44 protein-coding genes and 4 tRNA genes are annotated in these 57,671 nt (G+C 43.2%); 23 read left to right on the top strand and 25 right to left on the bottom strand.

Annotation, left to right across the window (positions count from 1 at the left end; all coding sequences use genetic code 11):
- Nucleotides 1-36 precede the first annotated feature (36 nt).
- Nucleotides 37-1,047: an AAA family ATPase gene (locus tag ACEO2X_RS04620; RefSeq protein WP_371971138.1), complete on the bottom strand. Its 1,011-nt coding sequence runs from the start codon at nucleotides 1,045-1,047 to the stop codon at nucleotides 37-39.
- Between the two features lie 249 nt (nucleotides 1,048-1,296).
- Between ACEO2X_RS04620 and uvrC the strand changes: the two genes are divergently transcribed.
- From uvrC to pgsA, 3 genes are all read left to right on the top strand, one after another.
- The gene (uvrC, locus tag ACEO2X_RS04615) at nucleotides 1,297-3,096 is read left to right on the top strand and encodes an excinuclease ABC subunit UvrC (RefSeq protein WP_004975832.1); all 1,800 of its coding nucleotides are present in this window, start codon (nucleotides 1,297-1,299) and stop codon (nucleotides 3,094-3,096) included.
- Between the two features lie 224 nt (nucleotides 3,097-3,320).
- A complete protein-coding gene (locus tag ACEO2X_RS04610) occupies nucleotides 3,321-4,115 on the top strand; it encodes a thioesterase family protein (RefSeq protein ID WP_371971134.1) in 795 nt (264 codons plus the stop codon).
- Nucleotides 4,116-4,220: 105 nt separating this feature from the next.
- Complete coding sequence (gene pgsA / locus ACEO2X_RS04605) at nucleotides 4,221-4,808, top strand: CDP-diacylglycerol--glycerol-3-phosphate 3-phosphatidyltransferase (protein ID WP_004975835.1); 588 nt, start codon at nucleotides 4,221-4,223, stop codon at nucleotides 4,806-4,808.
- Nucleotides 4,809-4,857: 49 nt separating this feature from the next.
- On the opposite strand, the gene ACEO2X_RS04600 is transcribed toward pgsA, so the two are convergent.
- Nucleotides 4,858-6,660: an ABC transporter ATP-binding protein gene (locus ACEO2X_RS04600; RefSeq protein WP_154321120.1), complete on the bottom strand. Its 1,803-nt coding sequence runs from the start codon at nucleotides 6,658-6,660 to the stop codon at nucleotides 4,858-4,860.
- A 142-nt stretch (nucleotides 6,661-6,802) separates the two neighbouring features.
- On the opposite strand from ACEO2X_RS04600, the gene ACEO2X_RS04595 reads away from it, so the two are divergent.
- On the top strand, nucleotides 6,803-7,420 hold the full coding sequence (locus ACEO2X_RS04595) for an alpha-ketoglutarate-dependent dioxygenase AlkB (protein WP_371971133.1): 618 nt from the start codon (nucleotides 6,803-6,805) through the stop codon (nucleotides 7,418-7,420).
- An 89-nt stretch (nucleotides 7,421-7,509) separates the two neighbouring features.
- Here ACEO2X_RS04595 and ACEO2X_RS04590 read toward each other — a convergent pair whose 3' ends face one another.
- The 4 genes from ACEO2X_RS04590 to recN all read right to left on the bottom strand — a co-directional run bounded on the left by ACEO2X_RS04590 (nucleotide 7,510) and on the right by recN (nucleotide 11,206).
- A complete protein-coding gene (locus tag ACEO2X_RS04590) occupies nucleotides 7,510-8,292 on the bottom strand; it encodes an IclR family transcriptional regulator (protein ID WP_004975841.1) in 783 nt (260 codons plus the stop codon).
- Between the two features lie 150 nt (nucleotides 8,293-8,442).
- Entirely contained in the window at nucleotides 8,443-8,886 is a 444-nt protein-coding gene (gene ruvX / locus ACEO2X_RS04585; RefSeq protein WP_104852952.1) for a Holliday junction resolvase RuvX, read from the bottom strand.
- Nucleotides 8,879-9,433, bottom strand: a complete 555-nt coding sequence (locus ACEO2X_RS04580; protein ID WP_004975844.1) for a YqgE/AlgH family protein — start codon at nucleotides 9,431-9,433, stop codon at nucleotides 8,879-8,881. The genes ruvX and ACEO2X_RS04580 overlap by 8 nt, the downstream gene beginning before the upstream one ends.
- 111 nt (nucleotides 9,434-9,544) lie before the next feature.
- Complete coding sequence (gene recN, locus ACEO2X_RS04575; protein ID WP_371971132.1) at nucleotides 9,545-11,206, bottom strand: DNA repair protein RecN; 1,662 nt, start codon at nucleotides 11,204-11,206, stop codon at nucleotides 9,545-9,547.
- 493 nt (nucleotides 11,207-11,699) lie between these two features.
- On the opposite strand from recN, the gene ACEO2X_RS04570 reads away from it, so the two are divergent.
- From ACEO2X_RS04570 to ACEO2X_RS04560, 3 genes are all read left to right on the top strand, one after another.
- Complete coding sequence (locus ACEO2X_RS04570; RefSeq protein WP_004975854.1) at nucleotides 11,700-12,023, top strand: pyrimidine/purine nucleoside phosphorylase; 324 nt, start codon at nucleotides 11,700-11,702, stop codon at nucleotides 12,021-12,023.
- Nucleotides 12,024-12,211: 188 nt separating this feature from the next.
- Complete coding sequence (gene rlmB, locus ACEO2X_RS04565; protein WP_004975856.1) at nucleotides 12,212-12,961, top strand: 23S rRNA (guanosine(2251)-2'-O)-methyltransferase RlmB; 750 nt, start codon at nucleotides 12,212-12,214, stop codon at nucleotides 12,959-12,961.
- 43 nt (nucleotides 12,962-13,004) lie between these two features.
- Entirely contained in the window at nucleotides 13,005-13,934 is a 930-nt protein-coding gene (locus tag ACEO2X_RS04560) for a DMT family transporter (protein ID WP_004975858.1), read from the top strand.
- A 5-nt stretch (nucleotides 13,935-13,939) separates the two neighbouring features.
- Here ACEO2X_RS04560 and coaE read toward each other — a convergent pair whose 3' ends face one another.
- Genes coaE through pilB form a run of 4 tightly spaced genes read right to left on the bottom strand, consistent with a single transcriptional unit; the run spans nucleotide 13,940 to nucleotide 18,378 of the window.
- Complete coding sequence (coaE, locus tag ACEO2X_RS04555) at nucleotides 13,940-14,539, bottom strand: dephospho-CoA kinase (protein ID WP_371971131.1); 600 nt, start codon at nucleotides 14,537-14,539, stop codon at nucleotides 13,940-13,942.
- Nucleotides 14,540-14,548: 9 nt separating this feature from the next.
- Nucleotides 14,549-15,409: an A24 family peptidase gene (locus ACEO2X_RS04550; RefSeq protein ID WP_004975862.1), complete on the bottom strand. Its 861-nt coding sequence runs from the start codon at nucleotides 15,407-15,409 to the stop codon at nucleotides 14,549-14,551.
- Complete coding sequence (locus ACEO2X_RS04545; RefSeq protein WP_004975864.1) at nucleotides 15,409-16,635, bottom strand: type II secretion system F family protein; 1,227 nt, start codon at nucleotides 16,633-16,635, stop codon at nucleotides 15,409-15,411. The genes ACEO2X_RS04550 and ACEO2X_RS04545 overlap by 1 nt, the downstream gene beginning before the upstream one ends.
- A 30-nt stretch (nucleotides 16,636-16,665) precedes the next feature.
- The gene (pilB, locus tag ACEO2X_RS04540) at nucleotides 16,666-18,378 is read right to left on the bottom strand and encodes a type IV-A pilus assembly ATPase PilB (RefSeq protein ID WP_178318340.1); all 1,713 of its coding nucleotides are present in this window, start codon (nucleotides 18,376-18,378) and stop codon (nucleotides 16,666-16,668) included.
- 277 nt (nucleotides 18,379-18,655) lie between these two features.
- Between pilB and tpiA the strand changes: the two genes are divergently transcribed.
- The 10 genes from tpiA to ACEO2X_RS04490 all read left to right on the top strand — a co-directional run bounded on the left by tpiA (nucleotide 18,656) and on the right by ACEO2X_RS04490 (nucleotide 25,927).
- On the top strand, nucleotides 18,656-19,447 hold the full coding sequence (gene tpiA / locus ACEO2X_RS04535) for a triose-phosphate isomerase (RefSeq protein WP_019836081.1): 792 nt from the start codon (nucleotides 18,656-18,658) through the stop codon (nucleotides 19,445-19,447).
- A gap of 13 nt (nucleotides 19,448-19,460) precedes the next feature.
- Nucleotides 19,461-19,790: a preprotein translocase subunit SecG gene (secG, locus tag ACEO2X_RS04530; RefSeq protein WP_004975868.1), complete on the top strand. Its 330-nt coding sequence runs from the start codon at nucleotides 19,461-19,463 to the stop codon at nucleotides 19,788-19,790.
- A 53-nt stretch (nucleotides 19,791-19,843) separates the two neighbouring features.
- Nucleotides 19,844-19,928, top strand: a tRNA-Leu gene (locus ACEO2X_RS04525).
- Between the two features lie 49 nt (nucleotides 19,929-19,977).
- Nucleotides 19,978-20,054 (top strand) — tRNA-Met (locus ACEO2X_RS04520).
- 77 nt (nucleotides 20,055-20,131) lie between these two features.
- Nucleotides 20,132-20,208 (top strand) — tRNA-Met (locus tag ACEO2X_RS04515).
- A 134-nt stretch (nucleotides 20,209-20,342) separates the two neighbouring features.
- Nucleotides 20,343-20,419 (top strand) — tRNA-Met (locus tag ACEO2X_RS04510).
- 322 nt (nucleotides 20,420-20,741) lie between these two features.
- On the top strand, nucleotides 20,742-21,266 hold the full coding sequence (gene rimP, locus ACEO2X_RS04505; protein WP_004975871.1) for a ribosome maturation factor RimP: 525 nt from the start codon (nucleotides 20,742-20,744) through the stop codon (nucleotides 21,264-21,266).
- Nucleotides 21,267-21,301: 35 nt separating this feature from the next.
- Complete coding sequence (gene nusA / locus ACEO2X_RS04500; protein ID WP_004975873.1) at nucleotides 21,302-22,786, top strand: transcription termination factor NusA; 1,485 nt, start codon at nucleotides 21,302-21,304, stop codon at nucleotides 22,784-22,786.
- A 10-nt stretch (nucleotides 22,787-22,796) separates the two neighbouring features.
- Nucleotides 22,797-25,523, top strand: coding sequence for a translation initiation factor IF-2 (infB, locus tag ACEO2X_RS04495; RefSeq protein ID WP_371971130.1), 2,727 nt, complete (start codon nucleotides 22,797-22,799; stop codon nucleotides 25,521-25,523).
- Nucleotides 25,523-25,927, top strand: a complete 405-nt coding sequence (locus ACEO2X_RS04490) for a ribosome-binding factor A (protein ID WP_019836077.1) — start codon at nucleotides 25,523-25,525, stop codon at nucleotides 25,925-25,927. Before infB ends, ACEO2X_RS04490 begins: the two co-directional genes overlap by 1 nt.
- A gap of 122 nt (nucleotides 25,928-26,049) precedes the next feature.
- Here the strand turns inward: ACEO2X_RS04490 and ACEO2X_RS04485 are convergent, their stop codons facing one another.
- The 14 genes from ACEO2X_RS04485 to ACEO2X_RS04420 form a co-directional block, all read right to left on the bottom strand.
- On the bottom strand, nucleotides 26,050-26,448 hold the full coding sequence (locus ACEO2X_RS04485; protein ID WP_004975877.1) for a Na+/H+ antiporter subunit G: 399 nt from the start codon (nucleotides 26,446-26,448) through the stop codon (nucleotides 26,050-26,052).
- Between the two features lie 11 nt (nucleotides 26,449-26,459).
- Nucleotides 26,460-26,735 carry a monovalent cation/H+ antiporter subunit F gene (locus tag ACEO2X_RS04480; RefSeq protein WP_004975880.1) on the bottom strand — a complete coding sequence of 92 codons (276 nt, stop codon included), beginning with the start codon at nucleotides 26,733-26,735 and terminating at the stop codon, nucleotides 26,460-26,462.
- Complete coding sequence (locus ACEO2X_RS04475) at nucleotides 26,732-27,265, bottom strand: Na+/H+ antiporter subunit E (protein WP_004975882.1); 534 nt, start codon at nucleotides 27,263-27,265, stop codon at nucleotides 26,732-26,734. The genes ACEO2X_RS04480 and ACEO2X_RS04475 overlap by 4 nt, the downstream gene beginning before the upstream one ends.
- Before the next feature lie 2 nt (nucleotides 27,266-27,267).
- On the bottom strand, nucleotides 27,268-29,076 hold the full coding sequence (locus ACEO2X_RS04470) for a monovalent cation/H+ antiporter subunit D (protein WP_371971129.1): 1,809 nt from the start codon (nucleotides 29,074-29,076) through the stop codon (nucleotides 27,268-27,270).
- Nucleotides 29,076-29,441 carry a Na+/H+ antiporter subunit C gene (locus tag ACEO2X_RS04465; protein WP_004975886.1) on the bottom strand — a complete coding sequence of 122 codons (366 nt, stop codon included), beginning with the start codon at nucleotides 29,439-29,441 and terminating at the stop codon, nucleotides 29,076-29,078. The genes ACEO2X_RS04470 and ACEO2X_RS04465 overlap by 1 nt, the downstream gene beginning before the upstream one ends.
- 4 nt (nucleotides 29,442-29,445) lie before the next feature.
- Complete coding sequence (locus ACEO2X_RS04460; RefSeq protein WP_096901338.1) at nucleotides 29,446-32,283, bottom strand: monovalent cation/H+ antiporter subunit A; 2,838 nt, start codon at nucleotides 32,281-32,283, stop codon at nucleotides 29,446-29,448.
- A gap of 607 nt (nucleotides 32,284-32,890) precedes the next feature.
- Nucleotides 32,891-34,264, bottom strand: coding sequence for an AAA family ATPase (locus tag ACEO2X_RS04455; RefSeq protein ID WP_371971128.1), 1,374 nt, complete (start codon nucleotides 34,262-34,264; stop codon nucleotides 32,891-32,893).
- 16 nt (nucleotides 34,265-34,280) lie between these two features.
- A complete protein-coding gene (locus tag ACEO2X_RS04450; protein WP_004975892.1) occupies nucleotides 34,281-35,783 on the bottom strand; it encodes a UvrD-helicase domain-containing protein in 1,503 nt (500 codons plus the stop codon).
- Between the two features lie 22 nt (nucleotides 35,784-35,805).
- The gene (hisIE, locus tag ACEO2X_RS04445; protein ID WP_004975893.1) at nucleotides 35,806-36,588 is read right to left on the bottom strand and encodes a bifunctional phosphoribosyl-AMP cyclohydrolase/phosphoribosyl-ATP diphosphatase HisIE; all 783 of its coding nucleotides are present in this window, start codon (nucleotides 36,586-36,588) and stop codon (nucleotides 35,806-35,808) included.
- Between the two features lie 126 nt (nucleotides 36,589-36,714).
- Nucleotides 36,715-37,794 carry a patatin-like phospholipase family protein gene (locus ACEO2X_RS04440; RefSeq protein ID WP_371971127.1) on the bottom strand — a complete coding sequence of 360 codons (1,080 nt, stop codon included), beginning with the start codon at nucleotides 37,792-37,794 and terminating at the stop codon, nucleotides 36,715-36,717.
- A gap of 207 nt (nucleotides 37,795-38,001) precedes the next feature.
- On the bottom strand, nucleotides 38,002-39,621 hold the full coding sequence (locus tag ACEO2X_RS04435) for an AarF/ABC1/UbiB kinase family protein (protein ID WP_096901336.1): 1,620 nt from the start codon (nucleotides 39,619-39,621) through the stop codon (nucleotides 38,002-38,004).
- 13 nt (nucleotides 39,622-39,634) lie between these two features.
- The gene (locus ACEO2X_RS04430; RefSeq protein WP_371971126.1) at nucleotides 39,635-40,330 is read right to left on the bottom strand and encodes an SCP2 domain-containing protein; all 696 of its coding nucleotides are present in this window, start codon (nucleotides 40,328-40,330) and stop codon (nucleotides 39,635-39,637) included.
- A gap of 11 nt (nucleotides 40,331-40,341) precedes the next feature.
- Complete coding sequence (gene ubiE / locus ACEO2X_RS04425; protein ID WP_004975907.1) at nucleotides 40,342-41,286, bottom strand: bifunctional demethylmenaquinone methyltransferase/2-methoxy-6-polyprenyl-1,4-benzoquinol methylase UbiE; 945 nt, start codon at nucleotides 41,284-41,286, stop codon at nucleotides 40,342-40,344.
- Between the two features lie 168 nt (nucleotides 41,287-41,454).
- Nucleotides 41,455-42,159 carry a hypothetical protein gene (locus tag ACEO2X_RS04420; RefSeq protein ID WP_004975910.1) on the bottom strand — a complete coding sequence of 235 codons (705 nt, stop codon included), beginning with the start codon at nucleotides 42,157-42,159 and terminating at the stop codon, nucleotides 41,455-41,457.
- Nucleotides 42,160-42,405: 246 nt separating this feature from the next.
- Between ACEO2X_RS04420 and ACEO2X_RS04415 the strand changes: the two genes are divergently transcribed.
- On the top strand, nucleotides 42,406-43,824 hold the full coding sequence (locus ACEO2X_RS04415) for a phosphate--AMP phosphotransferase (protein ID WP_104852966.1): 1,419 nt from the start codon (nucleotides 42,406-42,408) through the stop codon (nucleotides 43,822-43,824).
- Nucleotides 43,825-43,889: 65 nt separating this feature from the next.
- On the opposite strand, the gene ACEO2X_RS04410 is transcribed toward ACEO2X_RS04415, so the two are convergent.
- Nucleotides 43,890-44,399 (bottom strand): hypothetical protein, encoded by a 510-nt coding sequence (locus ACEO2X_RS04410; RefSeq protein WP_004975913.1) that lies wholly within the window; start codon nucleotides 44,397-44,399, stop codon nucleotides 43,890-43,892.
- A 236-nt stretch (nucleotides 44,400-44,635) separates the two neighbouring features.
- Between ACEO2X_RS04410 and ACEO2X_RS04405 the strand changes: the two genes are divergently transcribed.
- The 5 genes from ACEO2X_RS04405 (at nucleotide 44,636) to pnp (ending at nucleotide 57,432) form a co-directional block, all read left to right on the top strand.
- Entirely contained in the window at nucleotides 44,636-48,376 is a 3,741-nt protein-coding gene (locus ACEO2X_RS04405; protein WP_371971125.1) for an exodeoxyribonuclease V subunit gamma, read from the top strand.
- Nucleotides 48,373-52,140: a UvrD-helicase domain-containing protein gene (locus ACEO2X_RS04400; RefSeq protein WP_371971124.1), complete on the top strand. Its 3,768-nt coding sequence runs from the start codon at nucleotides 48,373-48,375 to the stop codon at nucleotides 52,138-52,140. The genes ACEO2X_RS04405 and ACEO2X_RS04400 overlap by 4 nt, the downstream gene beginning before the upstream one ends.
- Before the next feature lie 109 nt (nucleotides 52,141-52,249).
- Entirely contained in the window at nucleotides 52,250-53,992 is a 1,743-nt protein-coding gene (gene recD, locus ACEO2X_RS04395) for an exodeoxyribonuclease V subunit alpha (protein WP_371971137.1), read from the top strand.
- Between the two features lie 821 nt (nucleotides 53,993-54,813).
- Nucleotides 54,814-55,083: a 30S ribosomal protein S15 gene (rpsO, locus tag ACEO2X_RS04390; RefSeq protein WP_004975922.1), complete on the top strand. Its 270-nt coding sequence runs from the start codon at nucleotides 54,814-54,816 to the stop codon at nucleotides 55,081-55,083.
- 261 nt (nucleotides 55,084-55,344) lie between these two features.
- Nucleotides 55,345-57,432: a polyribonucleotide nucleotidyltransferase gene (gene pnp / locus ACEO2X_RS04385; RefSeq protein WP_171257431.1), complete on the top strand. Its 2,088-nt coding sequence runs from the start codon at nucleotides 55,345-55,347 to the stop codon at nucleotides 57,430-57,432.
- The last annotated feature ends 239 nt before the right edge of the window (nucleotides 57,433-57,671 follow it).

Here is a 57,671-nt window from a genome sequence, read left to right as displayed (position 1 = left end):
GGCATTCTCAAGATTCACGCAGTATAAGTCGCGGGTTTATTCTATTTTGAGGTGCAATTGATTTGCACTGCAATCTACACATATTTCCGATTTTTCAGGATACTTTAAAAAATATAAAGCTAAAATGGGTTCAAGTTCAGTACGAATTTTACGCCCCAAATGCCGCGCGCCGTAACGAATATCATGCCCCTGATAAAAATAGGCTTTAGCTGCTGCAGTGAGTTCGACTTGGCGCTGTTGATGCTGCAGGCGATGGTTTAACTTTTCCAATTCAATTTCAACCAATTGCGGCAGGGCATCAGCAGATACCGCTTGATAATGCAAACTACGGTCAATCCGATTTAAAAATTCAGGGTCAAATTTACGCTGCATGACTTTTTCAATGATCCGTTGTGTGGGCATGCGTTTTAAGCACAGTTGTTGTACTTTTTGCGGCAACAGATTCAATTTATCTAAGTATTGTTGTGCGGCTTGAGCACCCACATTGCTGGTCATAAAAATCATGCAATTGCGAAAGTCGATGGTTTTGGTGCCTGCAGTCAGGGTCAGTTTGCCTGTATCTAGCATATTCATTAAGCCACGTATCACTTCGCTTGAGGCTTTTTCCAGTTCATCAAACAGCATAATGCCTGGGCGGGTGTGCGAACCTGCAATCGCAGTTTCATCAAATAAACTATGGCCTTCTTTAGAGCCGACATAGCCAGGAGGCGCGCCTGTGAGTGCAGCCGCATAGTGTTCCTGCGCCAAGGTATTCATATCAATGCGGCAGAAGGCATCGGGGCGACCATAAATGGCTTCGGCAATCAGGCGCACCGTTTCGGTCTTGCCAACACCTGTCGGGCCAAGCATTAAAGTCACTGAAAGTGGTCGCTCTGTGCTGGAGAAATCGGCCTTGACCACATACAGCATTTTTTCGATTTCATTCAGCGCTGCATCTTGTCCAATAATCCGTTGACGTAACAATTGCATGACTTGTGTAGGTTCAAAATGAAAGCGCGGCTTGCCAATCAAACGGTCTTTGGCGGATACATACTGATGTGTACTGATGTGTACTGATCGGCTGGGACGTTGCGGATTGAATGGTCGGTATGCCGTGTGGTGCGGTCGTCATCCTGCACTTTCCTTCTGCTGACAAGATGCCTGAGCATAGCAAATCTTGTGTTGCCGACTGATCGTTTTTAGCACTGAGCTGATCGTTTTAGTGGATAGATCATGCGCTATGCCACAGGATAAAGCTTGAAAAAATCAGATAAAGCAGCACATCATGTAAAGAATGTAGCAAGAATAGGATGACTCGTGAACCCAAACGCAGGTGAGCATATCGAGAAAATTTTGGCAAATATGACCCAATTGCCAGGGGTTTACCGTATGTTGGGTAAAGACGGGGAGTTGTTATATGTCGGCAAAGCCAAAAATTTAAAAAACCGAGTGTCGAGTTATTTTGTCAAAACCATCGAGCATCCTAAAACGCAGGCTTTAGTGGCGCGTATTTATGATATTGAAACTTTGGTGGTGCGTTCCGAAACTGAAGCGTTATTGCTTGAACAAAATCTGATTAAGCTGCATCGTCCACCGTACAATATTATGCTGCGCGATGATAAGTCCTATGTTTATATTTTTGTGTCGGCAGATCAGCCTTATCCGCGTATTGCCAGTGGACGCGGCAAAGGCAAGCATCAGATAGGCAAGTTTTTTGGGCCTTATCCGAGTGCGTACAATGCCCGCGATACTTTGGTGGTGTTACAAAAACTGTTTAATGTGCGGCAGTGTGAAAACAGTTATTTTGCTCAACGGCAGCGTCCGTGTTTGCAATATCAGATCAAACGCTGTTCGGCACCGTGTGTAGGATTGATTTCGCCCGAAGAATATAAAGAAGATGTTAATAATTCGATTCGATTTTTACAGGGCGATAGTAAAGAACTGAATCAGCAATTGATTGCTAAAATGGAAGCTGCAGCCGAAGCGTTGGAATTTGAAAAAGCAGTCTTTTACCGTGACCGTATGGCTTTGTTGCGTGATGTGCAGGCACAGCAAGCCATTTATAAACTCAAAGGCGAAGCCGATATTATCGCAATTGCTTATCAGGCAGGTGTGACCTGTGTGCAAATTATGCATGTGCGCAATGGCAAAATGCTGGGCGGTAAAAGCTATTTTCCTGATATGTTGGGCGATGATTTGGGGCAAATGTTGGCCGATTTTATTGCCAACTTTTACTTTCAGGTGGCCGATGAAATTCCAGCGGAATTGATTGTTAATGTGGAAGTGGCAGATTGCAAAGAGTTGGAACAAGCCTTACAGCAACACTTCGATAAAAAAATTCAAATTAAACATAAAGTGCGTGAAACCCGTGCCGAGTGGCAAGAATTGGCACAAATGAATGTGCAGCATGCCATTAAAGGTAAACTCGCCAATCACTTTGAATTAAATGAGCGTTTTCATCAGTTAGAGCAAGTGGTTGGACGCCCGATTGATCGGATTGAATGTTTTGATATTTCGCACACTATGGGCGAAGACACTGTGGCATCTTGCGTGGTATTTGACAGTGGTGGTATTCGCAAACGTGATTATCGACAATTTTCAATTCAGGATATTCAGGCTGGAGATGACTATGCTGCCATGCGCCAAGCTTTAACGCGCCGTTATAAAAAAGCCATGCTGCCCGATTTATTGCTGATTGATGGCGGTAAAGGGCAGTTGAATATGGCGATGGAGGTCATGCAGGAGTTAGGATTGGATGCCTTTATGATTGGGGTGTCCAAAGGCGAAGGACGCAAACCTGGTCTAGAAACGCTACATTTTACCGATGGCAGCAAAATTCAGCTGCCTGAAGATCATAAGGCGCTGCATTTGATTCAGCAGGTACGTGATGAAGCACACCGATTTGCAATTACCAAGCACCGTGCCAAGCGCGATAAAAAACGTGGCTCATCAATACTTGAAGTGATTCCGGGCTTAGGGCCAAAACGTCGTCGTGATTTACTCACCCATTTTGGTGGCATACAAGGTGTCCTGAAAGCTTCTGAAAAAGAGTTGACTTTAGTACCCGGACTGGGTGAAGTAATGGCGCGTACGATTTATAAAGTGCTGCATGAATGACTAAATTTCCTGCCTCATGCCTTATATTAGCTAAAAATCTTGCGAGATATATCTCTCACGTCGCAAACATAGACGAATTGTCAACAGACCCTATTTACTGCATAAAAAGCAGTATTTTCTACAAAGGTAAATAGCAAAAAAGTGCATTGACTCTGTCGTCATTGAACATTCACATCAGATCGAAACCCTGTAATATCAACCACAACATTGTTTAAGGAAAAGCTATGTCGTTGCTACAGACCTATCAAGCCATTGCCGAGCAAGAATGGATAGACATCCCGCTTGGGTGGTTACAGGGGCGCACTATTTATGGTGGATTGGTGGCAGGTTTGATGATGCAAAAAGCCCAGCTTTGTATTGCCGATCCGAAAAAGCGCTTGCTAAGCAGCAGTGTCACGTTTGTCGGACCTGTGCAACAAGGTCGGGCACGGCTCACGGCGGAAATTCTGCGTGAAGGCAAATCTGTGACCAGTGTCGAAGTTCGTTTATGGCAGGATGATGCAGTACAAAGCATTTTAATTGCCAGTTTTGGTGCGGCACGTGAATCCAGCATTGTGGTGCAACAAGAACGTACTGCGCCCAATTTTCCACCTGCAACGGAATTGCCTGTTACACAGCATCATCCTTTAGCACCTGAATGTTTTCAGCAGATGGATTTGGTTTGGTCTGAAGGACAATATCCGTTTACTGCTAGTCATAAACCTGATTTTGCAGGCTGGATGCGTTTTAACCCAAAACAGCATACGAATCGTGCCATGACCATTGCCGATTTGATGGTGGCTTTTGATATGTGGCCGCCTGGAGTACTGCCGATGTTTGAGCAGCTCGCTCCTGCCAGTTCACTGACTTGGCATGTGACCTATATCAATCCTTTGCAAAATCAGCTGCAAGATTGGATGAAATATAAAGTTTTTACCGATCATGCTAGCGGTGGTTATGCCACAGAATATGCGCACTTATGGGATGATCAGGATCGGCTAATAGCGATTGCCCGACAGACCATCACCGTGTTTGCCTAGTGACACCTACTAGCATTTCGTATAAAGTGAAGCCTATTCACGATGACAAATCCTCAAAAAACTTGTGAATATGCAGCGTAAAGAGGGGAAACATTGGCGGTGTCTATGACAACAGGTCGTATCCTGAACATTCCAAATATATTAACTTTGGCTCGAATCGCCTTGATTCCTGTTTTTTTGTTGGTGGCGTATTGGCCGCCTGCAATGGGCGTAAATGGTTATGATGGTGGCATGACGCGTCATATTATTTTGACGTCTATTTTTGTGATTGCTGCTGTGACCGACTGGTTTGATGGCTATTTGGCACGTACTTTGAATCAGACCTCTGCATTTGGGCGCTTTTTAGACCCTGTGGCCGATAAACTTATGGTCGCTGCGGCATTGATTGTTTTAGTGCAATGGCAACCGACTATTTCTATGGCTTTTGCCGCGATTGTAATTATTTCCCGTGAAATTACCGTATCTGCCTTACGAGAGTGGATGGCTGAACTCGGCGCACGTACCAGTGTGGCGGTGTCTACAGTGGGGAAATATAAAACAGCATTCCAAATGATTGCGATTTCAGTGTTCTTATTGAACTGGCAACCATTGGAAATGGTGGCTTATTTGTTGCTCTATACTGCTGTAATTCTAACGCTTTGGTCGATGTTTATTTATTTAAAAGCGGCATGGCCATATTTGAAACAACCTTAAATATCGTGATTCTTCATTAAAAAGTGCTTCTGATTGAAGCACTTTTTGATTAACTATGGGTTTCTTCCTCGGCATCATCCTCATAAGTTTTGGCAATTTTTTCAATATTTAAACTTTTTGCCATCGCATCAAAAATTTCTTTATAAACCCCATTTTGATGATAAAGCGCATCATGTTCGCCATGTTCCGCAATCCTGCCATCTTTCATGACATAGGTGTAATCGGCATCAATAATTTGCGATAAGCTATGTGAAATGATGATGACCGTACGCCCTTGTTTAATTTCATCGAGGCTTTGTTTGATTTGTTCGGTTGCAATGGCATCCAGACTAGCAGTCGGTTCATCTAAAAAAATAATAGGTGGATTTTTCAGGAACATACGTGCAAGGGCAATCCGTTGTTGTTGACCGCCTGAAAGCATGAGGGCATCTGCGTCATAAGCCTGAGGCAATTGCAAAATTTGTTCGTGAATAGAGGCTTTTTGGGCTGCCAGAATCACATCTTCCAAGCTTGCATCAGTTTTGCCATAACGAATATTTTCAAAAATAGAGCCTTGGAAAATATGATTTTTTTGCAAAACCAAGCCGATATGGTCACGCAAATATTGAGTGTCGATGTGGTTAATATCAATCCCATCGAGCTGAATTGTTCCCTGTTGTGGTTCATAGAATTTATCTAATAAACTGATCAGGGTAGATTTTCCTGCTCCCGACAATCCCACCAATGCGGTAATTTTATTGGGCTGAATCTGCATTTGAATGTCTTTGAGTGCATGATGTCCATTCGGATAAAAAAAGTTTACCTGTTGCAGATCAAACTGCCCTCGAATAACTGGTTTAAGCGTACCACTTGGCTCAATTTCATGCTCGGCTTCCAAAATTTGAAAGAAGCTTTCTGAATAGATCATTGCATCATTGACTTCATCATAAATACGATGCAATGAGCGAATTGGGGCAGAAACATTGCCAAACAGCAACACGTGATACATGATCATGCCGATGCTCATTTGTCTATCTAACACAAAATAAGCAGTTAAAATAATAATCAGCACCACGCCAATTTGTTCAATAAAGCTTTTTAAACCATCAAATAAAAAACTGGTTTGGCGGGTCTGCATTTGATTGTGGGTCAGTTTTTTCTGCAGGGTGAGTTGTTTTTCTGCTTCGATGCTTTCTCTGTTAAATGATTTAATCACGGTAATTGAGTTGATGATGCTGAGAATCCCTTGGCTTTTTTTCTCACGTCCATCACGTAAATTACGTCGCCAGCTTCCTAGTTTTTGTGCCTGCTGATAGGTCAGCCAAAAATAAATAGGCACAATGAGTGTCGCGACCAAGCCCACATAAAAATTGGCATAATACATTAAGCCCAAAGCCACAATTGCACTGGTAAAGAGTGGCAAAATATCAATAAAGAAAATTTGCACTAAGCGGGTGAGCGAACCAATGCCACGATCTATACGTGTTTGTAATTTACCTGCTTGGTTGTTGTCCTGATTAAAAAAGGCCAGTCGATAACGCAAAAATTTCTCAATAATGCCCTGTGCCAAATCTTGTGACACAAAAATGCGTAGTTTTTCACCATAAAACTTCTGTCCAAACTGCACAAAGGCATTGATGATTTCTTTACCCAGCAAAATGGCTGAAATGGTGATTAAAATGTGCCAGCCTGCAGACAGCCCCTGTCCTGCCTCAATTAAGGCGTTAATACGGTCAACAGCGTATTGTAAAGTCAGTGCATTGACTTGAGCTGTTAATGAGCCGATGAGCGTTAAAACTAAGGTAGCAATCACCAAGAGCTGATAAGGTCGAACGAAGGGACGCAATTTTTGAAATAAATGCCATAAATTCATAAGCTATTATTGTTATAAGAACGATGATTTTAAGTCTAAGGATGAACTTCACGACTCACAAGCCAAAAAGCTGTGTCATTTTGTGAGCAGTCCTGATCCTTGTTTTAGATTAAACAATAAGCTATTCAGCATAGGAATGACCATGAATCTAGAATTGTTTGCACCTGAGCGTTGTGACAACGTACTGCCTTATGACGGCATTGCGCAGGACTATAGTTTGGTGCTGAGTGCGGAGCATAGTGAGCGTTATTTACGGTATTTTCTGCAACATTTGGCATGGCAGCCTGATGAAGGTCTGCTCTTTGGTCAGTATTATCGGACACAGCGCCAAGTGGTATGGTATGGCGATGAGCAGTATCAATATCGTTATTCGGGAGCAGTTAAGCAGGCACTGCTATGGCAGCCTGCTTTGTGGCGATTGAAACAGCAAATTGAACAATGGGTCGGGCATCCCTTTAATTCATGTTTGGCCAATTTATATCAAGATGGTACGCAGGGCTTGGGTTGGCACAGTGATGATGAGCCGAATTTAGGCAGACACGCTGTCATTGCATCTTTGAGTTTGGGGGCAACCCGTAAATTTTGTTTTCAGCATAAACACCGCGCCAACAAGGTTGAGCTACTGTTGCACAGCGGTCAGTTGTTGGTCATGCGTGGCACGACACAACACTATTGGAAACATGCCTTAATGAAGTCCAATAAAATTATACAACCCAGAATTAATCTGACCTTTCGCTATTTTCACACGGCTATTGAATAAAACTTGATTTAGCACTCTAAATCCTTATTCAGGAATAAATTTTAATTGTATTTAAATTCAGTGCTTTAAGGTATCAATAACCTAAATCTTTAAGTGAGTTCTATACTAAAACTGGTATTCAGTACTTCCACCTGTTTTTCAATTTGTTCTGCATTGTCCTGCAAAATTTCAATCAGTTTTTGCAAATTGACAAATTCAAAACGGTTTTTAGATGCCAGCAGCGTCAATGCATAAGGGGCATCTTTAGATGAAAAACGAATCGGTACAGATAAGCCTGCAATTTCTGCATCGAGTTCGCCGTTAGAAAAATAATAGCCTTGTTTTTTGATTTTGCGCATTTGCTGCAAAAAGTCATCTTCATCTTGTGCAAAATTGACTTGTGCCAATTCGTTAGAAAAACGTTGGTAATAGTCTAAAATTTTAGCTTTAGGCAGATGTGCCATAATAATTTTTGGCGATGAGCCGACATAAACAGGACGTGGGCAGCCGCGACCATAAGACAGCAAAGGCGTATCTTTAAAGATTTCGTGATGCACATCAATGCAGGAATCTTGATTGAGTTGGGTCAGCAAACAGCAAAATTCAGTACGTTCCGCAATTTTTTTCATAAACGGAATACTGATGGTGACCAATGGATCGGTCGTGCGAGAGATAAAATCCAATACCGCAATTTTTGGCCCAAGGGTGTAATCTCCCGATGTGCCACTCATGCGCTGCAACAACTCTGCTGAAACCAACTCTTTTAAATAGCGGTAACTGGTAGGCTTAGATAAACCAAGTTCCTCACTAATGGTATCTACATTAATGACAGGACGTGCGGTTGAAAATAAGTCTAAGACTGTGAGAATCTTGCCAAAGCTAGACAGTGCCATGCGGATTTACCCATTCACACCAAAAGGATGGTGTCACTTTATATCAAAAAATCGCCAGACCAATAGACTTTTTAAAGATGATCTTAGGCATTCTAACGATCAATATCCCAATTCTTTCGTTTGTCGTTGTTATCTATTCAGAAACAGGATTTAAGGCTGAATGCCGTGAGGCTCACGATACCAGCTTTCAATCAATAGTGCTGCGGCAAGACTGTCGGCTGCGAGCTTTTTGCCACGCCCTTGGGCTTGATAATGATCAAGCTCATCACGTGCTTCACGTGTGGTTAGGCGTTCATCGACCATTAGGGTGTTGATATTGCTTTGATGGCGTAAGCGTCTGGCAAACTTACGTGCACGGGTAGACAGTTCCGACTCGCTATCATCCATATTTAAAGGTAAGCCCACTAGAAATAATTGTGGCTGATGTTGCTTGATGATTTTCAGCAAGTTTTCCCATTGTGGAATGCCATCTTTCATGGGGAAGAGGGCGAGTGGGGTCGCACTTTCAATTAGTGCCTGCCCCACAGCCATGCCCATTTTTTGCGTACCGAAGTCAAATGCCATGATAGTTTGGGCTTGTGTTGTTTCAGGCATGACCAATCTCTGAAGATAACCATGTTGGATCTACGCCCATTTTACGATAAGCGGCATCCCAACGATCGTCATAAGGTAAATTAAAAATTAAGTCCATGTCGGATTCGCAAATCAGCCAATCGCCCCGAGCAATTTCTTGTTCCAGTTGCTGTTTGCCCCAACTGGCATAGCCCAAGGCAATTTGGTAACGTCCAACGCCTTCGTTGTGGGCAATCGCATCTAAAATATCTTTAGAGGTGGTGATACAGACATTTTCACCAACAGCGATAGATGAATGCCAAGTTGGCTGCCCTGTGTGTAAAACAAAACCTGCCTCAGGTCGTAATGGACCACCTTGTAGAACTTCGTGAGGATGCACATTATCTGCGTCTATATCTAAATCATTGAGTAATTCTTTGATTTGGATACCCGATGGACGGTTGATAATAATGCCTTGCGCACCGTCTTCATCATGACGTGCCAAATAGATGACGGTGTTTGCAAAAAACTCATCATTCATATCGGGCGGGGCTATGAGACAGCGATGCGTCAGATATTGTTTAGTCACCTAAGCAATTCTCCTTAAAAACAGTTGCTTCTAGAAAAACCTATTCCTTTAGGATACACGTTACTTGAGCTTTGTGATTTCACCAAGCTCTTTTTGTGACAGCGTTGGTTTTTAAGCCTGTTGAAACTTCAATTGGCGTAATTGTTTGGCGTGTTGCAGGGTGGTGTCATTAATTTCAACGCCGCCTGTCATGCGTGCCAATTCTAAAATACGCGCATCTTCTTCTAATTCAACAATGGTGCTGCTGGCAGGGTCGGTCTGACGCTTTTTCACTAAAAGGTGTTGATCAGACTGTGCTGCCACTTGTGCTTGGTGGGTAATACATAAAATTTGAACGTGTTGCGCCAAACCTGCGAGTAAGCGCCCCACAATTTCTGCGGTACCACCACTAATCCCGACATCAATTTCATCAAAAACCAAGACTTCGGCTTCGGTTTTTTCGGCATTCATGACTTGCATAACCAAGGCAATCCGCGATAATTCACCACCAGAAGCCACGCGTGCCAATGGCTGTGCAGGAATACCTTTGTTGGCGGTAAACAATAATTGAATAAAACTTAACCCTTCCGCAGAAACTTGTTCTAAAGGTTCAAATTTAAATTCAAAATGTGCCTCAGGCAGTGCCAATTGTTTAACTTGCTCGGTTAGTTGTTTAGCGAGCGGTGCAGCTGCTTCACGACGGATATCATCTAAATGTTGTGCTTTGGCTAAGAAGTCCTGATGTGCCACTTCTACTTGTTCTGCCAAAGTTTCAGGATCTTCCAGTTCATGTAAAGCCGTGAGTTCGGCTTGCCAAGTATCGAACTCTTGTTTCAGTAATTCAGGCTGAGTGCGGTATTTACGTGCCAAACGATGAAAAGCTTCCAGCTTCTGATTCAGTTCTTCCATGCGCTCTGGATCAAAGCTTTGACGATCAATAAACTGACGTAAATTGGCTGTCGCATCATCTAATTCACTTTGCGCATTTAACAATGAATTATAAATTTCCGATAATTGCTCACTGCGCCCCGCATGCGATTCCAAGCGGCGAATAATTGAAGCAATTTCCTGAGTGATGTTTTGCTCGGCTTCATCCAAGGCATTTAAGCTATAACTGCAATCCTGCATGATATGTTCATGATGGCTTAGGCGATCAAACTCTTGTTCAATCTCCTTATAATCGATTTGTACCAGTTCTTCGAGTTCTTCGAGCTGTAAGTTCAGGGTTTCGATGCGTTGCTTGCGGGTTGCCTGTGCATCCAGCGCTGCCTGATGCTGTCGGATATTTTTTTGCCATGTACTGTAAGCATCACGTACTGCTTGGGCAGGGGCATAAAAATTATAATAACGATCAAGCCAGTGTTTTGGATAAGGCGGTTCGAGCAATTGTTGCTGACTGTGCTGACTGTATAACTGTACCAGTAAGCGTCCAATTTCTTTCAGCTCTGCCAAACTGCTTGGACGACCATTAATCCATGCTTTGCTGCGCCCTGTGGCAAAAATTACCCGACGTAAATGGATTTCACCAGACTCATCATCTAATTCATGTTCTTTTAGCCATTGTGCTTCAGGGCTATTGTCCTGATAACTGAAACTCGCGGTCACATCGGCTTTATCTGAGCCAAAACGTACATAATTGGTATCGGTACGTTCACCTAAACAGGCAGAGAGCGCATCTAAAAGTAAGGATTTACCTGCACCTGTTTCCCCTGTCAGAACGTTAAAACCTGTTTCAATATCCAGTGCTAAGTGGTCGGCAAGGGCAAAGTTAATCAGTGTTAAATGAGTCAGCATAAACGCATCCAAGCTGCGAAAAGTGTCAGTGAAAGAGAGTTAAGTTTTGGAAATGCCATAACAAGGCTGTTATTTTCGTCTGTTTAATTCTAGCTTAAATTGCAGCACAAACAACAAAAAATGTACCCGATAAGCATCCTATATAAAACGCAAGACTCGTTGACCATTTCATTTGATAGTCATCAAATTGCAGTATATTTGCTTAGGAAGTTTTTAGGTGCTGCCTGATCGGGTGAAACTTAAATGATACACATACTATTTGTGATCTGTTTCACATTCAGATTTAGCACTTTAGTGGGGAAGAATCTAGAGCAGAGTACTTTGCATGCCTCTGGCATTGGCTTAGACTGTGCTGTCAGCGTGTTGCATGCTGCGTATTGAAACATTGTTCAATTTACGCAAAGCCCACTGTAAACACAGATTGATTAGTTCTGAGGACAGAATTAAACTACATCAGTCAAAAATATAAAAACGCGTTACCTGGAGAATACGCATGTCAGCTCAGTTTGATCATGTATCAGTTGTGAAAAAGTCGAATGTCTATTTTGGTGGGCAATGCATCAGTCACACGGTGCAATTTGAAGACGGTACCAAAAAAACCTTAGGGGTAATTTTACCGACTGAACAAGCCTTGACTTTTGAAACGCATGTACCTGAACGTATGGAAATTATTTCAGGTGAATGTCGTGTCAAAATTGCCGATAGCGAAGAAAGTGAATTATTCCGCGCGGGTCAATCGTTCTATGTGCCTGGCAATAGCCGTTTCAGCATCGAAACCGATGAAGTGCTCGATTACGTGTGCCACTTAGAAGGCTAATCAGCCGATAATAGGGTATTGAATTAAGATTTCATTTTTCTCCTGCTTGAGCACCCAATCAAGCGGAATTGAATCAAGAAATTTTCACCCGAATCGGTTAAACTAGATCTTATTGAAATCCTGTAAAGTCAGCTTTGCAGGATTTTTCGTTTTCGCTGGTTTATTGGTGCATTAATTAGAGGTCGTTCATGGCAAAACCTGAATATTATTATGGCGTTCACTCGGTGGAGTCATTATTGGAGCTTGAGCCAGAGCGCGTCTTAACTCTTTTTACCTTAAAAGGGCGTGATGATCAGCGTTTACAAAAGATTTTAGAACTTGCCGAACCATTTGGCATTAGTGTGCAAAAAGCCAGCCGTGACAGCTTGGAAAAACTGGCAGGTTTGCCTTTTCACCAAGGAGTGGTGGCTGCAGTACGCCCACATCCAACTCTGAATGAAAAAGACTTGGATGCCTTGTTGCAGGCTGATAGCAAGCCTTTACTTTTGGCGCTCGACCAAGTCACCGACCCGCATAACTTGGGTGCGTGTATCCGTACTGCCGCTGCGATGGGGGTTACTGCCGTGATTGTGCCGCGTGATCGTTCAGCAAGTTTGACCCCAACTGCACGCAAAGTAGCTGCAGGTGGTGCAGAAAAAGTCAAATTTATCCAAGTGACCAATTTGGCACGTACTTTGGCGCATTTGAAACAAGAGTTTAATGTGCGCGTGGTGGGTACGATGCTGGATGAAAAAGCTTTGCCAATTCAGCAATTTGACTTTACAGGCACAGCAGTATGCGTGGTGATGGGCGCAGAAGATACAGGTTTACGCCCAATTACCCAGTCACAATGTGATCAAACCGTATTTATTCCAATGGCAGGAAATCTGCAAAGTCTGAATGTCAGTGTTGCAACAGGTATGGCCTTGTATGAAGCTTGTCGTCAGCGTCAGGCTTAATTGCTGATTTTGTATTTGCTATTTTATTGATGCTTTCAACACCGTGATTCGTCTATCTCCCCAAAAGCAAGGTTATGCTTTGGTGCTTGTTACCATGTGCATTTGGGGTGGTTTTACCCTAACTGCTCGGCTGAATGCACAATGGCAGATCAGTGCTTGGGATATTACCGCCTTACGCTTTGCTTTGGCTTTTTGTATTTTAATGCCGATTCTTATCTGGAAAAAAGATACGGCATTTTTATGGAAAAAAGAGCCTTTTATTTTGGCAATGATTGGTGGAGTGGGCTATTGCCTGACTGCGTATAGTGCTTTTCATTATGTACCTGCTGCGCATGCTGCCATTTTTTTGAATGGCTGTATTCCTGTTTGTACCGCCATTGCTGCTTGGATGTTATTTCGAGTGCCTTTTGACCGCCATACATGGATCAGTATTGTAATTATGCTGACCGCCATTGCGGGTATGAGTGCGCTGATGTATCAAGAAACAGGTGTTGCCTTTGGACTTGGGGATGGACTGTTTTTTATCAGCGCTATTTGGTGGGGTGTGTTTACGGTTTTATTAAGACAATGGAAGCTTTCCGCTTGGCATGCTATGGCGGGTGTCGCAATTTGGTCGGCAATCGTCTATGTCCCGATTTACGTACTGTTTTTCCCGAAACAACTCAGCACACCTGAACCGATTCATTTATTGCTGCAAACTATTTTTCATGGAGTGTTTGTGGTGATCATCGCAACACTTAGCTATGTCGAGGCAATTAAGCGTTTGGGAGCATTCAAAACTGGCAGTATTGTGACCTTGGCGCCGTTTATCGCTGCGATTCTTGCTGTCCCTTTATTGGGTGAACCTTTGAGTTTAGCAATTTTATGTGGCTTGGTGGGTATGGGGATTGGTGCTTTGCAACCTTGGCGTTGGTGGGCCCGACCTGACAGCTTAAAAGCTCAACTTGAACAGCAAAAACAACAGTCAGATTAATTTGCTTACTGCATCGCTCGCTTTAAATACTGCTGATGCAATACTTCAAGTTTGCTATACAAATGATCTAAATGCCCATCATTTAGCACAATGTCATCGGCTAGGCGTTGTTTTTCAGCACGTGGCATTTGTGCTTGAATAATTTTATGAATTTGCTCAACCGTTTGACCATCACGTTGTGAAGCACGGTGAATTTGTAGGGCTTCAGTAGCATCAATCAATAATGTATGTCGGGTCAATTGATGTTGATTGGTTTCAAACAAGAGTGGTGAAACCAAAACCACGTAGGGGCTATTGGCAGCATTTAATTGTTGAATAATCGATTCACGAATTGCAGGGTGGGTGATTTTTTCAAGTGCTTGTCGTGCACTTGGTTCTTTGAAAATGTGTTCACGTAATGCGCGACGATCTAGTTCGCCATTTTCAAGTAAAACCCAATCGCCAAAGTGTTGTTGAATTTGCTTTAAGGTAGGCTGTCCTTTTTCAACTACTTCACGTGCAACAACATCCGCATCGACCACAACAATGCCTTGGGTCTCGAACCACGCACTGGCTGCAGACTTGCCACTGCCAATTCCTCCTGTTAGACCCAAAACAAAACGCATGTGCTGTCCTTATTGTCCCAAATATACTTTCATGATTTGCTCGCCCCATAAAAAGGCAATCCAGCCCGCAATGGCGATATACGGACCAAATGCAAAGGGTTGGTTTTCTTTACGCACTTTTAACAGAATAATGCCAATAATAGCCCCAACTAAGGACGATAGCAGCACAATCAGGGGTAACATCATCGGCCCCATCCATGCACCTAAAGCGGCAAGGAGCTTGAAGTCACCATAGCCCATGCCTTCTTTGCCTGTGACGATTTTAAACAGGTAATACACCACCCATAGACATAGGAAGCCAATTACATAACCCCAAATTGCCGATGTCGGTGAGGTATAGATGGCATAGCTGTTGACTGCCAAACCCAGTGCAGCCAAAGGCAGGGTGTAACGGTCTGGCAAGAGTTGTGTATCAAAATCAATGAAGGTGAGTGCAATCAAGGTATAAGTGAGCAGCAAACCAAACAGCATTTGTACAGTTGGGCCAAATACCGCAAGCACAATCAGGGCGCAAACAGCGGTTAATACTTCAATCATTGGATAACGTACGCTGATCAGGTTTTGGCAGTTGCTACATTTACCGCGTAATACCAACCAACTCAGCACAGGAATATTTTGATACCAACGAATTGGGTTGTGACATTTGGGGCAGGTCGATGCAGGTTTGCTCAGGGTGATTTTACTTTCATCAATAATGGCTTGTTCAGGATGTAATAACATTTGGCAGTCATTACGCCACTCCTGTTCCATCATTTTTGGGGTGCGGTAAATCACCACATTCAAAAAACTGCCAATACATAAACTAAAAAGTCCAACTGCGATATAGAGCGCAGTTGGATTTTGGATAAAGTACGCGATTAATTCTTGCATTAAACCACAGAACCCATTTGGAAGATTGGAAGGTACATGGCGACAACTAAACCACCCACTAAAATACCCAAGACAGACATAATCAACGGCTCCATCATTGAGGTTAAGCCATCTACTGCGTTGTCGACTTCGTTTTCATAGTGGGTTGCGACTTTATCTAGCATGGCATCTAGCGCACCTGATTCTTCACCAATGGCTACCATTTGCACTGCCATAGACGGGAATTTATTGGTGACACGCATGGCGAATTGTAGCTGTTGACCTGTCGCAACATCATCACGAATTTTCATCACGGCTTCTTCATAGACCACATTATTGGTTGCCCCAGCGGTAGATTCCAAGGCATCAATTAAGGGTACACCAGCAGCAAAAGTAGTGGCTAAAGTACGGCTATAACGTGCAATAATCGCTTTATAGACCAAGTCACCAAAAATAGGCGCTTTCAGTGCCGCTTTGTCTAAGAAGTCACGGAATTTTTTACTGCGTTTTTTAGTTTCCAAGAAACCTGCAATGATGACCCCAATCACAATAATCAGAATAAACCAGTATTTCTGCATCCATTGTGACATGTTCACCACCATTTTAGTGAAGGCAGGCAAGTCCGCACCAAAAGAGCTAAACAACTCTTCAAACACAGGTACGACTTTCACCATCAAAATAATGGTCACAATCACGGCCACCACAATGACCGTTGCAGGGTATTTCATGGCTTTTTTAATTTTTTGTTTGAGTAACTCACTCTTTTCTTTATAGATCGCGACACGATCTAGCATGGTTTCTAGGGCACCCGATTGTTCACCAGATTCGACCAAAGAACAAAATAGGTTGTCAAAATATTGAGGATATTTACGCAATGCGCCAGCAAAGGTATTCCCGCCTTCCACTTCACCTTTAATGCCTAAAACCACTTCACGCATGGCGGGGTTTTCAAGACCTTCGGCAACAATCTCAAAGCTTTGTACCAAAGGCACACCTGCTTTCATCATAGTGGCAAGCTGACGCGTGAAAATAGTGATGTCTAAGGTCGACACCCGTTTTTTCATTAAGCCTTCAAGAATATTCTTTTTCTTTTGGCGAATCGTCTTGATGGTAATCCCTTGTTTACGCAATGTGACCTTTGCCAAGGCCATATTACGCGCTGGAATTTCCCCTTTTAACTTAGCCCCTTTGCGGTCAATCCCTTCATAAACGAAGGTGGGCATCATCTGTGCTTTTTTGACAGCCATGCGTATTTATCCTTATTTTAAATTTTACAACTATTCACTGGTCACACGATTGACTTCTTGCAATGAAGTCACCCCCTGCATGACCTTAAGTAACCCCGAACGACGCAGATTGTTAAACCCCGATTTTGCTGACGCATCAGCAATTTGGATGGCATTACCATCCTCCATAATAATTCTAGAAATTTCTGGTGTGACTTTCATCACTTCATAAACACCAACACGTCCTTTATAACCTTCACGGCATTCAGAACAGCCTACAGGTTGATAGACCTGAAATTCTGGATTGCTCAAATCGGCTTCAGTAAAGCCCATTTCCAATAAGCTTTGTTTTGGAATATCGGAAGGAGCTTTGCAATGCGGGCATAGGCGTCGTGCCAAACGCTGTGCAATGACGAGGTTTACCGAAGTTGCGATGTTAAAGGAAGGAACGCCCATATTGCGTAAACGCGTTAAAGTTTCTGGCGCACTGTTGGTGTGGAGGGTAGATAAAACCATGTGACCTGTTTGGGCTGCTTTAATTGCAATTTCTGCAGTTTCAAGGTCACGAATCTCACCCACCATGACAATATCAGGGTCTTGACGTAAGAAAGATTTCAGAGCGGCAGCGAAGGTTAAGCCCACTTTATTGTTGACGTTAACCTGGTTGATGCCTTCTAAGTTAATTTCCACAGGGTCTTCGGCAGTGGAAATGTTGGTATCTTCTCTGTTTAAGATATTTAAGCCTGTATATAGCGATACCGTTTTACCCGAACCCGTTGGACCTGTAATCAGTAACATGCCTTGCGGTTTTTCTAAGGCTTCCATGAACAATTCTTTTTGTTCTGGTTCATAGCCCAAAGCGTCAATCCCAAGCATCGCGCTAGATGGGTCAAGAATACGCAGTACGATTTTTTCACCGAACAATGTTGGCAACGAGTTCACACGGAAGTCGATGGATTTATTTTTAGATAGTTTTAATTTAATACGACCATCTTGCGGGACACGCTTTTCAGAAATGTCCATTTGGGACATCACTTTTAAACGTGATGCCAAGCGGTTAGCTAACTGTAAGGGTGGGGTGGCAATTTGACGTAATACACCATCGACACGGTAACGCACTCGATAGGTTTTTTCATACGGTTCAAAGTGTAAGTCCGAAGCACCCATGCGAATTGCATCAATCAGTAATTTGTTGATGTATTTAACAATTGGGGATTCATCACCCTGCGGTTCATCTTCTGCAGCTTGTTCTGGTTCGCTGTTACCCTCTTCAAAGTTGAGATCGAAGTCATCATCTTCAAATTCAAAAGCAGACTCACTCGCAAAGTTTTGTTCAATCAGTTTTACCAATTTATCGTGTTCGACCACAATGGCTTCAATATTCATTTTACTGTTGAAACGAATGGCATCCATTGCTTCGATATTGGTCGGGTTACTGGTTGCAACATAAAGCAGATGATTGCGTTTAAAAATAGGCAATATGCAATATTTGCTGAACAGTTTTTCATCAATGCCTTCACGCACGATGAGCGCAGAGTCATACACGCTTAAATCAAAAATAGGTTCGCCAAACTCATTAGAAATTTTTTCAGCAATGATTAAAGGCGCGATATTTAGGTTTTGAATGAGATAGGGAACAATATCAACATTATCTTTTTGTGCGGCTTTAATGGCGGTTTGCATATTTTCAGCAGAAACGAGCCCATCTTCGACCAAACGTCGAATAAAACCTGTAAATCTAGGTGTAGCTTGTTGTACTGACATTCCCCAACGTCCTCAAAATCAAGATTGTTTATAATTGGTATCTTAAAATTATACTTTTGTTGCACAAAAATACCATATCTGAAAGTGCTGTCACCACCTAAGTATCGCCTAAAAGCATGAACCAGTTACATTAATCTGCTAAAAAAATTGTAAGTCCTGCCATGAAAAGATACTTCATGCAGCAGTTTGATGCAAAGCTTGTACAAAAAACTCAGCAGAAATGTGATTTGCGTGTAGAATGTGCGCGATTAAATGAATTGTTTTTGCAGGTTATTCTATGTCGGCTACGACGATTAAGCCTTGGGTGGTTGGCAATTGGAAGATGAATCCGATACATGCCGATGCTCAGCAACTTATTTCTGAATTTAAAACATTATTACAAGACAGCCCTGTAGAGGCTGAAAAGTGTCATTTGGGGATTGCACCTGTCACTTTGGCTTTAACTCAAATTCAAGCTGCATTGAGCGAAGCAGTACGTCCTGTCTATACCGTTGCACAAGACCTTTCCCGTATTGCGGGTTTGGGTGCATATACAGGCGAAGTCAGTGCAGAATTGCTAAAAGACAGTCAAATTGATTATGTATTGGTTGGGCATTCAGAACGTCGTGAACTTTTTGCAGACACACCAAGCATTTTGAATGAAAAAGTTAAAAATGCCTTGCAGGCAGGTTTGACAGTTATTTATTGTGTGGGTGAAAGTCTGCAACAACGTGAAAGCGGTCAGGCAGAGCAAGTTGTTTTGCAACAAATTTGTGATATTGCTGCTGTGGTTGACGCTGAGCAATGGCAACAGATAGTGATTGCGTATGAACCTATTTGGGCAATTGGTACAGGCAAGACCGCATCACCTGAAGATGCGCAAACCATGCATGCAAAAATCCGTGAAGGTTTAAGCCAAATCACCGCTTATGCGGTGACTCTACCGATTTTATATGGTGGTAGTGTAAAACCAGAAAATGCCGTAGAGTTAGCAGCCTGCCCAGACATTAATGGTGCTTTGGTCGGTGGTGCATCCTTAAATGCGGCATCGTTCCATCAAATTGCGCAAGCCTTTGCAAATACACAATAATGAGGAGTTCAGCATGCAAACATTTGTGCTGGTAGTACATATTATCTTAGCCATTTTAATGATTGGACTAATTTTGGTTCAGCATGGTAAAGGTGCAGATGCAGGCGCTTCTTTTGGTGGCGGTGGTGCGGCAACCGTATTTGGTGCGTCAGGCTCAGGTAACTTTTTAACCCGTTTAACGGCAATTTTAACAGCATTGTTTTTTGCAACCAGTTTAACTTTAGCGGTGTTTGCCAAGAAACAAACCACAGGTGCATATAGTTTGCAGACTGTACAAACGACTGCACCTGCACAGCCAGTATCGCCTGAAACTTCACCAACTGCGCCTAAAAGCGCTGAATAATTTTATTTAGCACTTTCTTTTTTCGCATGATGCGACTAGAATGCGTCACAGCTGCGGTGGTGGTGGAATTGGTAGACACGCTACCTTGAGGTGGTAGTGCTTTCGGGCGTGGGGGTTCAAGTCCCCCCTTCCGCACCAACTTATAATCCAGAAAACATAAGTTGGTGTTAAGCAGCAAATCTGTTGATGCGGGATGGAGCAGTCTGGTAGCTCGTCGGGCTCATAACCCGAAGGTCGTTGGTTCAAATCCAGCTCCCGCTACCAATCAATCCTAAGCTTATCGTGAATTAAGCGTAGGCAACTTAAATTATTTTAGGTTGAGATAAGTATTTACATGTTGTTGCGGGATGGAGCAGTCTGGTAGCTCGTCGGGCTCATAACCCGAAGGTCGTTGGTTCAAATCCAGCTCCCGCTACCAATATTTTAAAAGTGTGATTATGCTCTAATATGAGTTTTACGCTTTATACTGACTAAGGTGCAACTTAAGTCAGGCAAAAATGCTAAGTTTGATTGAAAACTTATTCATATTTGTATATAATTTTTGCACGTTGATGCGGGATGGAGCAGTCTGGTAGCTCGTCGGGCTCATAACCCGAAGGTCGTTGGTTCAAATCCAGCTCCCGCTACCAAGTTTCTAATGGTGTGGTACGTTAGTTTTAGTTGATTGAATTCAGCATAATAAACTAGCAAAGATGGTTAGATTTAGTCTAATCCCCGCAACCAAGTTTCTAAAGAGGCTCACAACTAGGTGGGCCTTTTTGCACAGTGGATATTGGTTTTACTGTGCAAGAATAGGGGCGATTACGCCCTTTTTTATTGGCTATCGTGTAGTGTCGATACAAGCCGTGCGCGGCCTAAAGTCAAAGTGTCATGTTTCACTACTACTATAGTTTGTATGAATGTGTAGTGGTCAAATAAGACCATTGAACCGCAGCAGAATGACGAGAGTAAATGAAGCTATCAAATAAAACTCAAGCACTTCAGGACTTAATTGCGCCAGCAGTGCAAGCATGTGATGTGGATCTTTGGGGAATCGAGTTTATTCCACAAGGTAAGCGTTCTTTGTTACGTATTTATATCGACAAAGCTGTCGATGAAAATGCAGAACCTGTCTTAAATGAAGATGGCGAATTAGAGCAAGGTCGTGGTATTGGTGTGCAAGATTGTGTACGTGTAACCCAGCAAGTTGGTGCAATGCTTGATGTGCATGATCCAATTTCAGGTGAATATGCACTTGAAGTATCCTCTCCGGGTTGGGATCGTCCATTTTTCCAATTAGAGCAATTGCCTGCATATATTGGGCAAACCATTGCGTTACGTTTAATCAGTGCTGTAGAAAATCGTCGTAAATTTCAAGCGAAATTGGTTGCTGTAGATCTGGAAAATGAAACCATTCAGGTCGAAGTGGAAAAACAGCAGGTATTGGAGATTGACAGTCACAATATTGATAAAGCAAACCTGATTTACCAAGATTAATCAAATTAATAAGAATCTGAACGAATAGGTGACTTATGGCACGTGAAATTCTTACCGTCGTTGAAACGGTTAGTAACGAAAAAGGTGTAAGTCGTGAGGCAATTTTTGAGGCGCTTGAACAGGCTCTTGTTGCTGCGACGAAAAAGAAATTCTACGAAGGCACAAACTCAGAAGAAGCACGCTTACGTGTGGAAATTGATCGTAAAACAGGTGACTACAGAACTTTCCGTCAGTGGGAAGTGGTGGCAGATGAAGATCATGAAATGCCTGCATGCCAAGATGCAATTTCTGATGTAGATCCTGCAAAGTGGTCAATTGGTGATATTCGCGAACTTGAAGTTGAGTCAATTGACTTCGGTCGTATTGCTGCGCAAATTGCCAAGCAAGTGATTGTGCAAAAAATTCGTGAAGCAGAACGCGCGTTGGTTGCAGATGCTTATGAAGCTAAAGTAGGCGAGCTGATTTACGGTGAAGTGAAAAAGCAAACCAAAGATGGCTTTATTATTGATTTAGGCGACAATGCAGAAGCATATTTGGCGCGTGAAGAAATGATTGCCAAAGAAATTTTGCGTCCTAAGCAGCGTGTGAATGCAATTTTGTACAGTGTGAACCGTGAAGGTCGTGGTGCTCAATTGTTGTTGTCACGTGCTAAGCCTGAAATGCTGATTGCGTTGATGAAAAAAGAAATTCCAGAAATTTCTGAAGAAATCATCGAAATTAAAGCCGCAGCGCGTCAGCCAGGTGTACGTGCAAAAATTGCAGTAAAAACCAACGACCATCGTATTGACCCTGTAGGTGCATGTATTGGTATGCGTGGTACACGTATCCAAGCGGTACAGCAAGAGTTAAATGGTGAGCGTATTGATGTTGTGGTGTGGTCTGATGATCCAGCACAATATATCGCCAGTGCTTTAGAGCCAGCCGATGTATCGGGTATTGTGATTGATGAAGAAGAACGTACTGCCGACATTATTTTCGCAACCAGCGATCAGTTGGCACGTGCAATTGGTTCACAAGGTCAAAACGTACGTTTAGCCTCTGAACTCACAGGTTATAAGCTGAACATGATGCTTGAAGAAGAGTATCACGCACGTCAGCAAAATGAAGCGCAACAATACTTAGACTTGTTTGTTTCACGTCTAGACATTGCTGAAGATTTGGCGATGGCATTGGTAGAAATGGGCTTCACTTCATTAGAAGAAATTGCGTATGTTCCTGCGGAAACATTTGACGAAATTGATTTAGATGAAGAAATTGTTGAAATGTTACAAGGTCGTGCCAAAGAAGTGGCATTGGCAGACGCATTGCAACAGCAAGAAAATATCCAAGATCCGAGTGCAGAACTTCTAGCAATGGAAGGCATGACACAAGAGATCGCTTATGCGCTTGCCGCTCGTGGTGTCATCACAGTTGATGATTTAGCTGACCAAGCGACTGACGATATCGAAGATATTGAAGGTCTAGGTACAGATAAAGCGGGTCAATTGATTATGAAAGCGCGCGAATCATGGTTTAACTAGGAGGTAATATATGACGGACAAGTCGATTAAAGAGTTAGCGCTCAGTGTAGGTCGTCCAGTTGAGAAACTCCTGGAACAGGTTCGTGACGCAGGTTTACCACAGCGTAAGGCTGACGATATTATTTCCACTGAACAACAAAGTACCCTAGTGAACCATTTAAAAAAGGTTCACGGTCAAGAGGGTAATGCAGGACAAATCACGTTGAAACGTAAAACCACCAGTACCGCTAAAGTGGCAAGTACTTCGGGCAAAGCGAAAACGATTAATGTAGAAGTTCGTAAGAAGCATACATTTGTAAAGCCTGATCCTGAACAGATTAAAGCGGAAGCACTGGCAAAAGCACAGGCGGAAGCAGCTGAAAAAGCGCAAACAGAACAGCAAGCACGTGACGTGGCAGAAAAGAGCAAAGCGAAAGCAGACGCGCCTCAAGCAGGTGCTGCAAAAGCGAAACAAGCTTTAGATGCAATGCGTGCAGCAGCGAAGCAAGAAACAGCCAAGCAAGAAGTTGCGAAAGCTGCGGTTGTGGTGAAACGTAAGTCAACCAACAAGCCAATTGTGAAGCAAGCAGTGAAGGTCACTGAAACGCCTGAGCAAAAGAAAGCACGTGAAGCGCAAGCAGCTCAATTGAAAGCGACTGAAGAAGCAGCACGTCGTAAAGCGGCTGAAGAAGCGCAGCAACGTACGCTTGAGCAAATGCGTCAGATGGCATCTAAATACTCAAATGAAGATGCAACAGCTACTATTCGCGTGGTAGATGATTCTCCATTGGCGGCTGGTCTTGTGGGTCAGGCTTATGAAGATTCATTTGCCAAAGAAGACCGCGAAATCAAGCGTGGTACCAGTAGCACCAATACACGTTCACCGAAAAAAGGTGGTCGTCGCGGTCAGGAAGAGCAATCTTTCAGCCAAAACCCACATAAACGCGGTTTGAAAACGAGCCAAGCCAACAAGCACGGCTTTGAAAAACCAGTTAAAAAACAAGTTTATGATGTTGAAATTGGTGCAACGATTGTGGTTGCAGACTTGGCTGCAAAAATGGCAGTTAAAGTACGTGAAGTGATTAAATCACTCATGAAAATGGGTGAGTTAGTTACGCAAAACCAAGCGATTGAGCAAGAAGTTGCGGCACTTGTAGTTGAAGAAATGGGCCACAACCCAGTTCTAGTATCGGATACGCAAGCTGAAGATAACTTACTCGAAGCGGCTGAAGAGGCACGTGGTGTTCAAACGACACGTCCACCAGTGGTGACCATCATGGGTCACGTTGACCATGGTAAGACATCATTACTTGACCGTATTCGTCGTGCCAAAGTGGCTGCAGGCGAAGCAGGTGGTATTACCCAGCACATTGGTGCATACCACGTACAAACCGACAAAGGCATTATCACCTTCTTAGATACACCGGGACACGCAGCGTTTACTGCAATGCGTTCACGTGGTGCGAAAGCAACAGATATCGTGGTATTGGTCGTTGCGGCAGATGATGGTGTGATGCCACAAACTGCAGAAGCGATTGACCATGCGCGTGCAGCGGGTACGCCAATTATTGTTGCCATTAACAAAATGGACAAAGAATCGGCTGATCCAGACCGCGTATTGAATGAATTGACCACCAAAGAAATCGTACCTGAACAATGGGGTGGTGACGTACCAGTTGCAATGGTTTCAGCGCATTCAGGTCAAGGTATTGATGAACTTCTTGACTTAATTTCAATTCAAGCAGAAATGATGGAATTGAAAGCATCTGAAGAAGGTGCAGCGCAAGGTGTGGTGATTGAAGCGCGTGTAGATAAAGGTCGCGGTGCAGTGACTTCAATTCTGGTACAAAACGGTACTTTGAATGTAGGTGACTTGGTACTTGCAGGTTCATCTTATGGTCGCGTTCGTGCCATGACTGATGAAAACGGTAAGCGTATTAAGTCTGCAGGTCCTTCAATTCCAGTTGAAATTTTAGGTTTACCTGAAGCGCCAATGGCGGGTGACGAAGTTCTTGTTGTTAATGATGAGAAGAAAGCACGTGAAGTTGCCGATGCGCGTATGGATCGTGAGCGTCAAAAACGTCTTGAGCGTCAAAGTGCGATGCGTCTTGAAAACATCATGGCATCAATGGGCAAAAAAGACGTTCCATTTGTCAATGTGGTATTGAAGACCGATGTACGTGGTACTTTGGAAGCCTTGATTGTTGCCTTGGGCGAGTTATCTACCGATGAAGTACGTGTACGTGTGATTGGTTCAGGCGTAGGTGCGATCACCGAGTCTGACGTTACGCTTGCAGAATCTTCAGAAGCCGTATTACTGGGCTTTAACGTACGTGCTGACAATACTGCGCGTCAAAAAGCCGATGCGGATGGTATTGACATTCGTTACTACAGCATCATCTATCAATTAATTGATGATGTGAAAGATGCGATGAGCGGTAAGCTTGCACCTGAACACCGTGAAACTATTTTGGGTGTTGCAGAAGTGCGTGAAGTGTTCCACTCAAGTAAGTTTGGTGCAGCTGCAGGTTGTATGGTACTTGAAGGCGTACTTCACCGTAACAAACCAATTCGCGTATTACGTGATGACGTGGTGGTATTCCAAGGTGAGCTTGAGTCACTTCGTCGTTATAAAGACGTGGTGGAAGAAGTTCGCGCAGGTATGGAATGTGGTCTTGCAGTAAAAGGCTATAAAGACATCAAACCACTTGATAAGATTGAAGTGTACGATGTTCAATTGATTAAACGGAGTCTTTAATGGCGGGTAGTCAACGTCTGAAGCGTATGGCGGATACAGTACAGCGTGAGCTGTCAGAACTGATTCGCCAAGAGCTGAAAGATCCACGCTTAGGTGGTCTTGTGACCATCTCTGCGGTGAAGGTGAGCCCAGACTTAGGATATGCTGAAGTGTACGTGACCGTCATGGGACGTGAATTAGGCGATGAGCAAAGCGAAGCGGCAAATAAAGAAACCTTGGATGTATTGAACAAAGCATCAGGCTTCTTACGCCATGAGTTAAGCCGTCGTATTAAGACACGTATTACCCCACGTTTGCGTTTTCACTACGATAAAACCAATGCTTATGGTAACTATATGTTTGGTTTGATTGCAGAAGCGGTAAAAGATTTACCTCCTGCAGCACCTAAGCAAGATGAAGAATAAATCAGTGATGATAAAAAATGCCACCTTCGGGTGGCATTTTTTTGTCTATCATGTTTGAGCTTTTGCAATGTAAGCAAGGTTATATCCGATACGATGCTTTTCTTTAATGCCTGACTAATATTCTAGACCAAATCATCATGAGACTTTTTTTCATAACGACGTAAATTACGACGTTGGCGTTGCCACGGTAATGGACGATCTAAGGTTTCAGGCACATTGCCACTCATCGAGCGTAAACGTAAATGTAGTGCTGCCTGTGCCATTAAATTGGCAGAAACAGGTGCGGTAATAAATGCAAATAGGGTGATTAAGACTTCGGCAAAGCCAAATCGTCCTTCAAATGCCGCATAAATAATGGCTGCAATTAAGAAACTTCCCAGTCCTAAAGTACTGGATTTTGTAGGGGCATGTAGTCGCATAAATAAGTCGGGTAGGCGAACCATGCCAATGCCGCCCACCAACATGAAAAATGCGCCAATAATTAAAAAGAATGATACTAAAATTTCCATGAGTAATTGCATGTTCATTCTCCTTAATCAATCACATGACCACTGGTGAAGTAACGCGCCAGTGCTGCAGTAGACACAAAGCCTAGCATCGCCACCAATAACGCACCTTCAAATAATGAGGTACTGGTCCAATAGATACCCAGAACCACTACCAAGCAGGTTGCATTTAAAAACAAGGTATCCAAAGCCAACAGGCGGTCTACAATTGAAGGGCCAATAATCAGGCGATATAGGCACATAAACATGGACAGCGTAATCGCAACCATGCAGATTCCAAGTGCATAAGGCAGAATCATCATTGCTTTTCTCCTGACTGTGCACCAAAAATTTCAATCAGCGGTTTTTCATAACGATTTTTGATGTCTTGAATATCTACACTTTCATCTGCAGTGTTTAAGGCATGCACCAAAATATCGCCACGGTCTTGGTCAATACCTGCTGTAACCGTGCCTGGTGTGGTGGTAATGATCATCGCCAAAATACTGTTGACCTGTTCGTGTTGTGTTTCGAGAGGGACACGGAACCATTTTGGCTGCATACGGTCTGTTGGGCCAAGTACCAGTTTTGCGACACGAATATTACAAATCATAATATCCCAGACCACCACGAAGAATAAGCGAATGGCTGCAGTCCAGTTGATGTCTGGTGTACGCGCAATAAAGGGCTGGATCAGTTTGGGAATCAAGAGCGCCAAGACCAGTGCCATCAACAGATTCCCTGCAGAAACACTATGCGCCAACATCAGCCAACTCAGTGCCACCAAGACAGATACAAACGGGTGTGGCAGCAGGTTATCCCAAAACGAAGTTTTTGGTCTCGTTTTTTGCATGTTTAGGGCTCCGCAGGTTTGAGTTGAGTATCGCTAGGTTGCTGTGCTTCCTCACGATTTTGCTGTTGAATCTGACGTTGTTTATAGTCAGAAATATGCTCGCCTTCCAAGGTGTTTGGATCAATCACATAGGGAATTAAATGTGCATTGGTGTCAATTGCTTCGCCACCGTACTTGGTTTCAGGTAAGTACAATGGATCATAAGGTTGTACGCTAATCACATTTGCAGCACGGTCTTTTTTCAGAATCAGTGCTTCATAGGCCGCATTATGTTGAATCTGCTGTGCAGTATTCAGCATATATTGTTGAATTGGATTGGCAAATACCACGTACAGCACTAAACCCGTCAGCAGTAAATAAATGACACGGTCATTGCGGGGCGGTGCAATCGCAGGTAGTGCCTGATATTCATAATAGGCTTCAGTTTGTACATCATCTTCAGGTTTGGTCGCGCGCCAAAATAAAATAAAGCCGACACGGGTGAACGCAATAATACTGAGTAAGCTGACTAAGAGAATGATGCCAATAATCCAGCCCTGATGTGCCATATTGGCGGTGGCTTGTAAAATAAAGACTTTACCCAAAAAGCCACTAAACGGTGGTAAACCTGCCATCATTAAGGCGATCATGAAGTACGTGATTGCCAATACTTTATGTTGCTTCATTTGTGGGGCAATATTGAAGTGATCTTTAAATGCGCCACGTTGTGAGGTAATCCAGCCGCACAGCAAATAGAAAGCCGCTGCAATTAAGGTACTGTGTACCAAGTAATACAGTGCAGCTGACCATGCCTGTGTGTTCATCATCGAAATGGCAATCAGGATCGTACCAATTGAAGACAGCACCATAAAACCGACAAAACGACGTAAGCGCTCTGCACCAATTGCGCCTATGACCCCATACAGTGAGGTAATTAGACCAATCGGCAGTAACCAGTCTTGTAGGATTTTATGGCTCAGCGCATCATCAAATACGGTTCCATTGACCCGCAAAATGGCATACACACCGACTTTGGTCATGATAGTGAATAAGGCTGCCACAGGGGTTGTCGCCACGGCATAGGTTTTAGGTAGCCAGAAACCGACAGGAAGCATGGCGGCTTTAATACCAAACACCACAAATAACAGTAAGCCACCTGCCACCGCAATTTTATGTGCATCAGCATCGAGTAGCGGAATCAGACGCGCCACATCGGTCATATTTAAACTGCCGACACTGCCGTAAATCATCCCTAAACCAATTAGGAACAGGGCAGAGGCCAACAGGTTGATGGTGACGTAATGAATCCCGAGTTGAAAACGTGCTTTGCCTTGACCGTGCAATAACAACACATACGAGGCGAGCAACAAGATTTCAAAAAATACGAACAGGTTAAATAAGTCGCCTGTGAGGAATGCACCGCAAAGTCCCATGAGTAGGAAATGCACCATGGTATGAAAATAGCGACCACGTTCATCCCATGTTTTGCTGGAAAACCACAGTAATGGCAAGGCAAGTGAATAAGTCAGTACCAACATGAGGGCAGACAGTTGATCTAGCACTAAAATAATGCCAAACGGGGCGGCCCATTCGCTCAAATTATAAATAATAATTTGCCCACTGCTGACTTGAATTAAATAGCTAATTGCAGTGACTAAACCGAGTGTGGCAGAAAGATAGCTAATGCCACGACGCCATGGCTGACGCCAGTCATGTGAGAGTGAACCAAAGCCCGGATTGCCTAATAGCACTAAAATAAATGCGGTAAAGGTTGGAATCAGGATGCTAAAAATAGGTGAATGCTGTAGCCAAAATTGGAGGAAATCAGTCATTATGGCTCATCCTCACGTGGGTCAAGCAGTGGATGTTCTTCTTTGGCATCGACGTGGTCTGTCCCTGTTTCATAACGGCTACGCAGCGCCAATTGCACAATAAATGCGGTGGTGGCAAAACCAATCACAATTGCGGTTAATACCAAGGCTTGTGGTAATGGGTCGGTGACTTTTGAAGCTTCAGTCAAAATTGCAGGTGCATTGAGCTGAATACGCCCCATGCTGAATAAGAAAATATTGACGGCATAACCAATCATCGCCAAGCCCAAAACCACAGGAAAGGTACGGGCACGTAAAATTAAATAGATTCCTGTCGCGACTAACATTCCAATGGCAGACGCAATTAAAAACTCAATACTAATCATTGCATTACTCCTTTGGAAGTGGGCCAGACATGCCTGAGTGACGTGAGTCGCCCAAGACAGAAATCATCAACATTACCGCACCAACCACCGTGACATACACGCCTACATCAAATAAGGCAGCCGAAGCGAGGTGCATTTCACCAATAATCGGAGGATTGACATAAATATGTGCGCTGGTGAGGAATGGACGTCCCCAGAACCATGCGGCAAGTCCTGTCAGACCTGCAATACTTAAACCCACGCCAATCCAGATTTCGTATAAACGTCCAGATTTAGCTTTGAGCATTTGTTCGGTGTGGTCTTGACCAAGCGCAATGTATTGGATGATCAACGCCATTGCGGTAATTAAGCCCGCAATAAAGCCACCGCCTGGTAAGTTATGACCGCGCAAGAAAATATACAGGCTGACCACAAGGGCGATAGGTAAAATCCATGAGGCGGTAATCCGCAGCATCAACGGTGAAGGATTAAAGCGATAGGTTAAACCTTGGGTCATGATAGTGCCGTGCGCACGCATACCATCCATTAAACACAGCGTACCAATCGCAGCAATGCCCAAGACGGTAATTTCACCAAAGGTATCGAAACCACGGAAGTCCACCAAAATGACGTTGACCACGTTGGTTCCGCCACCGAGTGGAATGGATTGCTGATTAAAGAACCATGAAATTGAATTGTGGTCGCGAGTCATAACCAGCCACGCAATCCAGCCGATACCAATGCCGCCACCAATCGCAATGAAGGCATCTCGCCAACGACGTGAACGGCTAGATTCATACGGGGTCAATTGTGGGAGCAGCGATAGACTCATCAGCAATAAAACAGTGGTGACGACATCAACCGTGATTTGAGTTTGTGCCAAGTCGGGAGCAGACAGTCCGACAAACATCATGGTGACGACCAAGCCAACTGCACCGCTGATTAAGACAGCTTTGATGCGCTCATGGTGGAACCACAGCATCATCCAGCAGGCAGAGAACAGCAATAACCATAAAACAATGGCAATCATAGGCGCATGTGTGAGTTCACGTGTGCCAGTTGTTAATCCCTGATTGAATAATGGTAGCGCGACCATGAATACCGTAAAAGCAATGATCCACACCAAATAGCTTTGCAGTGAACCATTTTCGGTTTTACGTTTGATTTTGCGTGAAACTTGTAGCAAATGTTTTAAGAATAATTCAAACAGCAGTTTGCCTTGGAATTGACCTAAATGTGGGTCGAGGTCAATTTCACGGATTTTTCCACCTTTGGCGAGCGAGAAATAGAAAATGATCCCGCCAAGCAGTGCAATAACACTCATCAGCAGGGGAAGATTAAAGCCATGCCAAATTGCCAGATGTGTGCCTTCAAACTGCGACAGTTGGGTACTGGCACGAGTCGTGCTATTGACAATATGCTCGACCAATAAGGCAGGCATCAAGCCGACTAAAATACATAAAACAGCCAATAAAGTTGCGGGTGCACGCATGCCAAACGGAGGTTCGTGAGCTTCTTTGTTTGGGACATCTTTACCAATTGGACCATCAAAGAAAACGCCGTGTACCAAACGTATTGAATAGGCCACTGCAAAAATACCCGCCAGTGTCGCAACAATTGCAGAAACCAACAGTACAGGGCCAGATAAGTTTGCTACCAGTTCAGTGAAGAACATTTCTTTGGACAAAAAGCCGTTGGTCAACGGTACGCCAGCCATAGAGGCCGCGGTAATCATAGTGAGGGTGGCGGTAAAGGGTAATAGTTGCCATAAGCCACTAAGTTTGCGTAAATCACGTGTGCCTGATTCGTGGTCGATAATTCCTGCAATCATAAACAGGGCCGCTTTAAAGGTGGCGTGGTTGATGATGTGGAAAATTGCAGCAGCTACTGCTAACGGTGAACCAATGCCGAGTAAGCACATGATCAGACCTAAATGACTGATGGTGGAATACGCCAATAAGCCTTTTAAATCTTCTTTGAAAATGGCAAAGAATGCTGCCATACACAGGGTAAATAGACCAATAAAGGTGACTAGGTTGTGATATAACGCTGCGCCTGCAAAAATTGGCAATAAGCGCGCCAGCAAGAAAATCCCTGCTTTGACCATCGTTGCCGAATGTAGATAGGCAGAAACAGGCGTGGGTGCAGCCATGGCATTGGGTAGCCAGAAGTGAAACGGAAATTGCGCACTTTTGGTAAATGCACCCAATAAAATCAGCAATAAAGTTGGTACAAATAAATGATGACTTTGAATTTGTTCAGTCATCATTAAGATTTGGTCAATTTGATAGGTGCCTGTGATTTGCGCCAATAACACAAAACCACCGAGCATGGCGAGTCCGCCCATGCCTGTAATGGTCAGTGCCATACGTGAGCCGCGTTGTGCTGCCTCGTAATTGCTCCAATAACCCACCAATAAGAAAGAGGAAATACTGGTCAGTTCCCAAAAAGTCAGCAACAAAATCAGGTTATTGGAGAGCGAAATTCCCAACATGGCAGCCATAAACAGCATGAGGAGAACATAGAGTTTACTGAGCGAGTTTTGTGGACTTAAATAATAATAGGCATAAATAAAAATGAGTGTGCCGATCCCCGTGATCAGCAAGGAGAATAATAAACCAAGCGCATCTAGACGAAAGCTTAAATCAATCCCCAACTGTGGCAGCCAAGACCATGTTTGAATGATCGTTTCGCCATTAAAGACTGCTTTTGCTTGAGTCAGGAGCAGAATAAGACTGCTCAGACTGACGCCAATCGCCCCTAAAGCCGTTACCCCGCGTGAAAATTGTTTCAGCCACGAGACAAGGGTTGTGCCCAGTACTAACGGTAACAATATAATAATCGGTAGCACACTCATATCCATTGTCGTGAATAGGTTGAAAACCTAAAGGATGAATCTTATCTTCCAAGGATTACAGGACAGCAACACACCATCCAAAAGATTCAATCTTGAAAGCCAATCAGTCGTGTCAGTAAACACGTAGTCTATTGTTTTGATGAGCGTATTGTCGCAACTTAAACTCAAAACAAGATCATGCAAAAATAATTTTACATGGCTAGGCGGCTCAAGCAGCAAAAAATATGCTGATCTTTCGCTGACGATGCAGCGAATAAGGTTGTGCTTGGTTTGGTTAAAGCTGTGTTAAAAATATTTAGATGCGTCAATCTACAACCTAGTTGAACTATGGATGAAGTTGATCTGCATCTGCTGCATTTTTACAGCATTCACCGTGTTTGAAAGGTCAATAGACACTATTCAAGGTATAAAAAAAGTTGTATTGCGCAACTTTAAAAACTACAGCAAAATCGGATTTTACTATAAAAGTTCAAAATTAATCTGATTTTATTACATGAATAAAACAACATCAATTTTTTTTGCATACAGCAAAGTCATTATATACCGTCTGTTATATGCGGGATAAAGTATTTCCTTGCTTTTTGGCCAAGTATGCCTTGAAAGACTTCGGCAATTAAGATTCAGGCAATTGATCAGGTGTTGGCTCACTATCCAATTGCTGTAAGCGTTGCAGCAATTCCTGTTTTTGTTCGGCAGTTAAATGGTTTTGAATCTGCTGCAAAATTTCAGCCGTGCCTAATTGTGTTGGGTTTTGTTCTTGTAGGCTGACGTCTTCTGTCGTGTGAGTGGTTTCTAGCACATCAGCATAAATTTCTGCAAACTGCGGTTGTAAACTTTGCCATGCGATGGGATGCAGCTGTTGATGTTCCAGTTTTAAACATTGAAAGCGTTCCGCTTGTTCCAAAAGTTCGCTGCGGTTGCCTGTGGCAATAATTTGTAAGCGCGGAAAAGCTTGATGTAAACGGGTCAGTATTTGTGCGGCCTGTTGTTGATCGAGCTGATGATCAATCTGGTCAATCAACAAAATACCATCTCCCTCGCGACACGGATACAAACTGTTTGGGTTTAGCAAACAGAGGCGACGTACAATATCGCCTACCAGAGCAATCCAGTTGCGCTGACTGTTCGACAATTGCTGATACAGCATATCTTTGCCCTGACAGCGCACCATGAGTTGTAATTTAGGCAGATGTTGTAGATATAGGTCTTCAATTTCAGGCAGCACGATTTGTAAGGCATCTTTCAGTGCTTGTAAACTCGGTGCATGCATTTGGGTATAGGCATGCAATAAGGACTGATTCAGGGTTTGTGCGAGTTCGCTTTGTTGTTGCTGATATAGCTTGTGTAAAAGCTGCGCACTTTGGGCATTTTCAATATCGGAAATTTCCCGCAACCATTCAAAAAAACGAGTAAATGTCGTGAATGGAATCGCAGCAATTTCGTAGGCATGTCCAGGTTGTAAAATCAGCGGATTATTTTTATTGAGTAAATTAACTTCATTCACGAAGCGTTCTGCAGGGTAGTAGGCAATCAGCGGTAGACCTTGCATCGGGTCATGTTTAATGGCGTGTTGATAGAGCTGCACCATTTTTTCAAGCTTGGCGGTTTCTGCTTTGCTTACTCCTACGCCGCTACTATTCAGGGTTTTATATAATTGCCAGTCACAATGTTGGGTGCTTTCAATTTGCGTGTTGCTTGATTCTGCCAAACTGCCTATTTCTGCTGGAATCTCCACACACACATCAATTTTTGCTTGTAAGCGCGTTTGCATAATATCTTGATCTTGCATGACCAAGCCCGCAGTGCGTAAATCTTTATAACGTGCAGCAAACCAGGTTAGTGCCTGATAACTAAAGCGTAATAGCGAAGTATTCCCCGCACTTTGGTCTCCTAAAATAAGGGTGATGGGAAGATCGTGATAATTGAGTTCGAGTTTTAGGTCTGCAAAATGGGTGATGTGTCTGAAATGAACCGATGTAATTTTCATAGCGCACCTGCTGCAATTACCCCACCGCTTTGCGTAACGATGTCGGCATTTTTATTTTCAGTTGTTGTACCAAATCGTAAATATGATGAATATTTAAACTGACTTTAGCACGTGTGCATGCCACATACAGTAATCTTAATTCTTCATCGCTAATTTTATGCTCTTTGTCGTTCAGTTTAAATTGGTAGTCGTCTTCAATATGTACCCGATTCCATTCTAAACCTTTGGCTTTATGCGCTGTCGAAATAATATAGTCGGCTTGGTCAATTGGGGTGATTTTTGCCAACGCCCGTTTGAGTGGATTAGTACCATGATCATCCACCAGTTTGACCAAAGGTTTAATGTCGCTGCCATCGTTGGTTTCACAATATTCATGTACATCATGCCAAGAGTTAAACCATGCCAGTTCCGGAACGTCGGTCACACGTTTGCCTTGTTTGAGCATCGCGGCAGCATCCACAAAACGGTTTAAGCGCACATGGTCGGCTTGCAGACTGACTTTATCGCCATGCACTAAACCTGCCAGTAGCAGTTCCATGGCACGGGCGTTGGTACGGCATAAAATCGCATCACGCATTTTGGTATGCGGTTTGTTGACCACTTTGGAATGTAATTCTGGATTGCCCAAGAGTGGCACGGTTTCATTCAGCCCACCTAAAATGGCATTGGCGGTCAGGGCAATTTCTTCACCAAAACGGAACGATGTGGTCAGTCGTGATTCAGGCAAAGGTAATTGCTGCATGGCATTGATTGCACCACGCCAAGCATAGATTTGCTGATGCGCATCGCCCACATAAATCACTTGAGTATTACGTTGCTTGAGTAAAATGCCCAGCATGAGCGGGTCGGCATCTTGAGCTTCGTCAAACAGCACATAATCGGCAGGAATGTTGGGTTCAGACAAGGCCCAAAGTTTCAGATAAATATCGTGTCCAATGCCTGCCTGATGATTCGGGTCAATTGACTCCAACCAGCGTCGTTCTACCGCAGGATAAAGATGCTTTTGTAAGGTGTCGATGTCATCTGGATGCAACCAACTGGGTGCTTGTAAATGTCGTGGGGCAGGGTATTGCGAACTGGTCGAGCAGAAATGACTCACGGCATTGGCCACCAAACTGGCTAAACGACTTGGCATCAACACATATTTTTCATAGCGTCCGCCCATCATACGTCTAAGGGTAATCGGTTCTAAACGATACTCTTTGGCAATAAAACTTGGACTTAAACGGGGTAGGCGTAATTTGTCGGTGACTCCACGTGGAACGCTGCGATATGCAAGCGAGTGAAATGTACGACAATCGACCTGACGATGAAATTTACTTTGTGCTTCTGCGGCAATGGCTTTGTTAAATGCCAAGTACATGCCACGCCGTTCTGGCATGGCATCACTGATCATTTGTAAGGTCGTGGTTTTACCTGTACCTGCATAGGCAATCACTTTAAAAGATTTGCCCAGACGTGCATTATCTATAGCAGTGGCTTGCTCATAGGTCGGGCGAGGCTTGGTGATTACAGACACAGATCAGGGTTGGCTTTTCGCGTTAATGGCTACGGTTGGCTTTTTCAACCAAGCCTGATAAACCTTGACGACGAGCCAATTCATTCAGTACCACTTGCGGTTCAATATCGAAATAACCCAACATGACAATGCTGTGGAACCATAAATCGGCCACTTCATAAATCAGGTCATTTTTGTTGTTGGCATTGGCTTCGGTGTTGAAATCTTTGGCGGCAATAATTGCTTCCACGGTTTCTTCACCGACTTTTTCCAAAATTTTATTCAAGCCTTTATGGTATAGCTTGGCTACATAAGATGAGTCAGGATTAGCGGTTTTGCGCTCGCTCATCATTTGCCCTAAATAAGCCAAAACTTCAACCTGTTCAGCTTGTGCCTTTGATTGGCTCATGGCTAAGGTGTGAGCATTGGCGGCTTGTTCACCATAAATTTGATTCGGGTCTTTCAGCTGTGCATCTACAATTTCCCAACCATTGGCGGTGAGTTTGCGATAGAAACAAGATTCACGCCCTGTGTGGCAAGCAATTCCACCATGTTGTTCAATTTGCAGGATAATCACATCGGCATCGCAGTCCAGACGAATCTCGTGCACAGTTTGAAAGTGTCCAGATTCTTCACCCTTGTGCCACAATTTATTGCGTGAACGTGAAAAATACACCGCCTGATTTTTTTCGGCAGTCAGTGCCAAGGCTTCACGGTTCATCCACGCCACCATCAACACACGTCCTGTTTGATGATGCTGTGCAATGGCAGGCACTAATCCTTGTTCGTTAAATTTTACTTCATCGAGCCATTGCAAGTTATTCATGAGTTGTTCACCAAAATTAATTTAAATTGTATGGACGCTATTTTCTGAGCGCACGATTTTGCATCGTCCCTATAGTGTACGTGATTCAAGACAATTTACCTAAATTATCTTGCCAGATTTGTACTGTCAAAGCGTTTGCATAAATTGAGGGAAGTTTTGTTTTTCCACCATTTCCAGAAATTCATCGCCCAAACGCTGACTTTCTGCCACCGATTGTTTCCATAAGCGAATGCGCTGTGCCTGATCTAAACCTTTTAAGGTGAAGTCTTTACGATCGGGCAAACGGCCTAAAGGCAAGCTGCTTAAATATTCTGCCGAAGGTGATAGCAAGAGTGTCCGGGCCTGATTTTCAGGATTGGCTTTACGATGCTTCAACATTTTATCAAACCAGCCAGGGGTAATGCTGTCGGTAAAGTGTGGGTACAGCACAATGCCCTGACTTTGGTAAGGTAAATCTAGATGGTAGTCAATTAAGCCACCATCCCGATAACTGCCCACGGGCGCATCAGGAATGTCACGAATAGCAGACATCACCCCGGGAATAGACGCTGAGGCGAGCAGCCACGGTGCGACATTCTGCTCATTCAGGGCTTGGTAATGGGTGACAAAATCATCCTCTACCATAAACTGCTGACCTTGCGCAGGTTGGCTGATGACGCGTTGCATAAATAAGCGGTTATGTTTGCGCGCAATGGCATTGCTACCAATAATTCCAGCCACAGATGCTAGCAAAGGCAAGGCTTGGTCACTTTGGAAAATATGTTGAGCTTTGACGGAAATGACCGTGAGGTGATAGTCAGGATGCTGAATCAGTTGTTGTTGCTGTCCCTGAATCAGTTCAAACAGCATATTTTGACAAATCTCAGCGACTTCTTGGCGCGACATTTTTTTATGAAAATACAAGTTGGTATATAAATCGGACAGGCGTTCAGTGCCTTGTTTTGCGCCCCACGCCAAAATACTGGCAAAGCGCCAACTGCCAATTGAAGAACCGACCACAGTACGACGCTTTGAGGCTTGGGCAAAAAACTCGCCAAAAATAGCTTGGTCTAAGCCTTGAATGCCAATACCTTTGGGGCCGCCTGCTGCACCTGGAATAATATCGACGTGTTGGGCATGTAAGCCTTCTTGTTCAATCAGTTGGCGTGCCAGATGTCCTGCGCGAATACTGAGTGCAGGGGCACGTTTATGCAAAAGCTGAGTCATGCTTGATCTATAACGCTACAAATGTGCATTAATTGTAGGCGTGGTGATTTTTGCAACAATGGCGAGAGGCATCATTTGGTGACTGATGAGTCATGCGGTAGTTTTTAGGATGAGTTAGAGAAAATCAGCGTGATAAAAAAGCCTGCTTTAAAACAGGCTTTCTAATTTTTTTATCGTCTAATCAGTTTGTTATCAAGCAATGTGGCTTTATTTAGCTATACGCCAAATCGCCAAGAAACTTGCCAACGCGATTAAAACAATAGAGACATACCACGGTGCAATAATCGCAATGGAGAGGAAAATGGCCATAATGCTGCCAAAAATCCAGCTGCGTTTTTGCTGATGTTCCATTTGTAGACGCATGCTTTGTAATTCATGCAATTGTTTGGAATGCCAAGCCGATTGGTTTTTTAAACCATTTAAACTGTCAATCATTAAACTTGGTAAGTCTTGCGCACCCAGTAACAGGTCGGGAATTTGCTGCCCAATTTCTTTGACATTTTTGACTGGATTCATATTGGCTTTAATCCAATCCGTTAAAATTGGTTTTGCCAGTTTCCAGATATCCAGTTCTGGATATAAGTCTGTGCCCAAGCCTTCAACATGCACCAATGTTTTCAGGAGTAGCATCAATTGCGGTGGAATTTCCAAATGGAAACGACGTGCAATATCCATGACCTGAATCAGAATGCCTGCAAAGTCCAATTCGTGCATCGGTTTAGACACCATTGGCCCGACAGTACGGCGCATTTCACGGGCGAGAGCATCTTGATCTGTGCCCGGTGGAATCCAGCCAGCTTGGTGTACCACTTGAATCAGCTGCATAAAGTTGCTGTTCATCACCGCCAGCAACATACGTGCTACGGTCATTTGGTCATGCTTGGACAGCTCGCCCATAATCGCACAATCTAGCGCAATAAAACGCGGATTATTCGGATTGATGGTTTCCACAAAGACGTTGCCAGGATGCATATCGGCATGGAAAAAGTTGTCACGGAACACTTGAGTAAAGAAAATCGTGAGGCCTTTTTCTGCCAAATCGGCACGATTCATCCCCAAACGATCAAAGGTTGCCGTGTCGGAAATAGGCACACCTGTAATGCGCTCTGCCACCATCACATCTTTACTGTCCATATAGACTTCAGGCACGTACATCATGCTTGAGCCTGTAAAGTAGTGACGCATGCGGCGGGTGTTATCGGCTTCTAAGGTCAAATCCAGTTCGTTGAGAATAATTTGACGATAGTCCTGAATAATTTCAGATAAATGTAGAGCGCGTGCCGCTTCCAGACGTTTTTCCAGTGCTGCACCGAGCCATTCCAGAATTTCAAAATCTTGTAGAATTTGCTGGCGAATATCGGGACGGGTGACTTTAACGACGACTTCACGACCATCATGCAAGGCAGCGGTATGGACTTGCGCAATGGAGGCTGCTGCTAAAGGTTGCTCATCAAAACGGGCAAACAGGGTGTTGATGTCTGCCTTGAGCGATTGCTGAATTCGCATTTGTGCCACGTCAGAACCGAATGGTTTGACACGGTCTTGTAGCAACACCAATTGCTGTAAAACTTCAGGCGGAATCAGGTCACGACGTGTAGACAGTAATTGCCCAAGTTTAATCGCCAGTGGTCCCATTTCTTCTAAAGCTTCTTTGAGCTTCAGCGGGTTTTTACGCTCTTTACTTGACCAAGCCGCAGGGTGCATGCGAATAAAACTGAGTGCATGACGTGCCTTTTCTGGTAGTTCTTCCGCAGGAAACAACGTGTCGAGTCTATAGTGCGCGGCAATGCGCCAAAGTTCGAGTAAACGTGAAACGTGCGGAATCATAAAGACTTATTCCCTAGGGCTGAGTGGAGTTTAAGGTGTCAGAAGCGGTATCTGGCTGTGCATCAAGCTGCGTTTGTAGCTGTTGGATTTTGGCTTCGGCACGGTCTAAATTTTGTTGAAAAATGCGCGTATCTTGTTGTAAGTCATCCATTTGCCAGCGTGGGGCAAATAAACCACTGTCTTCTTTTAGGGCATCTTCAGCAAAGAACAAATGGCTGTGTAGACTGCGTTTTAAATGCTTGGGTGCAAGCTGAATTTTGCCAACTTCATGAGCCAAAGCAGGACCAATCCAAGGGCTTAAATGTGCGGCCAAGTCTAGTTCAGCCTGCTGCATAATGCGCTGAATATCTTGTAAAAGATGATAGTCACCTTGTAGGGGAATATTGCCCACTTCATCGGATAGCAACAGTTTGAGCAATTGCACCACATTTTTAACATGCAAAGTGGCCGTTGCGGGGCTGATATTTTGCGCTTGATCAAACGGGCGTTGCTCAAAAATAGAAGGCTGCTCGCTGTGACCTGTTGCAGTAGGTTCTAAACGAACTTTGTTGTCATCAAAAAAGACATCTACAGAAAGCTGTGGCGAATCGAGCACCACACGCAACATTTTGCCGTGTAGTTGGTTGAGCTGGATGCGAGTAATCGCATCCAAATCAATAACATGATGAATCAGTTTCTCAACTGCACCAAGGGCGAGAATTGACCACATTGCGGTACGCCTTAGAGTTTAAAACCACGGTGAACGGCAACAATACCACCAGTCAGGTTGTGGTAATCACAGTTTTGGAAGCCTGCCTGTTCCATCATGCCTTTTAAAGTGCGTTGATCTGGGTGCATACGAATAGATTCAGCCAAGTATTTGTAGCTTTCTGAGTCGTTTGCGACAATTTTACCCATCAATGGCAATGCTGTGAATGAATATAAATCGTAGAGTTTTGAGAACGGTTCAAATACTGGTTTTGAAAATTCTAAAATCAATAAACGACCACCCGGCTTGAGTACGCGGTACATCGCTGCCAAAGCTGCATCTTTATCGGTCACGTTACGTAAACCAAATGAAATAGTCAGTAAGTCAAAGCTGTTGTCTTCAAATGGTTCTAAAGTTTCGGCATTCGCCAACACGAAATCGACATTGGTACAGCCTGCATCAATTAGACGGTCACGGCCAACATTCAGCATAGATTCGTTAATATCTGACAGTACCACATGACCTGTAGGGCCAACTTCACGGCTAAAGACTTTGGCTAAGTCACCCGTACCGCCTGCAATGTCCAGTACGCGCTGACCACGACGTACACCTGACATATTAATCGCAAAGCGTTTCCATAAGCGGTGAATACCAAATGACATTAAGTCGTTCATAATGTCGTATTTGCTTGCAACCGAGTGGAAGACTTCTGCGACTTTCTGGGCTTTATCTTCACTGCTGACGGTTTGGTAGCCGAAGTGTGTGGTTGCACCGACATTGCCTGTGTTGGCACCGCGCGGCAAATTATATTTTGGCACTGAACCCGTAACAGGTGTATCCGTTAATTTTTGTTCTAAAGATTGTTGCTGACCTTGTGGAGCGCCTTGCGGTAGAGGTTCGGTTAAGAATGGACTCACTTTGTCTGTTGGTTGTGCCGACTCGGGAGTAGCGGTAGGCGTTTGATTTTCATTCGACATTGGAGTCACTCCTCAGGATAAAAAGGCTTAAGGCTGCAGTGTATGCATGATGACAGATTCTAAGCACTTGTACAGTAATCATCATGCAATTGTTATGAATAATATACAGAAAAAACCAAAGATAGCGTAAGTGTGCTGAATAAGTGTTGGTTATTTCACACATTGGGATTATGAAAATGGATGTAAATCACCTGCATGTACTTTGGCAATAATTTCCCGTTCTGTGGTAGTAAATTGCTTCACAAATTTCTCTGCAGACTTTAATGGTTTCATGGCTAAAAAGCCATCTTGCATAAACTCATACATAATTTGAAAACTGTATTTTTGCGCCGCGCCTTTACACATTTTAAAAGCGGTATAGACCACAAAAGAGCGCATATATTTATCTAGGTTTTTACCCAGTTCATCCAACATATTTAATTGTTTTAAGCGTGCTTCGCCCTGATCGAGCTTTAAATAAGTCAGACGCATCATCTCATCATTTAAAGGCATATTTTCAGGATAGTCCTGTAGCAATTGTATCGCGACTTGTTCATCTAACTGCACTGCCAAAATCGCCAGACTTACCCCAGAAGTCCCTGTTTTTATTGCATTTTCAGGGATGATTTTTTCAGCTTTGTGTGCATATTTCAGTAGGCGAGCAATTTGACCTGCCAAAGCGTCAAAATCTGGACCGCCATATAAGCGGTTTAAAAAATATTCAGCCATCAAGACATTGTGCTTTTCGGCAAACTGTGTGGCATGGGTGCGTTGCATACGCTGTTTTTGCCATGCTTGAACATCTTGTAAGCGTTGAAAAAGCATAGGATTTTTATGATATTTAAATTGATAATACAGTTCTAACAGCTCATCTAAAGCAGCAAGTTTAGACATAGGGTGTCTCATTATTGAGTTGAATGGGCAAATCTTAATGTGAGTTTGATCTCGTCGCTATGACAAATTACACAGAATTCCAAACGGCAAAGGTCAGTGTGTGAGATTAATCTACAAAAATAAGCGAAAAGTTGTTAAAAAATGGGTCGATATTCGTATACTGATCAAAGTCTGTCGCTCATTCTAATATCGTAAATATAGACGAATGATCAGCAGAGCTTAAATAACACAACAATAGGGTAGATGATGTCACAAGCACATACTGAATTTAAACTCATGGAAGAAGAACAACTTTCAGTCGAGCTAATTGAAGCCCAATATGCTTTAAAAAATACCAAAGGTGAAAAAAATGCCAAAAGTTTGCTGATTTTAGTGAGCGGCATTGAATTGGCGGGGAAAGGAGAGTCGGTCAAACAACTTAGGGAATGGGTCGATCCGCGTTATTTAAGGGTAAAAGCCGATGCGCCACACCCGTTTAATCCCAAACAGACACTTTGGCAGCCTTATGCACGTTTTATTCCTGCCGAAGGTCAAATTATGGTGATGTTTGGCAATTGGTATAGTGACTTATTAAGCACAGCCATGCATGTGTCTAAACAAATTGATGACACCATGTTTGATAACTATGTCGAAAAAATGCGTGCCTATGAAGAAGACTTAAAAAATAACCATGTGGATGTCATTAAAATCTGGTTCGATTTATCGTGGAAATCACTACAAAAACGACTAGATGATATGGAACCGAGCGAAGTGCATTGGCATAAATTGCACGGCTTGGATTGGCGCAATAAAAAGCAATATGACAGCTTACAAAAGCTGCGCCAACGCTTTACCGATGACTGGATTATGATTGATTGCGAAGATGAAACCATCCGCGATCAACAATTTGCACAGCATATTTTACGTGCTTTAGAGCATTGTCCTGTGCATCCGACCAGTTCGGGCATCACTTGGCAAGCTGCAGAAATTCCAGAAGTTTTGCTTAATCCTGTATCTGAATCGGTCAATGAGGATGACTATAAAGCAGAGTTAAAGAAACTCACGAAAAAAGTGGCAGATGCACTGCGTTTAGACAACCGTAATGTCAGCATTGTTTTTGAAGGAATGGACGCAGCAGGCAAAGGCGGCGCGATTAAACGGATTGTAAAAAAACTGGATCCGCGTGAATACGAAATTTACACCATTAGTGCACCTGAAGCCTTTGAAATCAGTCGTCCTTATTTGTGGCGTTTTTGGACGAAAATTCTGCCTGAAGAAAAAATCAATATTTTTGACCGTTCTTGGTATGGTCGGGTATTGGTAGAACGTGTAGAAGGTTTGATTAGCCCACTGGAATGGCAGCGTTCTTATGACGAAATCAACCGTTTTGAAAAAGACTTAAATGATCATCAAACTGTCGTCATCAAATTTTGGTTAGCCATTAGTAAAGATGAGCAGGAGCTGCGTTTTAAAGCACGTCAGGAAACCGCACATAAGCGTTTTAAAATTACAGATGAAGACTGGCGCAACCGTAGCCGTTGGGATGATTATTTGGTGGCAGCGGCAGATATGCTGCAACGTACCAGTACCGAATATGCACCGTGGCACATCATTCCGAGTAATGACAAAAATGCAGCACGTTTGGAAATTTTAAGAACCATCTTGAAACAACTCAAGGCAGAATAATCTGCCTCGAGGATGCAAAGACTGCGTGTTAAGTTAGCTGAATTTGAGTCTGTTTAGTTTAAAAATTAAGCATTCACAACTTTGGCTTGTTTAAGCTGAATGCTTTTTGCCAGTTTATAGCTTTCTTCAACATGCGTTTCGGCAATTTTTTTCATAATAAAATAACCCAAACCTGCTGCCACCATTTGTCCACCCAATGGAATAAACTTGGTGACTTGTTTGGTGATGTACTTGGCTGCGACATTATTCAGGGATTTTTTTACTGCAGTACGCGCCACGACTAAGCCTGAAAATTCCACACCGCGTTTACGCAATTCGCTCCAGTGGACTTTTCGGGTTTCAGGATCATACACGCTGACTTGCTCAGGAGATAAGCCAAAACGTGCATTAATTTCTGGAATCAGTTGCGACAAGATGCCCACATCAATGACAACGTCTAAGAACGGCACAGGAATGACGGCTGCACCTGCAGAAAAATAGGCACGTTTTTTGACCAGTTCTAGGCATTCTGCACGAATCATTTCCAAGTCTAGGCTTGGATCAATACTGTCTGGAATTGTCTCTCTTTTTATCATAAGTACAACCTTAAAATGGCGGATAATCGTATGCTGTTTGGTAAATTAAACCACTTTATTCAAAGCACTTTTTGAATAAAGTAGGCAATAAAAGTATGCTTGTAAAGTGGCATACACCGTTGTAAGTGTATAGCCAATAATCTTTATTCTTTTGTTGTGCTTGAGGCAAATGATAGATCAACGGCCTTCTAGTACATTTAATACATTCTTATTCAAAATAAATTAAAGGATACCTTATGGCGATTCATGTCATACAAAGCCAACGTATAGAAGTTTTAGTCAATGAAATGCTGAAAACCATACGTCAACCGACATCGAATCCGCTTCAGGTGCTACAAACCCAGCATTTTATTGTGCCTTCAGTGGCAGTAGAAAAGTGGCTGACGGAAAAAATAGCCGAGCAAAAAGGCATTAGTGCCAATACTGAATTTCATCATCGTATTCGTGCCTTTCAATGGGCCGCTTATCAGGCAGTTTTAGACGATAAAGATCGGGTGCGTCAGGCAAATATTCCGCGTATTGTGATGCAATGGCGTGTGTTTTATGACTTACAACCGTGGATACAACACGAACAAAACCCACTTCCTTCCGAGCATGCTTTACATCGTTTGATTCAGCGAATTTATGACAGCGCAGAGCAATTGTCACAGGGTTTAGAAAAGCAGCTCAAAAAGCAAAACATGCTGTATTGGGTGGCAGATAAAGTTTCACGTTTATTTAGCAATTACATGGTTTATCGTGGTTTTTGCCAAAAAGGCTGCGAGGGTGTCTGCCAATGTCAAAGCAATTGGTTAGCGGTTTGGGGACAGCAGAAACGCCTGAACTTAAAGCAGCAAATTTATATCCCTAAAAACTTTGAGAGCGAAGAAGAAAAACAAGCGGCATTGGAAATAGCCGCATTTACTCAAGAGCAAGCCGAAGAATTAGAGCAATGGCAAAGTTGGTTGTGGTTGCATATTTTTCATGCAGATTTTGAAAAAATGCAGGAGATTGATCTGCAATTTTGGCAAGCTTTGGGCGAGCCTGAAAATCCAAATTCGTGTATTAACAAATTACCCAAACAGTTGGTGATTTTTACCTTATTGGATTTGCCGCCAAGTCAGTTGCTGTTTATCCGCCGTTTGGCGCAGTATATGGATATTTTTATTCTGCATTACAACCCATCGCAAGAATATTGGGCAGACATGGTCGATCCTAAGTGGAAATTAAACATGGATGCGCGAATCAAAAGTCGTTTTATTCGTGAGATGGAAAGTCAAAATAAAACCGTAAGTGATGATGATATTGCTGCATATATCAAAAAATATAATGGCGAATTTAATGCCGATATGCGCGAGTCACATCATCCTTTGCTGACACGCTTTGGTAAACAGGCACGTGATCACTTTTCTTTATTGGCGGCGTTGTCAAGTGGTGATGAAGGCGAGTGGTATGATCTTTTCCCTGAAGAAGAGCCGCAGCATTTACTGGGTAAAATTCAATCGGATGTATTGAATTTGGTTGAGCCAGTCGCGCAGGCGTATGACTTAGATCCTGCCGATGAGTCATTGCAAATTCATGTGTGTCATTCAAGTTTACGTCAGCTTGAGGTACTCAAAGATCGTTTAATTGCATGGCTAGGACAAGATGACAGCCGCCAAGCCAGTGATATTTTGGTATTGAGTCCGAAACTCAAAGAACAAGAGTCTTTAATTCGCAGCGTATTTGCTGCACCGCCAAGTGAGCGTGATCTCTATCAGAAAGGACAACAAAAAGCACAGCAGAATCAAGCTACTTTAGGGCATCAACTCAGTCAAGATAGTGTGTATTTGCCTATTCAAATAGCAGGTATCAGCTCTTTAGATATTCACAATGCTTGGCGTGCGGTGGTTGGGCGTATAGCGTTGGTACAAGGACGTTTTAGCTTTGAGGAGTTTGGTGACTGGTTGAGTTTAGCTGCCACACAACAGCGTTATGCCTTGAATTTAAACAATATTGAGCGCATGAATGAGTTGTTGGCCAATGCAGGTTTTAAACGTGGTTTAGATGCCGAGCATTTAAAACGCAGCCTGAGTGCAGATGATCAAGATTATCGGTTCAGCTTAAAGTTTGCTTTAGATCGTTTGGCTTTGGGCGTTGCAGTGCCAGAGCATTGCGTGGTTCAGCACACTTTAAGTTATGCCGATGTGCAAAGTAGCGATTTTGAATTGATTTTTAAACTGGTTCAAATTTATCAGGATTTTGCACAGCGCCGTGATTGGCTAATTCAGCATGAATTGGGGCAAGCCAAAACGGTGGAATATTGGCTTAAACAACTGATGCAAGACCTGAGTGAGTTTCAGGATGCAGGGGTAGATGTGTTGGCATCGGTGTTTAGTTTGGTGCAAAAACATGACCGTATGCTGACCTTAGCCAGTTATTTTGATGTGCAGTCGGGTCAAGATTTGCGTCATTTAAGCTTACCGCTGGATTATATTCTGCAAGAAATTTCAGCCCAGCTCGAAACCCAACTCGAACAAGCCAGTCCATCGGGCGCCATTACCTTTAGCCAAATTGGTGCAATTCGTCCACTGCCGTATAAGCTGATTGTGATGCTGAATTTGGACAATGGCGTGTTCCCAAGTCGTGACCAGCAATTGGCTTTTGATTTGATGCAATTATTAAAACCACAACTCGGAGATCGTTCACGCATTGAGGATGATCAAGGGGCATTTTTAGATAGTTTATTGTTGGCGCAAGACAGTGTTTGGTTATTTTATAACGGTTTTGATGTCAGTGATGGCGAGGTGCGCGATCCATCCGTGCTGGTGCAGGAATTTGTGCAGCATTTGGAGTTGATTGTGAAACATCCCGATGAAGCTAGCGATTCACGCTTAAATTTGAATGGTGTCGAGATTCCCGCACAATTGAAATCTCTTTATCACTTACATAGTTTGCAACCTTTTGATCAACTGCGTTTTGCCGAAAGCCGTGAAGTTCGCTTTAAAGATCAATGGTATCGGGTTGCCAAACAAATGCAGCAAGAAACCACACCACGCGAAGCATGGTTTGGTGAATATCCATTATTGCCACAAGACGTGGTGGTACTCGACAGTATACAATGGATTCGAGATGTATGTTTCCCTGCACGTGCCTATTTAAAAGCGATTGGAGTCGAAAATTTACAATCCGACACTGCTGCAATGAACCATGAGCCACTGATTTTAAATGGCTTGGAAAAATATAGTGTGCGTGATTTTTTACTCCAACATGGCACGCAAGATGCAGAAAGCTTGTTGCAAGATACTTTACCTGTGGGCAAAACTTTAAATGCCACGTTTAAAACGGGACTGCAAGAACAGCAATATTTACGTGACATACTGCAGCAGTTTGCAGATGAGGCAACCGCAACAACGCAACAGCTTTGGAAAATGAATCCGCATTTGCATATCCGTATTCAAGTGCCTGAACAGCCTACAAAGCTTTGGTGTAGCGTGGTGGCAGCGAGTGCCAGACCAAAAAAATATGCCGAAGTATGGTTGGAATATCTGTTCTGGGTGGCTTATCAGAACACAGAACAGCAAGATTTAGAGCGGATTGTGGTGTGTAAAGATGCGGTGATTCATTTTGCCAATATCCATGCACAGCAAGCACACGAGTATTTAGCCCAGTGGTTTGAGTTCTGGAAACACGCACAGCAATATCCTGTGTTATTGCCTGCGGCTTTGGTTTTAAAAATGAAAGATAAAAAAGAATTTGAAATTCAGTGGGATGAAGCTCAGTCCGATCAAGTTTTGAATATGGAAAGCTTCGTAAAACATTGGCATGACGGTGCTAGGAGGAGCTTTATTGATGAAAGTGAGAAAAATCACCCAGACTGGTCATTTATTTTTCAAGACAGTGAAACTGAACCGTTGTTGATTGAGGCATTTCAGCAATATAGCCATCGACTGTATCAGCCCATCATTGAAAATTATGAATCTGCGAAAAATCTTCAAAAACAAGGGGAATCTGCGTGAACTCATCTAGCCCATTCCCAATTTGTTATGACCCAATTCAAGAGATGCAATTCAAAGGCTTGCATTGGATTGAAGCATCGGCAGGTACAGGAAAAACCTATACTTTATCTAGTTTGATGGTGCGGATTTTCCTGAAAGATTATTTGCCTAATCAGGTGATTGCGACCACATTTACCCGTGCCGCAGCAGCCGAGCTAAAAAGTCGTATTCGTGCACGTTTGCTTGAAACCCAACAATATATCGATCAGTGTTTAAACCAGTCTTTAGATCAGCGTGCCCTTGCAGAAAAAATTACACAACTACAAGACCCTTTACTCAAAAATGTTCTGCAGGAATATCGCTTAAAACTGGACTATGCCAGTTCACGTTTGAACTTGGTGATTGCACAACTCGATGAATTATTTGTCGGAACGCTGGATAGCTTTAGCCAAAAATTATTGCGTGAATTTTCCTTTGAAAGCGGCAAAATTGAGCGCGCCAATATTACCGACCAAGCATTGGTCTATACTGAACAATTGGTGCATGATGTGCTGCGTGAATGGATTCAAGCACAGCCTCAGCATGTTGTGGACTATATGCTGTTATGTGGGCGGTTGAAATCTGCAGCAGACTATGAGGGGTTGGTCAATACCAGTTTGAATTTTGCATCGGCAGAGATTCAGGGCATAGATCAGGCACAATTGGATGTACAAGATTTAGCAGAGGCGTTGCAGAATTTAGCCAGTATCACCATGACGCAAATTGAAGAATTAAAAGAATATTATGATGGTGAATATAGCTTTAATTTTTCCGATTATGTCGCGGGGAGTGATAAGAAGGGGTTGCAGCCACTATTTACAGTGACTTTGCCAAAACTGATTGAAAAAATTAAGCACAGCCCTTTAGAACATTATTTTAATTCACATCTTGCCGCATTGTTTAATGCGGTCTTTGCACTATATTTGAACCAAGACGGCAAGCTCAGAAAATCAATTTTTAACAAAGCGAAAGCACCATGTACGCAAGAGGTGCAAGATGCTTTTTTTGATCATCCTGTGATCCGAAAAATCAAAGCAGTTGTGGATGCCAAACTTAATTTTGAGCGTCAAATTGAATTGGTGGAGACCAATTTAAAATTCTATTTGGTACAACACGTCAAACAGCGTTTACCGCAACTTTTACAGCAAAAAGGGGAAACCACTTTTTCCCAACAAATTCGCAGTTTAGCTGAAGCTTTGCAGGGAGAACGTGGGCAGCGTTTTGCACAGTTTGTGCATACGCGTTATCCACTGATTTTGGTGGATGAATTTCAGGATACCAACCAAGATCAAGATGACATGCTGGCACAAATTTGGCGCAATCCAAAGTGGTATGCGCGTGGTTGTATGATTATGGTGGGCGATCCTAAGCAGGCGATTTATGGTTTCCGCGGTGGTGATATGCTGACCTATAACAATGCCCGCGATGATGTGCTGAAAAAACAAGGTCGCATTTACTCGCTCAGACAAAATCATCGTTCAGTGAAAGAGCTGGTCAGTGTGGTGGATGAGTTATTTAAACGCCAACCCGCTTTTGGTGAAAAAGTGATTTATGATCCTGTCATTGCAGGTTCACGTCCTCATCCTGCTTTAATGGATCGGCAACAGGTCAATCCTGCACCGCTGCGTTGGGTAACGGTGGAACATGATCAGGATGAGTCCATTCAAATTGCACGAAAAATTCGCGAGTTATTAAATCAAGGCATTGCAGGCGATTTATATTTTGATCACTCTTCAGGCAAAGTCGCTTTACAAGCCGATGATATTGCCATTTTATCGACCAGTCATCAAAAGCTTGATCAAGCCCAATACGAGCTTGAACGGATTGGAATTCAGGTCAATAGAAGTAGTCAGCGCAGTGTTTTTACAGGCTTTTTAGCCAAAGATGTGGCGGCAATTTTAACTGCAATTTTACATCCTTATGATGAAGCCAAGGTCAAGCGTGCCTTACTGACACGTTTATTGGGTTATAACCTGCAACAGTTGATTGAACTTGAGCAACAGGGGTTAGGTCAGTTTATTTATGACTTCGACTGCATTCGGGAAATGTGGGTCAATAAAGGCTTTTTAACCGCATGGAATTACTGCCTGAACTTATTTAAAATTTGGGAAAATTTGGTGGCAAAACGCAGTTTTGACAATGAACGGCATGTGGTGAATTTACGCCATTTAACCGAATTGCTGAGTCGTCAAAGTGAACGCCATCAAGGGGCTTACATGCTGTATTACTGGTATTTACAGCAAGTTGAATCACCTGCCAAACGCGATTGGGAAATTGAACGAAAACTTTCTAATGCGGCAGGCGTGAAATTGATGACCATTCACCAGTCCAAAGGCTTGGAGTTTAAAGTGGTCTTTTTGATGTCGGCAGATCAGCCACCTATATCTGACAAGTCTGCTTTGGTGTTTGCAACGCAGGAAGAGCAAGGCATTGAGCAACGTATCATTGCCATTAAACATAAAGACATAGATGCCACAGCAATGCAGCAGCACAGTGAGCGCCGTTTGGCAGAGTTGAATCGGCTTTGGTATGTGGCACTCACCCGTGCCAGTTATCGGGTCTATGCGATGCTAAAACAGCCTACGCCTGCAAAAGAAGGTAAAAAAGAGGCTGCACCAAAATCTGCTGGTTTAAATGTCTGGCGTTTACAAGCGCCAAGTTCAGCAGAAATTGCAGCAGCATGGAGCTGTGATGAAGCACCTCTGACACAATTGGCGGCAGCATTACAACTTGAACAAGTGCAAGAAATTAAGATTGAAGCTGCAGATTTTCCGCAGCGTCGCTTTTATCCACGAACCAAAACCAGTTTTAGTGGCTTGGCACAACATTTACCTGCCGCCATGCGTAGCGATACTTTGGCATTGGCAAGCGAGGAGCAGGCTGCTGCTGCCGACGAAATCAATCAGGAACCTGTCGAAACGGAACAGGAAATCGTACAGGTGGCTCAACCGATTGCATGGATCAAAGCTAATTTTCAGCGTGGTACTCAAGCGGGGAGTTTTTTACATAAACTCTTTGAATATATCGACTTTCAAGCCAGTCATGATGACATTTTTGAAGAAGTCAAACGCCGTTTTCATAACGACAAAGAGTTTAATTCAGATGTGTTATTGGTAGATTTGATTGCAAAACTCGACACTGCCAAAGGCAGCGCGACTGTGCAGGAAGCAGATATTTTTGCGCACATGACCGAGTGGCTGAAGGATGTGTTGAATACTCCTTTGCACGATACTTTCCAGCTTTCCGCCTTATCTACTGCACATTATTTATCAGAGTTTCCATTCTATTTGGCGTTGGCAGATCAGCGCTTATTTATTCAAGCAATTCAGCAATTGTTTGAAGATGCGGGACATCCTATTCAAGATTTAAATGAAGCCGCTACTGCGCGTTATCTGACAGGCTCAATTGACTTGGTTTATTTTGATGGGCAGTGTTATCACATTGCCGACTATAAGAGTAATTATTTGGGTGCCGATCAGCGCGATTATGAAAAAACCAATCTTGAACGTAACATGACCCAATCAAGTTATTGGTTACAAGCGGCATTGTACTTGGTGGCATTGCATCGTTATTTAGGCAGTCGTTTGCAAAATTATGATATTCGGCAACATTTGGGCGGAGCCAGCTATTTGTATTTACGTGGTATGCAAGGGCAAACAGGGCAAGGGGTTTGTCATTGGCAGCCTGATGCGGAATTTATTCTGCAATTAGATCAGATATTGGGTTACTTTGAACTTAAAAAATAACGCTAAGTCAGCTTATCGACTCAATAAAACAATTGCTTATCCTGTGGATAACTTTGAGGATAACTGTGTGGAAAACAAGCATATTCACTTAAATTCAGCGCAAACCCCAATGCAGGCGTGGATGAATTACCTGTGTCAGCCGCCATTTAGCAATGTCGCTTTTGATGCTTCAGCACAAATTTTGATGCAACAGGTACTCGATGCCATTGAGCAAGGCGATAGCTGTATTCCTGCAACTGCAGAACAAGTGGCGGCATTGCAGCATTTGCACATGAACTTGCAGCGCGGCGCTTTAAATCCTGATCCACAAATTGCGCCATTTGTATTTGACGGGCAGCGTTTGTACTTGTATCGCTACTGGAAACTAGAACATCAGGTCGCCAACGATATTTTACGGATTCAGGCGCAGGCACCTTTGTCATTTGAATTACAAACCGATCAGCTTAATTTATTGCAAGATCCACAGCAGCAAAAAGCGTTACAAACTGCGGCAACTCAAAGTTTGAGCATTATTACAGGCGGGCCAGGTACAGGAAAAACCTATACTTTGGCGCATATTATTGCGGTGCTCAATCAAGCTTTACCCAATATTCGAATTGCGATGGCGGCACCGACAGGTAAGGCGGCACAGCGGATGCAGGAAGCCTTGCAAAATGCTTTAAATAGTCAAGCTTTACAATCGTTTAATGTCGATGCCTTGTGTCAATTACAACCTATGACCTTGCATCGTTTATTGGGCTTGGGCAATACAGGCAAGCCACGTTTTCACGCCAAACAGCCTTTACCTTATGATGTGATTGTGGTCGATGAAGCTTCGATGTTGGATTTAAGCCTGTCACAGATGTTATTGGCTGCCATTCCTGCGCAGGCACGTTTAATTCTGTTGGGCGATGCCAATCAATTGGCTTCAGTCGATGTCGGTACAGTATTGGCCGATTTACAGCAAGTGCCTGAACTCGCAAATAACCGTGTCAATTTAGTGACCACACGTCGTTTTGCTGAAGGTGCAAAAATTGGCGCAATGGCGAAGTTTATTCAGCAAGAACATTCTCCTGCACAGGTTTTGGCTGAGTTTGAACAGCAAGTCGTGGCAGCAGGTGAATTAAAGCCAATTCAATTTAAGCAAGTCGAAATAGATGCCCTACAACTGCAATATTTACCTCAGCAAAATGGGCAAATTTCAGCGGAAAATTTAGCGCATTATTATGATCAGCTGATGTATGGTTATCAGGCTTATGTAGCGGTATTAAAAGCACATACTTTGGGCTTGAAACAATCAAGTACAGCATTTCAAGCGCATGTTGAGAATGTGGTGAATGTATTTGATGATTACCGTATTTTAACCGCAATTCGTCATGGTCATTTGGGTTTACAACAACTGAATTTGCAGATTGAAAAACGCTTGTTGCAACAGTTAAAACAAACCAAACATGGCGATTGGTATGCAGGACGCCCCGTCATGATGACCTATAACGATTATCAACTGGGGTTGTCGAATGGTGATATTGGCATCTGTTTTATGCGAGAGCAGAATGATCAGCGCCAGTTTGAAGTATATTTTCCAAGTTTAAATAAGTGGGTGCCTGCAACACGCTTACCTAAAAATATTGAAACCGCATTTGTACTTACTATTCATAAATCGCAAGGTTCTGAATTTACTCATACAGCTGTGGTGTTGGATGCTGCGGCAAAAAACTTGCTGAGTAAGGAGCTGATCTACACTGCCATTACCCGTGCTAAAAAAGTCGTAAGTTTGTTGGTTGATGCGCAAGCTTTGCAGCAAGCTTTGATGATTCGTACCCGTCGCAGCAGTGGTTTATTAGCCAGAATTAATGACGCTTTGGATTGTTAAGTAAAACTGAATAAGAGATGGTTTTGTACGAAATGGCTTACATTGATTCGAGAAATTTGCGCATAGAGATTTCAAGATCTTTTTGAGAAGATGACTTCACATAAAAAGCTCAATAGGGATAGTTGAGCATAATCGCAGAATAATAACGATAAATGTCGAAAGACAGCGAACTGACAGGACGTGAGTGAGAAGAGGAAACTTACAGCCGCTAAGCCTTGTAGTTTTGGGAGAGACTACAGGGCTTTTTTATGCCTGTAAGTTTGGGTGATTTGCAAAATGCTGACAATGCTTACCTGTTGTAAGAAAAAGCTTACAAATAGATACGAGAAATACGACTTCTTTCACTTTAGTATTGTGGCAAAATCTACCACACAAGGACGTGAAAGCAAGAACAGGAATGTTCAGAGAATAAGACGCGAAAACGCGCAAATAACCACAATAAACAAGACAATAAGAATAATAAGACAAGAAACTACAGCGCAAAAAACAGTCCGAGCTATGCTCGGGCTGTTTTATTTTAACGGCAAAATATTCCAGTGGATGAAAAGCAGTTGGCAAAATATTACATATTATCAATCATATACAATTGTATATTTATTTTCCTTAGACACTTTATACCTAACATGATGTGTATACCCTTAGCATAAATCATACTTTTATTGGTACATCTCAAAATTAAAAGTGCTTGTTTGTCGTTCTGTTTTGCAATCGGCACGTTTTTGCCTTAAAATAATGCCCTTGCTGTAGTGATGCACGGCAGTCAATTGAGCAATCAATTGATCGGTATCAAATCTTTTTATTAAGCATCTCGGAGAAATCGAATGGCTTTAACAAACGCAGATCGCGCAGAGATCATCGCTAAATTTGCTCGTGCTGAAAACGACACTGGTTCACCAGAAGTTCAAGTAGCGCTTTTAACTGCTCAAATCAATGACTTACAAGGTCACTTCAAAGAGCACAAACACGACCACCATAGCCGTCGCGGTCTAATCCGTATGGTTAACCAACGTCGTAAGTTACTTGACTACCTTAAAGGCAAAGATGTGACTCGTTACAGCGCATTGATTGCTGCTTTAGGTTTACGTCGTTAATTCGATTTAAGCTTTTATTTTCGGACTATTGCATGTTGAATGCTGTATTACTGAAAACTAAAGTATATCTAGCCTTGGCTAGATCAGTGGAAGGGGCGAATGATTCGCTCCTTCTTTGTGTTTAAAAATCGTGTTTCATTCGAGTGAGGTCGGCTTCTAAGCTTTGTCATTTACCTAAACAATTGTATTGTGAATGCCAAACCTTAGGGGTCTCCACGAGAATAATTGTTCACAAGAACTAGGAAAAAATAAAACATGTCGATGTTTAATATTATTCGTAAAGAATTCCAATTTGGTCAGCACCAAGTTGTACTTGAAACTGGTCGTGTAGCGCGTCAAGCCAACACGGTAATGATTACTATGGGTGGCGTGACTGTATTGGTTGCAGTGGTTGCTCAACCAACAGCAAAAGCGGGTCAAGATTTCTTCCCACTGACTGTTAACTATCAAGAAAAACAATATGCTGCAGGTCGTATCCCAGGTGGTTATGGTAAGCGTGAAGGCCGTGCTTCTGAAGCAGAAACTTTAATTTCACGTTTAATTGACCGTCCAATTCGTCCGTTGTTCCCAGAAGGTTACTACAACGAAATTCAAGTTACTGCGACTGTTGTATCTTCTGACAAAACCATGGAAGCTGACATTGCTGCAATGTTAGGTACGTCTGCTGCACTTGCAATTGCAGGTACACCGTTCCGTGGCCCAATTGGTGCGGCGCGTGTGGGTTTAATCAACGGCGAATACGTGCTTAACCCGAACTTTGAGCAAATGGCGCAATCTGACCTTGACCTTGTGGTTGCAGGTACAGAATCTGCTGTATTGATGGTTGAGTCTGAAGCAAAAGAACTTTCAGAAGACCAAATGTTAGGCGCAGTGCTTTACGGTCATGACGAAATGCAAATCGCGATTCAAGCGATCAAAGAATTTGCTGCGGCTGCAGGTGCAACTGAGTCAACTTGGACTGCTCCAGAGAAAAACGAAGACCTTCGTGCAAAACTAAAAGAAGCGTTTGAAGCAAAAATTTCTGAAGCGTACACCATTGCGATCAAACAAGACCGTTATGCTGCATTAGATGCACTTCAAGCAGAAGCAGTTGCGCAATTCGTTCCTGAAAATGACGAAACTGGCATTGCAGATGACTTGAACGAACTCTTTGAAGATCTTAAATACCGTACCGTACGTGACAACATCTTGTCTGGTAAACCACGTATTGATGGTCGTGACACCAAAACCGTTCGTGCGCTTGACGTACAGGTTGGCGTTCTAGACCGTGCGCACGGTTCTGCATTGTTTACCCGTGGTGAAACTCAGGCTTTGGTTACCACCACTTTAGGTAATACACGTGATGCCTTGATGGTTGATACCTTATCGGGTACTAAAACTGACAACTTCATGTTGCACTACAACTTCCCTGCATATTCAGTAGGTGAAACAGGTCGTGAATCTGGCCCTAAACGTCGTGAAATTGGTCATGGTCGTTTGGCACGTCGTGGTGTGCAAGCAGTTCTTCCTGCAGCAGATCGCTTCCCGTATGTGATTCGTATCGTATCGGACATCACTGAATCAAACGGTTCATCTTCTATGGCGTCTGTTTGTGGTGCATCGTTATCACTTATGGATGCAGGTGTTCCATTGAAAGCACCAGTTGCGGGTATCGCAATGGGCTTAGTGAAAGAAGGCGAGCGTTTCGCTGTACTTTCTGACATTTTGGGTGATGAAGACCACCTTGGCGACATGGACTTTAAAGTTGCGGGTTCTGCCAACGGTATTACTGCATTGCAAATGGACATCAAGATTGAAGGCATCACTGAAGAAATCATGGAAGTTGCATTAAACCAAGCTTATGCAGGTCGTATGCATATCTTAAATGCAATGAACCAAGTGATTTCACGTGCGCGTCCAGAAATTTCAATGCATGCACCAACTTTCCAAGTGATTAACATCAACCCAGACAAGATTCGTGACGTGATTGGTAAAGGTGGTGCTACCATCCGCCAAATTACTGAAGAAACTAAAGCGGCAATTGATATTGAAGACAACGGTACAGTGCGCGTATTTGGTGAAACCAAAGCTGCTGCACAAGCTGCTGTTGCAAAAATTCAGGCTTTAACTGCTGAAATCGAGCCGGGTACAATTTACACAGGTAAAGTAATCCGTATTGTTGAATTCGGTGCGTTCGTAAATATCCTTCCGGGTACTGACGGTTTACTTCACATTTCTCAAATTTCAAATGAGCGTATTGCCAACGTTGCAGACGTGTTGAAAGAAGGTCAGGAAGTGAAAGTACAGGTTGCTGATGTAGACAACCGTGGTCGTATCAAATTAACTATGAAAGATATCGAACAAGCGTAATGCTGTGTTGATGATCTGAAATGGTCAAAAAACCCGTATTCAATCTGAATGCGGGTTTTTTTATGCTAAAAATTTTGTTGCATCGTACAAACCATCTTTGTTGTATGAAAAGCGTAAGCGTCCGCTGAACACACCTTCTGAATTCATCCTATAAGCCTTAATTTAGTCCCCACTTAGAAACAAGTGGGGACTTAAATTTATGACTACAAATCATCAGACATCCATCGCATCTCTTGCGA

The sequence above is a fragment of the Acinetobacter sp. AL9 genome, assembly GCF_041464035.1.
In the GTDB taxonomy this organism is placed as follows: Bacteria; Pseudomonadota; Gammaproteobacteria; order Pseudomonadales; family Moraxellaceae; genus Acinetobacter; species Acinetobacter towneri.
Note: the sequence above shows the minus strand (reverse complement) of the source record. Positions and strands in the feature narration are given on the sequence as shown.

Bases quoted from the DNA above. Each gene is read 5' to 3' on its own strand.
- ACEO2X_RS04610 (WP_371971134.1), top strand. From the start codon at position 3,321: ATGTCGTTGCTACAGACCTATCAAGCCATTGCCGAGCAAGAATGGATA.
- pgsA (WP_004975835.1), top strand. From the start codon at position 4,221: ATGACAACAGGTCGTATCCTGAACATTCCAAATATATTAACTTTGGCT.
- ACEO2X_RS04600 (WP_154321120.1), bottom strand. From the start codon at position 6,660: ATGAATTTATGGCATTTATTTCAAAAATTGCGTCCCTTCGTTCGACCT.
- ACEO2X_RS04595 (WP_371971133.1), top strand. From the start codon at position 6,803: ATGAATCTAGAATTGTTTGCACCTGAGCGTTGTGACAACGTACTGCCT.
- ACEO2X_RS04590 (WP_004975841.1), bottom strand. From the start codon at position 8,292: ATGGCACTGTCTAGCTTTGGCAAGATTCTCACAGTCTTAGACTTATTT.
- ruvX (WP_104852952.1), bottom strand. From the start codon at position 8,886: ATGCCTGAAACAACACAAGCCCAAACTATCATGGCATTTGACTTCGGT.
- recN (WP_371971132.1), bottom strand. From the start codon at position 11,206: ATGCTGACTCATTTAACACTGATTAACTTTGCCCTTGCCGACCACTTA.
- ACEO2X_RS04570 (WP_004975854.1), top strand. From the start codon at position 11,700: ATGTCAGCTCAGTTTGATCATGTATCAGTTGTGAAAAAGTCGAATGTC.
- rlmB (WP_004975856.1), top strand. From the start codon at position 12,212: ATGGCAAAACCTGAATATTATTATGGCGTTCACTCGGTGGAGTCATTA.
- coaE (WP_371971131.1), bottom strand. From the start codon at position 14,539: ATGCGTTTTGTTTTGGGTCTAACAGGAGGAATTGGCAGTGGCAAGTCT.
- ACEO2X_RS04550 (WP_004975862.1), bottom strand. From the start codon at position 15,409: ATGCAAGAATTAATCGCGTACTTTATCCAAAATCCAACTGCGCTCTAT.
- ACEO2X_RS04545 (WP_004975864.1), bottom strand. From the start codon at position 16,635: ATGGCTGTCAAAAAAGCACAGATGATGCCCACCTTCGTTTATGAAGGG.
- pilB (WP_178318340.1), bottom strand. From the start codon at position 18,378: ATGTCAGTACAACAAGCTACACCTAGATTTACAGGTTTTATTCGACGT.
- tpiA (WP_019836081.1), top strand. From the start codon at position 18,656: ATGTCGGCTACGACGATTAAGCCTTGGGTGGTTGGCAATTGGAAGATG.
- secG (WP_004975868.1), top strand. From the start codon at position 19,461: ATGCAAACATTTGTGCTGGTAGTACATATTATCTTAGCCATTTTAATG.
- rimP (WP_004975871.1), top strand. From the start codon at position 20,742: ATGAAGCTATCAAATAAAACTCAAGCACTTCAGGACTTAATTGCGCCA.
- nusA (WP_004975873.1), top strand. From the start codon at position 21,302: ATGGCACGTGAAATTCTTACCGTCGTTGAAACGGTTAGTAACGAAAAA.
- infB (WP_371971130.1), top strand. From the start codon at position 22,797: ATGACGGACAAGTCGATTAAAGAGTTAGCGCTCAGTGTAGGTCGTCCA.
- ACEO2X_RS04490 (WP_019836077.1), top strand. From the start codon at position 25,523: ATGGCGGGTAGTCAACGTCTGAAGCGTATGGCGGATACAGTACAGCGT.
- ACEO2X_RS04485 (WP_004975877.1), bottom strand. From the start codon at position 26,448: ATGCAATTACTCATGGAAATTTTAGTATCATTCTTTTTAATTATTGGC.
- ACEO2X_RS04480 (WP_004975880.1), bottom strand. From the start codon at position 26,735: ATGATGATTCTGCCTTATGCACTTGGAATCTGCATGGTTGCGATTACG.
- ACEO2X_RS04475 (WP_004975882.1), bottom strand. From the start codon at position 27,265: ATGCAAAAAACGAGACCAAAAACTTCGTTTTGGGATAACCTGCTGCCA.
- ACEO2X_RS04470 (WP_371971129.1), bottom strand. From the start codon at position 29,076: ATGACTGATTTCCTCCAATTTTGGCTACAGCATTCACCTATTTTTAGC.
- ACEO2X_RS04465 (WP_004975886.1), bottom strand. From the start codon at position 29,441: ATGATTAGTATTGAGTTTTTAATTGCGTCTGCCATTGGAATGTTAGTC.
- ACEO2X_RS04460 (WP_096901338.1), bottom strand. From the start codon at position 32,283: ATGGATATGAGTGTGCTACCGATTATTATATTGTTACCGTTAGTACTG.
- ACEO2X_RS04455 (WP_371971128.1), bottom strand. From the start codon at position 34,264: ATGAAAATTACATCGGTTCATTTCAGACACATCACCCATTTTGCAGAC.
- hisIE (WP_004975893.1), bottom strand. From the start codon at position 36,588: ATGAATAACTTGCAATGGCTCGATGAAGTAAAATTTAACGAACAAGGA.
- ACEO2X_RS04440 (WP_371971127.1), bottom strand. From the start codon at position 37,794: ATGACTCAGCTTTTGCATAAACGTGCCCCTGCACTCAGTATTCGCGCA.
- ACEO2X_RS04435 (WP_096901336.1), bottom strand. From the start codon at position 39,621: ATGATTCCGCACGTTTCACGTTTACTCGAACTTTGGCGCATTGCCGCG.
- ACEO2X_RS04430 (WP_371971126.1), bottom strand. From the start codon at position 40,330: ATGTGGTCAATTCTCGCCCTTGGTGCAGTTGAGAAACTGATTCATCAT.
- ubiE (WP_004975907.1), bottom strand. From the start codon at position 41,286: ATGTCGAATGAAAATCAAACGCCTACCGCTACTCCCGAGTCGGCACAA.
- ACEO2X_RS04420 (WP_004975910.1), bottom strand. From the start codon at position 42,159: ATGTCTAAACTTGCTGCTTTAGATGAGCTGTTAGAACTGTATTATCAA.
- ACEO2X_RS04415 (WP_104852966.1), top strand. From the start codon at position 42,406: ATGTCACAAGCACATACTGAATTTAAACTCATGGAAGAAGAACAACTT.
- ACEO2X_RS04410 (WP_004975913.1), bottom strand. From the start codon at position 44,399: ATGATAAAAAGAGAGACAATTCCAGACAGTATTGATCCAAGCCTAGAC.
- ACEO2X_RS04405 (WP_371971125.1), top strand. From the start codon at position 44,636: ATGGCGATTCATGTCATACAAAGCCAACGTATAGAAGTTTTAGTCAAT.
- recD (WP_371971137.1), top strand. From the start codon at position 52,250: ATGCAGGCGTGGATGAATTACCTGTGTCAGCCGCCATTTAGCAATGTC.
- rpsO (WP_004975922.1), top strand. From the start codon at position 54,814: ATGGCTTTAACAAACGCAGATCGCGCAGAGATCATCGCTAAATTTGCT.
- pnp (WP_171257431.1), top strand. From the start codon at position 55,345: ATGTTTAATATTATTCGTAAAGAATTCCAATTTGGTCAGCACCAAGTT.